Annotated in this window: 50 protein-coding genes and 1 pseudogene (1 of these 51 only partly in view); 17 read left to right on the top strand and 34 right to left on the bottom strand. The window is 50.2% G+C overall.

The window, feature by feature from the left end; all coding sequences use genetic code 11:
* Window positions 1–752: pseudogene (locus tag CWE21_RS10325) on the top strand (ISL3-like element ISPst2 family transposase); the annotation flags it as partial.
* A 105-nt stretch (window positions 753–857) separates the two neighbouring features.
* Here CWE21_RS10325 and glmS read toward each other — a convergent pair.
* The 17 genes from glmS to CWE21_RS10235 form a co-directional block, all read right to left on the bottom strand.
* Window positions 858–2690 carry a glutamine--fructose-6-phosphate transaminase (isomerizing) gene (glmS, locus tag CWE21_RS10315; protein ID WP_126834358.1) on the bottom strand — a complete coding sequence of 611 codons (1833 nt, stop codon included), beginning with the start codon at window positions 2688–2690 and terminating at the stop codon, window positions 858–860.
* A 5-nt stretch (window positions 2691–2695) separates the two neighbouring features.
* Window positions 2696–4060, bottom strand: a complete 1365-nt coding sequence (glmU, locus tag CWE21_RS10310; RefSeq protein ID WP_126834357.1) for a bifunctional UDP-N-acetylglucosamine diphosphorylase/glucosamine-1-phosphate N-acetyltransferase GlmU — start codon at window positions 4058–4060, stop codon at window positions 2696–2698.
* 180 nt (window positions 4061–4240) lie between these two features.
* Window positions 4241–4657 (bottom strand): F0F1 ATP synthase subunit epsilon, encoded by a 417-nt coding sequence (locus CWE21_RS10305; protein WP_126834356.1) that lies wholly within the window; start codon window positions 4655–4657, stop codon window positions 4241–4243.
* A gap of 16 nt (window positions 4658–4673) precedes the next feature.
* Window positions 4674–6059, bottom strand: a complete 1386-nt coding sequence (gene atpD / locus CWE21_RS10300) for a F0F1 ATP synthase subunit beta (protein ID WP_126834355.1) — start codon at window positions 6057–6059, stop codon at window positions 4674–4676.
* 39 nt (window positions 6060–6098) lie between these two features.
* Window positions 6099–6971, bottom strand: coding sequence for a F0F1 ATP synthase subunit gamma (gene atpG, locus CWE21_RS10295; RefSeq protein ID WP_126834354.1), 873 nt, complete (start codon window positions 6969–6971; stop codon window positions 6099–6101).
* A gap of 55 nt (window positions 6972–7026) precedes the next feature.
* Window positions 7027–8568 carry a F0F1 ATP synthase subunit alpha gene (atpA, locus tag CWE21_RS10290; RefSeq protein ID WP_126834353.1) on the bottom strand — a complete coding sequence of 514 codons (1542 nt, stop codon included), beginning with the start codon at window positions 8566–8568 and terminating at the stop codon, window positions 7027–7029.
* Window positions 8569–8582: 14 nt separating this feature from the next.
* Window positions 8583–9116, bottom strand: coding sequence for a F0F1 ATP synthase subunit delta (atpH, locus tag CWE21_RS10285; RefSeq protein WP_126834352.1), 534 nt, complete (start codon window positions 9114–9116; stop codon window positions 8583–8585).
* Between the two features lie 18 nt (window positions 9117–9134).
* Window positions 9135–9605: a F0F1 ATP synthase subunit B gene (atpF, locus tag CWE21_RS10280; RefSeq protein ID WP_126772400.1), complete on the bottom strand. Its 471-nt coding sequence runs from the start codon at window positions 9603–9605 to the stop codon at window positions 9135–9137.
* Window positions 9606–9653: 48 nt separating this feature from the next.
* Window positions 9654–9887 (bottom strand): F0F1 ATP synthase subunit C, encoded by a 234-nt coding sequence (gene atpE / locus CWE21_RS10275; protein ID WP_034733567.1) that lies wholly within the window; start codon window positions 9885–9887, stop codon window positions 9654–9656.
* A gap of 54 nt (window positions 9888–9941) precedes the next feature.
* A complete protein-coding gene (gene atpB / locus CWE21_RS10270) occupies window positions 9942–10799 on the bottom strand; it encodes a F0F1 ATP synthase subunit A (RefSeq protein ID WP_126834351.1) in 858 nt (285 codons plus the stop codon).
* Window positions 10800–10815: 16 nt separating this feature from the next.
* Window positions 10816–11202 carry an ATP synthase subunit I gene (locus CWE21_RS10265; RefSeq protein ID WP_126834350.1) on the bottom strand — a complete coding sequence of 129 codons (387 nt, stop codon included), beginning with the start codon at window positions 11200–11202 and terminating at the stop codon, window positions 10816–10818.
* Between the two features lie 74 nt (window positions 11203–11276).
* On the bottom strand, window positions 11277–12182 hold the full coding sequence (locus tag CWE21_RS10260; protein WP_126834349.1) for a ParB/RepB/Spo0J family partition protein: 906 nt from the start codon (window positions 12180–12182) through the stop codon (window positions 11277–11279).
* A 14-nt stretch (window positions 12183–12196) separates the two neighbouring features.
* Entirely contained in the window at window positions 12197–12994 is a 798-nt protein-coding gene (locus tag CWE21_RS10255) for a ParA family protein (RefSeq protein WP_126834348.1), read from the bottom strand.
* Between the two features lie 6 nt (window positions 12995–13000).
* On the bottom strand, window positions 13001–13636 hold the full coding sequence (gene rsmG / locus CWE21_RS10250; protein WP_126834347.1) for a 16S rRNA (guanine(527)-N(7))-methyltransferase RsmG: 636 nt from the start codon (window positions 13634–13636) through the stop codon (window positions 13001–13003).
* An 18-nt stretch (window positions 13637–13654) separates the two neighbouring features.
* A complete protein-coding gene (gene mnmG / locus CWE21_RS10245) occupies window positions 13655–15556 on the bottom strand; it encodes a tRNA uridine-5-carboxymethylaminomethyl(34) synthesis enzyme MnmG (RefSeq protein ID WP_126834346.1) in 1902 nt (633 codons plus the stop codon).
* 404 nt (window positions 15557–15960) lie between these two features.
* Complete coding sequence (locus CWE21_RS10240; RefSeq protein WP_241970277.1) at window positions 15961–16416, bottom strand: flavodoxin domain-containing protein; 456 nt, start codon at window positions 16414–16416, stop codon at window positions 15961–15963.
* A gap of 30 nt (window positions 16417–16446) precedes the next feature.
* A complete protein-coding gene (locus CWE21_RS10235) occupies window positions 16447–17883 on the bottom strand; it encodes a GGDEF domain-containing protein (protein WP_126834345.1) in 1437 nt (478 codons plus the stop codon).
* Between the two features lie 164 nt (window positions 17884–18047).
* On the opposite strand from CWE21_RS10235, the gene CWE21_RS10230 reads away from it, so the two are divergent.
* The 5 genes from CWE21_RS10230 to CWE21_RS10210 all read left to right on the top strand — a co-directional run bounded on the left by CWE21_RS10230 (window position 18048) and on the right by CWE21_RS10210 (window position 23335).
* Window positions 18048–20495 carry a M1 family metallopeptidase gene (locus tag CWE21_RS10230; protein ID WP_157982761.1) on the top strand — a complete coding sequence of 816 codons (2448 nt, stop codon included), beginning with the start codon at window positions 18048–18050 and terminating at the stop codon, window positions 20493–20495.
* Window positions 20492–20998 carry a DUF6702 family protein gene (locus CWE21_RS10225; RefSeq protein WP_338068220.1) on the top strand — a complete coding sequence of 169 codons (507 nt, stop codon included), beginning with the start codon at window positions 20492–20494 and terminating at the stop codon, window positions 20996–20998. The genes CWE21_RS10230 and CWE21_RS10225 overlap by 4 nt, the downstream gene beginning before the upstream one ends.
* A gap of 24 nt (window positions 20999–21022) precedes the next feature.
* Window positions 21023–21481 (top strand): hypothetical protein, encoded by a 459-nt coding sequence (locus CWE21_RS13505; RefSeq protein ID WP_126834344.1) that lies wholly within the window; start codon window positions 21023–21025, stop codon window positions 21479–21481.
* Window positions 21478–22596 carry a PQQ-dependent sugar dehydrogenase gene (locus tag CWE21_RS10215; protein WP_126834343.1) on the top strand — a complete coding sequence of 373 codons (1119 nt, stop codon included), beginning with the start codon at window positions 21478–21480 and terminating at the stop codon, window positions 22594–22596. The genes CWE21_RS13505 and CWE21_RS10215 overlap by 4 nt, the downstream gene beginning before the upstream one ends.
* A 109-nt stretch (window positions 22597–22705) precedes the next feature.
* Window positions 22706–23335, top strand: coding sequence for a YiaD family glycine zipper/OmpA-like lipoprotein (locus tag CWE21_RS10210; RefSeq protein WP_126834342.1), 630 nt, complete (start codon window positions 22706–22708; stop codon window positions 23333–23335).
* Between the two features lie 46 nt (window positions 23336–23381).
* Here CWE21_RS10210 and CWE21_RS10205 read toward each other — a convergent pair whose 3' ends face one another.
* Genes CWE21_RS10205 through rpmH form a run of 7 tightly spaced genes read right to left on the bottom strand, consistent with a single transcriptional unit; the run spans window position 23382 to window position 30013 of the window.
* Entirely contained in the window at window positions 23382–25067 is a 1686-nt protein-coding gene (locus CWE21_RS10205) for an FUSC family protein (protein WP_126834341.1), read from the bottom strand.
* Window positions 25048–26190 carry a dicarboxylate/amino acid:cation symporter gene (locus CWE21_RS10200; RefSeq protein ID WP_126834340.1) on the bottom strand — a complete coding sequence of 381 codons (1143 nt, stop codon included), beginning with the start codon at window positions 26188–26190 and terminating at the stop codon, window positions 25048–25050. Before CWE21_RS10200 ends, CWE21_RS10205 begins: the two co-directional genes overlap by 20 nt.
* Before the next feature lie 31 nt (window positions 26191–26221).
* The gene (gene mnmE, locus CWE21_RS10195; protein WP_126834339.1) at window positions 26222–27595 is read right to left on the bottom strand and encodes a tRNA uridine-5-carboxymethylaminomethyl(34) synthesis GTPase MnmE; all 1374 of its coding nucleotides are present in this window, start codon (window positions 27593–27595) and stop codon (window positions 26222–26224) included.
* Window positions 27592–29271: a membrane protein insertase YidC gene (yidC, locus tag CWE21_RS10190; RefSeq protein WP_126834338.1), complete on the bottom strand. Its 1680-nt coding sequence runs from the start codon at window positions 29269–29271 to the stop codon at window positions 27592–27594. Before yidC ends, mnmE begins: the two co-directional genes overlap by 4 nt.
* A complete protein-coding gene (yidD, locus tag CWE21_RS10185; protein ID WP_126834337.1) occupies window positions 29268–29552 on the bottom strand; it encodes a membrane protein insertion efficiency factor YidD in 285 nt (94 codons plus the stop codon). The genes yidC and yidD overlap by 4 nt, the downstream gene beginning before the upstream one ends.
* Window positions 29483–29878, bottom strand: coding sequence for a ribonuclease P protein component (gene rnpA / locus CWE21_RS10180; protein WP_126834336.1), 396 nt, complete (start codon window positions 29876–29878; stop codon window positions 29483–29485). The genes yidD and rnpA overlap by 70 nt, the downstream gene beginning before the upstream one ends.
* Entirely contained in the window at window positions 29879–30013 is a 135-nt protein-coding gene (gene rpmH / locus CWE21_RS10175; protein ID WP_055439485.1) for a 50S ribosomal protein L34, read from the bottom strand.
* A 324-nt stretch (window positions 30014–30337) separates the two neighbouring features.
* On the opposite strand from rpmH, the gene dnaA reads away from it, so the two are divergent.
* Genes dnaA through gyrB form a run of 4 tightly spaced genes read left to right on the top strand, consistent with a single transcriptional unit; the run spans window position 30338 to window position 36427 of the window.
* Window positions 30338–31729 (top strand): chromosomal replication initiator protein DnaA, encoded by a 1392-nt coding sequence (gene dnaA / locus CWE21_RS10170; RefSeq protein WP_126834335.1) that lies wholly within the window; start codon window positions 30338–30340, stop codon window positions 31727–31729.
* A gap of 59 nt (window positions 31730–31788) precedes the next feature.
* Window positions 31789–32889, top strand: a complete 1101-nt coding sequence (dnaN, locus tag CWE21_RS10165; RefSeq protein WP_126834334.1) for a DNA polymerase III subunit beta — start codon at window positions 31789–31791, stop codon at window positions 32887–32889.
* A 23-nt stretch (window positions 32890–32912) separates the two neighbouring features.
* Window positions 32913–33995 (top strand): DNA replication/repair protein RecF, encoded by a 1083-nt coding sequence (gene recF / locus CWE21_RS10160; protein ID WP_126834333.1) that lies wholly within the window; start codon window positions 32913–32915, stop codon window positions 33993–33995.
* 11 nt (window positions 33996–34006) lie between these two features.
* Window positions 34007–36427: a DNA topoisomerase (ATP-hydrolyzing) subunit B gene (gene gyrB, locus CWE21_RS10155; protein ID WP_126834332.1), complete on the top strand. Its 2421-nt coding sequence runs from the start codon at window positions 34007–34009 to the stop codon at window positions 36425–36427.
* A 69-nt stretch (window positions 36428–36496) separates the two neighbouring features.
* Here the strand turns inward: gyrB and glyS are convergent, their stop codons facing one another.
* Both glyS and glyQ read right to left on the bottom strand, forming a co-directional pair.
* Entirely contained in the window at window positions 36497–38566 is a 2070-nt protein-coding gene (gene glyS, locus CWE21_RS10150; protein ID WP_126834331.1) for a glycine--tRNA ligase subunit beta, read from the bottom strand.
* Between the two features lie 3 nt (window positions 38567–38569).
* Window positions 38570–39475: a glycine--tRNA ligase subunit alpha gene (gene glyQ, locus CWE21_RS10145; protein ID WP_126834330.1), complete on the bottom strand. Its 906-nt coding sequence runs from the start codon at window positions 39473–39475 to the stop codon at window positions 38570–38572.
* Between the two features lie 99 nt (window positions 39476–39574).
* Here glyQ and CWE21_RS10140 point away from each other — a divergent pair, with 99 nt between their 5' ends.
* From CWE21_RS10140 to CWE21_RS10130, 3 genes are all read left to right on the top strand, one after another.
* On the top strand, window positions 39575–40189 hold the full coding sequence (locus CWE21_RS10140; RefSeq protein ID WP_126834329.1) for a DNA-3-methyladenine glycosylase I: 615 nt from the start codon (window positions 39575–39577) through the stop codon (window positions 40187–40189).
* Window positions 40182–40661 carry a GNAT family N-acetyltransferase gene (locus tag CWE21_RS10135; RefSeq protein ID WP_126834328.1) on the top strand — a complete coding sequence of 160 codons (480 nt, stop codon included), beginning with the start codon at window positions 40182–40184 and terminating at the stop codon, window positions 40659–40661. The genes CWE21_RS10140 and CWE21_RS10135 overlap by 8 nt, the downstream gene beginning before the upstream one ends.
* 187 nt (window positions 40662–40848) lie before the next feature.
* On the top strand, window positions 40849–41190 hold the full coding sequence (locus CWE21_RS10130) for a hypothetical protein (protein ID WP_126834327.1): 342 nt from the start codon (window positions 40849–40851) through the stop codon (window positions 41188–41190).
* Between the two features lie 11 nt (window positions 41191–41201).
* Here the strand turns inward: CWE21_RS10130 and CWE21_RS10125 are convergent, their stop codons facing one another.
* The 4 genes from CWE21_RS10125 to fadB all read right to left on the bottom strand — a co-directional run bounded on the left by CWE21_RS10125 (window position 41202) and on the right by fadB (window position 45352).
* Complete coding sequence (locus CWE21_RS10125; protein ID WP_126834326.1) at window positions 41202–41528, bottom strand: hypothetical protein; 327 nt, start codon at window positions 41526–41528, stop codon at window positions 41202–41204.
* Window positions 41529–41699: 171 nt separating this feature from the next.
* Window positions 41700–41933 carry a sulfurtransferase TusA gene (gene tusA / locus CWE21_RS10120; protein ID WP_126834325.1) on the bottom strand — a complete coding sequence of 78 codons (234 nt, stop codon included), beginning with the start codon at window positions 41931–41933 and terminating at the stop codon, window positions 41700–41702.
* A 99-nt stretch (window positions 41934–42032) separates the two neighbouring features.
* Window positions 42033–43199 (bottom strand): acetyl-CoA C-acyltransferase FadA, encoded by a 1167-nt coding sequence (gene fadA, locus CWE21_RS10115; protein WP_126834324.1) that lies wholly within the window; start codon window positions 43197–43199, stop codon window positions 42033–42035.
* 11 nt (window positions 43200–43210) lie between these two features.
* A complete protein-coding gene (gene fadB, locus CWE21_RS10110) occupies window positions 43211–45352 on the bottom strand; it encodes a fatty acid oxidation complex subunit alpha FadB (RefSeq protein WP_126834323.1) in 2142 nt (713 codons plus the stop codon).
* Between the two features lie 113 nt (window positions 45353–45465).
* Here fadB and CWE21_RS10105 point away from each other — a divergent pair, with 113 nt between their 5' ends.
* The 3 genes from CWE21_RS10105 to CWE21_RS10095 are packed head-to-tail and all read left to right on the top strand — an operon-like array spanning window position 45466 to window position 49546.
* The gene (locus CWE21_RS10105) at window positions 45466–47472 is read left to right on the top strand and encodes a transglycosylase SLT domain-containing protein (protein ID WP_126834322.1); all 2007 of its coding nucleotides are present in this window, start codon (window positions 45466–45468) and stop codon (window positions 47470–47472) included.
* 4 nt (window positions 47473–47476) lie between these two features.
* A complete protein-coding gene (locus CWE21_RS10100) occupies window positions 47477–48085 on the top strand; it encodes a YigZ family protein (protein WP_126834321.1) in 609 nt (202 codons plus the stop codon).
* Between the two features lie 9 nt (window positions 48086–48094).
* Window positions 48095–49546, top strand: coding sequence for a TrkH family potassium uptake protein (locus tag CWE21_RS10095; protein WP_126834320.1), 1452 nt, complete (start codon window positions 48095–48097; stop codon window positions 49544–49546).
* Here CWE21_RS10095 and trkA read toward each other — a convergent pair.
* From trkA to def, 4 genes are read right to left on the bottom strand one after another with little or no spacing between them, the layout of a single operon-like run.
* Window positions 49543–50919: a Trk system potassium transporter TrkA gene (trkA, locus tag CWE21_RS10090; RefSeq protein WP_126834319.1), complete on the bottom strand. Its 1377-nt coding sequence runs from the start codon at window positions 50917–50919 to the stop codon at window positions 49543–49545. The genes CWE21_RS10095 and trkA overlap by 4 nt on opposite strands.
* A complete protein-coding gene (rsmB, locus tag CWE21_RS10085) occupies window positions 50916–52214 on the bottom strand; it encodes a 16S rRNA (cytosine(967)-C(5))-methyltransferase RsmB (RefSeq protein ID WP_126834318.1) in 1299 nt (432 codons plus the stop codon). The genes trkA and rsmB overlap by 4 nt, the downstream gene beginning before the upstream one ends.
* Window positions 52207–53163 (bottom strand): methionyl-tRNA formyltransferase, encoded by a 957-nt coding sequence (gene fmt / locus CWE21_RS10080; RefSeq protein ID WP_126834317.1) that lies wholly within the window; start codon window positions 53161–53163, stop codon window positions 52207–52209. The genes rsmB and fmt overlap by 8 nt, the downstream gene beginning before the upstream one ends.
* A gap of 6 nt (window positions 53164–53169) precedes the next feature.
* Window positions 53170–53676, bottom strand: a complete 507-nt coding sequence (gene def, locus CWE21_RS10075; RefSeq protein WP_126834316.1) for a peptide deformylase — start codon at window positions 53674–53676, stop codon at window positions 53170–53172.
* An 81-nt stretch (window positions 53677–53757) separates the two neighbouring features.
* Between def and CWE21_RS10070 the strand changes: the two genes are divergently transcribed.
* Window positions 53758–54411, top strand: partial view of a LysM peptidoglycan-binding domain-containing protein gene (locus CWE21_RS10070; protein ID WP_126834315.1) — the 5' portion only. The gene runs 459 nt beyond the window's last position; 654 of the gene's 1113 nt are visible here — the first part of the coding sequence; its start codon is at window positions 53758–53760; its stop codon lies off the right edge, out of view.

The raw sequence follows: 54411 nt of genomic DNA, 5'->3' as shown, positions 1-54411 counted from the left end.
CCACCCGCCGCCAGGACGTGGTGACCAACTACCTGATGAAGCTGAAAGACCGGCAGAAGGTCGAGATCGTCAGCATGGACATGTGGAACCCCTACCGGGCAGCGGTCAAGGCTGTGCTGCCCCAGGCCCGTATCGTGGTCGATAAGTTCCATGTGGTGCGCATGGCCAACGATGCCCTAGAGAGAGTGCACAAGGGCCTCAGAAAGGAGCTGAAACCGTCCCAGAGCCGGACTCTCAAGGGAGACCGGAAAATCCTGCTGAAACGCGCTCACGAAGTCTCAGACCGGGAGCGCCTCATCATGGAGACCTGGACAGGCGCGTTCCCGCAACTGCTGGCCGCCTACGAGCACAAGGAGCGCTTCTACGGCATCTGGGACGCCACCACACGGCTCCAGGCAGAAGCCGCCCTGGACGAGTGGATAGCCACCATCCCGAAGGGCCAAAAGGAAGTCTGGAGCGATCTGGTCAGGGCAGTGGGAAACTGGCGCGAAGAGACCATGACCTACTTCGAGACGGACATGCCCGTCACCAACGCTTACACGGAGTCCATCAACCGACTGGCCAAGGACAAGAACCGTGAAGGGCGCGGTTACTCCTTCGAGGTGATGCGGGCACGAATGCTCTACACCACGAAGCACAAGAAGAAGGCACCGACTGCGAAGGTCTCTCCTTTCTACAAGAAAACCATCGGTTACGGACTGCCGGACTTCGCAGAGGAACTCAACTACGGAGTCGATCTATCAACCATCTGAGGGTGGTATCAGATTGATGGGGTGAAGGTGCCCCATCAACCATTAAATCCGTATACCCGCATTAAAAAAGGCGCCGTAGCGCCTTTTTTAATCCGAAACTCAAAGTTACTCCACCGTAACGGACTTCGCCAGGTTCCGCGGTTGGTCGACGTCGGTGCCTTTGATGATGGCAACGAAGTACGACAACAACTGCAGCGGAATGGTGTACACGATAGGAGCAATCAGCTCGTCGCAGTGGCTGACGTTGATGACGCGCATGCTGGCGTCGCCCTTGAAGTGCGCGTCACGGTCGGCAAACACATACATAATGCCGCCACGCGCGCGGACTTCTTCAACATTCGACTTCAGCTTCTCAAGCAATTCGTCGTTTGGTGCGACCACAATCACCGGCATTTCAGCATCAATCAGGGCCAATGGACCGTGCTTAAGCTCGCCGGCTGCGTAGGCTTCGGCGTGAATATACGAGATCTCTTTCAGCTTCAACGCGCCTTCCATTGCGATCGGATACTGCGAGCCGCGGCCCAGGAAGAGGCTATGGTATTTGTCGGCAAACTCCGGAGCTAAGGCTTCAATCTCGTCGCTCAGCAATAGCGCTTCTTCAAGCTTCGCTGGCAAGGTTTTCAGGCCTTTGACGATAACTTCTTGCTTGTCAGCTGGTAGACCGCGAGATTGACCAAGGGCTAACACTAACATCATTAAGCCAACTAACTGGGTGGTGAAGGCTTTCGTCGAAGCTACGCCAATCTCGGTACCGGCGCGCGTCATGTAAGCGAGATCTGATTCACGCACCATCGAAGATGTGGCAACGTTACAGATGGTCAAAGACCCTTTATAGCCGAGCTCTTTCGACAGGCGCAGTGCGGCCAAGGTGTCTGCGGTTTCGCCAGACTGCGAAATAGTCACCAATAGGCTGTTGTTGTGCACGTGCGACTGGCGATAGCGGAACTCAGAGGCGATCTCGACGTTGCACGACACACCCGCCAAAGCCTCAAGCCAATAGCGTGCGACCATGCCTGCGTGATATGAGGTACCACAAGCAACGATTTGCACGTGGTCGATGCCCTTTAACAGCTCCATAGAGCCCTCACCGAAGGCGTTATCGGCGACTTGACCGTCAACTAAACGACCTTCAAGGGCATTACGCACCGCTGCTGGCTGTTCGTGAATCTCTTTCAACATAAAATGGCGGTAGTTGCCTTTGCCGCCGGCGTCATACTGGCCGTCAGACTCATGCACTTCACGCTCAACACGCGCGCCATTAGCGTCATACACCTTCACATCGGTGCGAGTAATATCCGCCATGTCACCTTCTTCGAGGTACATGAACTTGCGCGTTACTGGCAATAAGGCCAATTGGTCAGAGGCGATAAAGTTCTCGCCGATACCTAGGCCAATCACTAGTGGGCTACCTGAACGTGCAACGACGAGGCGACCTGGCTCTTGGCAATCCATAACGACGGTGCCATAAGCGCCATCGAGCTGTTTGACCGCAGCTTGTACTGCGTCAAATAGGTCGCTGTGGGTCTTTTTCTCGTGATGCACTAAGTGGCAAATCACTTCGGTGTCGGTATCTGAACGGAACTCGTAACCCAACGCACGCAGTTGCTCACGTAACTTGTCATGGTTCTCAATAATGCCGTTGTGGACCACCGCAATACAATCGTGCGACATGTGTGGGTGGGCATTGGCTTCGGTAACCCCGCCATGGGTGGCCCAGCGGGTGTGGGCGATACCAGTGGTGCCACTCAGCGGGTGCTCGCCCACTGCGTCTTTCAATTCTTGCACCTTGCCAGTGCGGCGAATGCTTTCAATCACGCCGCTCTCGTTCAATACCGCCAGACCTGCTGAGTCATAGCCACGGTATTCGAGGCGCTTGAGTCCTTCAAGCAGGATTTCGCTAATACGGCGCTCAGAAGTGGCGCCTACGATTCCACACATACGTCTTATCCTTTCTTTTGCGGGCGTTGCCAGCCCGTAATATTGCGTTGTTTACCGCGAGCGATGGCGAGTTCGCCATCGGCGACGTCCTTGGTAATGGTCGATCCTGCGCCAACAGTGGCTTGCACGCCAATGCGCACTGGCGCAACCAAAGAGCTATTTGAGCCAATAAAAGCGCCGTCATCGATCTGTGTGGTCGACTTATTTACGCCATCGTAATTACAGGTGATGGTGCCTGCGCCAATATTGACGTGTTCACCAATGATAGCGTCGCCCAAGTAAGTAAGATGATTCGCTTTCGAGCCCTTGCCGAGTTTTGATTTTTTCATTTCGACAAAGTTGCCGACTTTGGCGCCTTGTTCAAGCACCGAACCAGGGCGCAAGCGCGCATAAGGACCCACTTCGCAGTGTTCGCCCACCTGGGCTTCTTCGACAATGCTATGCGATTTGATCCGGGTGCCGGCGGCAATGCGGCAATTGCGTAGAACACAGTTACTTTCGATGATGACGCCTTCGCCAAGCTCCACATGACCCTCAAAGATAACATTCACATCAACCACCACGTCGTTAGCAATGCTAACGGTGCCGCGCACATCAACCCGCGCGGGGTCGAGGAGGGTCGCACCAGCAAGCATCAGCTGTTCGGCTTGCCGTTGTTGGTAGGCGCGCTCAAGTGCTGCTAATTGCACGCGGTTGTTTGCGCCTTCAACTTCATGAATGTCTTGAGGTTGGGTTGAGGCAATCTGTACACCTTCTTGCGCGGCCATAGCCACGATATCGGTCAGATAGTACTCGCCCTGTGCGTTGTCATTCGATAACGCCCCTAGCCAGCGTTTTAGCGCCTTTCCTTGCGCCAGCATCATACCAGTGTTGGCCTCAGTTACCTTCAATTGCTCAGCCGTTGCGTCTTTTTGCTCAACGATGCCAGTGATGTTGCCATCAGCGTCACGCAAGATGCGCCCATAACCTGTCGGATCGGGTAGGGTGACGGTAAGTAACGCAAGCTCTGTATTTTGGCCCGCTTCGGCTAAAGCTTGTAAGGTCTCAACGCGCGTTAACGGAACATCGCCATATAAAATCAGTACATGTTCGTCATCGGCAAGATGGGGAACGACCTGCTGCACCGCGTGACCGGTGCCTAGCTGCTCGGCTTGTTCGACAAAATTAAGCGCTTGCCCACCGAGGCGATCTAACAATACCTCGGCACCGTGGCCGTAAATTACATGAATGGCGCTCGAATCTAACTGCCGTGCGCTGTCGATCACATGTTGCACCATCGCTTTATGGGCAACTGGATGCAGCACTTTAGGCAATGCCGAACGCATGCGGGTGCCTTTGCCAGCAGCAAGAACCACTACACTCAATGCCATGAATCCTTCCATTTTTTCGGTTGGTGAATCTGAAAGCCCTATTCTAGCGGGATTACAGGAAATTAACAGGTGGAAAATTGCCTTCTAACGCGCGAGCTTACGGACTTTGCAGAATATTTGCACAATAAAAAAAGCCCAGCACGATGGCTGGGCTTTCGCTTCTTTCTAGGCTGGAGCAAATTATTTGCGAATTTTGCGAATAATCTGCAATTGTGCCAACGCCCGAGACAATTCTGCCGCCGCTTCTGCGTAGCTAAGGTCAGAACTTGAATCTGCGATTGCTTCTTCAGCACGTTTTTTCGCATCAAGTGCTTGTTGTTCGTCAAGCTCTTCACCGCGAACGGCTGTATCAGCCAAAACCGTGACGTTGTGAGGCTGCACTTCCAGCACACCACCAGCAACGTAGATGATTTCTTCTTCACCGCCTTCTTTTACCACTCGCACCATACCTGGCTTGATTTTGGTAATTAAAGGCGCGTGACCAGGGTAGATACCCAACTCACCTTCGCTACCGGTCACTTGCACGGTCTCTACGGCGCCAGTAAACAAACTGTCTTCGGCGCTGACCACGTCAAGGTGTACAGTTTTTGCTGCCATTTAAACCTCCCGGTTCTTACATTTTCTTGGCTTTTTCGGCCGCTTCTTCGATGCTGCCAACCATGTAGAACGCTTGTTCTGGAAGGTCATCATAGTCACCGCTTAAGATGCCTTTAAAGCCAGCAATGGTGTCTTTCAACGCAACATATTTACCAGGTGCACCGGTGAATACTTCAGCTACGAAGAATGGCTGTGACAAGAAACGCTGGATCTTACGAGCACGAGCAACCGTCATCTTGTCTTCTTCAGACAACTCGTCCATACCCAAAATTGCGATGATGTCTTTCAGCTCTTTGTAGCGCTGCAATACAGACTGTACACCACGGGCAACTTCATAATGCTCTTTACCGATAACTTGCGGGTCAAGCTGACGTGAAGTTGAATCCAGTGGATCAACTGCAGGGTAAATACCCAAAGACGCGATATCACGTGACAATACAACCGTCGCATCCAAGTGCGCGAAAGTAGTTGCTGGTGATGGGTCAGTCAAGTCATCCGCAGGTACGTATACGGCCTGGATTGACGTGATTGAACCGGTCTTGGTTGAAGTAATACGTTCCTGCAGTACACCCATCTCTTCAGCAAGAGTAGGCTGATAACCTACCGCTGATGGCATACGACCCAACAATGCAGATACCTCAGTACCGGCTAGGGTGTAACGATAGATGTTATCAACGAAGAACAAGACGTCACGACCTTCGTCACGGAACTTCTCTGCCATGGTCAAACCGGTCAACGCAACGCGCAGACGGTTACCTGGAGGCTCGTTCATCTGACCGTAGACCAATGCTACTTTGTCGAGTACGTTTGAATCTTTCATCTCGTGATAGAAGTCATTACCCTCACGTGTACGCTCACCAACACCCGCGAATACTGAGTAGCCGCTGTGCTCGATTGCGATGTTACGGATAAGCTCCATCATGTTAACGGTTTTACCTACACCGGCACCACCGAACAGACCAACTTTACCACCTTTGGCGAACGGGCAAATCAAATCGATAACTTTGATACCTGTTTCCAAAAGCTCGGTAGCGTTTGACTGATCTTCGTACGAAGGTGCTTCACGGTGAATAGACATACGCTCTTCTTCGCCGATGTCGCCCGCTTCGTCGATTGGGTCACCCAATACGTTCATGATACGACCGAGGGTTTGTTTACCCACAGGCACCATGATTGGTTCACCAGTGTTTTCTACTGTAATACCACGACGCAAACCATCGGTTGTACCGAGTGCGATACCACGCACGATACCACCGCCTAGCTGCTGCTGAACTTCCAAGGTCAAACCCTTGAGGTCACCGTCGGTCACCTTCAGCGCGTCGTAGACCTTTGGCACGCTTGATTGTGGAAATTCGATATCCACAACCGCGCCAATAATTTGCACGACCTTACCTTGACTCATGACATTTCCTCTAACTCTAAAATTCTTGCAAGCTTCGCCTTAAACCGCTTCGGCGCCCGATACAATTTCCGAAATTTCCTGCGTGATAGCTGCCTGACGTGCTTTGTTGTACACGAGCTGCAACTGATCGATGAGGTCTTCGGCGTTGTCGGTAGCGGCTTTCATTGCCACCATCCGCGCTGCCTGTTCACTAGCGATGTTGTCCACCACACCTTGGTAAACCGTTGATTCGACGAAACGACGAATCAAAGTATCCAAGATCGATTCTGGTGCTGGCTCGTACAGGTAATCCCAGCTACCTGCTTGCACGCGATCACGCTCTTCGCCTTCAGCTTTTGGCAACGGTAGCAACTGCGCTATCGTTGGGTCTTGCTTCATGGTGTTCACAAACTTGTTGTACACCACGTAAAGACGATCGATGCTGCCTTTATCGAAAGCATCAAGCATAACTTGAACGGTGCCGAGCACATCATTCACGCCTGGCTTGTCACCAAGACCTGAAGTTTGCGCTAGTAAACGGCCTCCAAAGCGTTTAAAGAAACCCGTTGCCTTGCTGCCAATCGCCGCAAAATCAACCTCGACACCTTGGTCTTGTTGCTCTTTTGCGTGCTTAACTACCGCTTTAAATTCATTGGTGTTTAAGCCGCCACACAGACCACGGTCGGTTGAAATGACGATATAGCCAACTCGCTTCACTTCGCGTTCTTCTAGGAACGGATGCTTATATTCCAAGTTAGCGTGGGCAACATGGCCGATCACCTTGCGAATGCTGTCGGCATACGGGCGGCTAGAAGCCATCCGTTCCTGCGCCTTTTTCATTTTGGACGCAGCAACCATTTCCATTGCGCTGGTGATCTTCTGAGTATTGTTAATACTCCCGATCTTGGTTTTTATCTCTTTACCGCCGGCCATGATAATCTCCTGTTAACTCAACGACGTGTGGCCACGCTAAGGTGGCCACTGCTCATTACCAAGACTGCGTGTTCTTGAAGGTTTTCAGACCTTCGTGCAGCTTAGCTTCGATGTCGTCGTTATAGTTGCCAGTTTTATCAATATCAGCCATCAGATCGGCGTGCTCGCTCTTCATGTACGAAATTAACGCACTTTCGAAGTCGAGGATTTTGTCCTGCGCCACATCTTTGAGGTAGCCTTTTTCAGCTGAGAAGATAGACACTGCCATCTCTGCAACGCTCATTGGCTCATATTGGTTCTGTTTCATTAGTTCAGTAACACGCTGACCGTGCTCAAGCTGTGCACGCGTTGCTTCATCAAGGTCAGAAGCAAATTGTGCGAACGCTGCAAGTTCACGATACTGTGCCAATGCCAAACGAATACCACCACCAAGCTTCTTAACGATCTTGGTCTGTGCTGCACCACCTACACGCGATACCGAGATACCTGCGTTAACAGCAGGGCGGATACCAGCGTTGAACAAGTCAGTTTCTAAGAAGATCTGACCGTCGGTGATTGAAATCACGTTGGTTGGTACGAATGCCGATACGTCACCCGCTTGGGTTTCGATGATTGGCAATGCGGTTAGTGAACCGGTTTGACCTTTGACTTCACCGTTGGTGAATTTCTCAACGTAGTCAGCGTTTACTCGCGCAGCACGCTCAAGTAGGCGTGAGTGCAAGTAGAACACGTCACCTGGGTAAGCTTCACGACCTGGTGGACGACGTAGCAACAATGAGATTTGACGATAAGCAACAGCTTGCTTCGACAAGTCATCGTAGACGATCAGTGCGTCTTCACCGCGGTCACGGAAGTATTCACCCATGGTACAACCTGAATAGGCTGCCAAGTATTGCAACGCTGCTGATTCAGAAGCAGATGCTGCAACCACAATGGTGTTCTCCAACGCGCCATGCTCTTCAAGTTTGCGTACCACAGAAGCGATGGTCGATGCTTTCTGACCGATAGCTACGTACACACACTTAATACCAGAGTTTTTCTGGTTGATGATGGCGTCAACTGCCAAAGCTGTTTTACCAGTCTGACGGTCACCGATCACCAACTCACGCTGGCCACGACCGATTGGAATCATCGCATCGATAGACTTATAACCAGTTTGCACTGGCTGGTCTACTGATTGACGTTCGATAACGCCAGGTGCGATTTTTTCAACAGGTTCAAAGCCGTCAGCTTCGATAGGACCTTTACCGTCGATTGGTTCACCCAAGGTGTTCACAACGCGGCCCAATAGGTTACGACCTACTGGTACTTCAAGGATACGACCTGTTGATTTAACTTTAACGCCTTCTTGTAAGTCCGCGTACGGACCCATTACAACGGCGCCTACAGAATCACGTTCTAAGTTCAACGCGATGGCGTAACGATTGCCAGGAAGCTCAATCATCTCACCTTGCATACAGTCAGCAAGGCCATGAATGCGGATGATACCATCAGTTACAGAAACGATAGTACCTTCGTTACGAGCTTCACTGACCACTTCGAACTGTTCAATACGTTTCTTGATCAGTTCAGCGATTTCATTTGAATTCAGTTGCATGCTCAAGTCCCCAATTAGGATTGCAGTGCATGGGCAAGCCGATCGAGCTTACCGCGCACCGTACCGTCAATCACGGTGTCACCAGCTTTAATGTATAAGCCGCTGACAATCGCTGCATCGACACTGCAATTCAGCTTAACTTTGCGTGAAAAACGTTTTTCTAACGTCTGTGCTAGATTGTCTTGCTGCTTTTTGGTCAATTTGACCGCAGAGGTAACTTCTACAGTAACTTCTTGCTCATGCTCTGAGCGCAGTTCGCTGTATAGTTTCTCGACAGCAGGTAAGGCTTTCAAACGGTCATTTTCCGCCATCAAACGTACGAAGTTTTGGCCTTTTTCATCCAATTGTTCGCCGCAGACGTTAATGAAAACCTCTACTTTTTTCTCTAGCGTTTCGGCGCTACTCAAAAAAGTGGCCATGCTTTCGTCGCTCGCAACAGCGGCGGCAAAAGTAATCATTTCATGCCATTTTTCGATCGCGCCTTGCTCTAGTGCAAAATCAAAAGCTGCTTTTGCATAGGGGCGAGCAACCGTAGTCAATTCTGACATTTGCACAAACCCCTTTGGTTAGAGTTCAGCGACCAGTTTTTCAACGATGTCACTGTGAGCGTCTTTATCAATTTCACGCTCAATGATTTTGCTTGCACCAGCAACGGCCAATACCGCCACTTGCTTGCGCAGCTCTTCGCGTAAGCGGTTGCGCTCTGCTTCGACTTCAGAGTGGCCCGCAGCAACGATTTTCTCGCGCTCTTGCTCGCCACGCTTCTTGCCGTCTTCGATTGTTTCGTCCGCACGTTTTTTCGCTTGGGCGATAATCTCTGCAGCTTGCGCTTTCGCGTCCTTAAGTTCGTCAGCAACTTTAGCTTGCGCTTCTTCAAGGCTTTTCTCAGCTTTTTCACCAGCTGCTAGGCCATCGGCAATCTTTTTCTGACGAGCTTCAATCGCATTGTTCAGCGGTGGCCAAACAAACTTCATGCAGAACAGCACGAAGACGATAAACGCGATTAATTCACCGATTAGGGTCATATTTAAACTCATAGACCCACCCTCCTATTCGTTCAGTTGTTCGAGAAAGTTAATCGAGCCTTACAGAACGAACAACAGAACCATGGCGATACCAACACCGATCATTGCTACCGCATCGATCAGACCCGCCAAGATGAACATTTTAACTTGCAGAGAAGGCGCTAATTCTGGCTGACGTGCACACGCTTCCAAGAATTTACCACCCATGTTACCGAAACCAACTGCAGTACCGATTGCACCGAAACCGATCAATAGTGCTACAGCGATATATTTAAGACCTAACATTAGTTCCATTGTTTTCTCCGATATTTCAAAGGTTGAAGTTAAAAATAAAAGTTAATACCAAAACTAGTGACTTTCTGAGCTGGCCATACTCAAGTAAACAATGGTCAGCATCATGAATACGAACGCTTGCAGCACGATTACCAGAATGTGGAATACGGCCCAAACAAAGTGTAACGGCAACTGCAACAGGCCAATCGCACCAATCAAGATGAAGATTAGCTCACCGGCATACAAGTTACCGAACAGACGTAGTGCGAGCGAGAACGGCTTCGCTACCAACGCGATGGTTTCGAGCAACAAGTTAAACGGAATCAAGAGGATTTGAACCGCCATGTTGCTAGAACTAAACGGGTGCAAAGTCAGCTCTTTGATAAAGCCGCCAATGCCTTTCATACGAATACCGTAACCGATCATCAATAAGAACACGCCAAGCGCCAGCGCTGCGGTCATGTTGATGTCTGTGGTCGGTACGATCTTCATGTAAACGTCATGGGAATCCACGCCGAAGCCTGTTTCACCCACCCAGCCTGCGAACGCTGGTAAGAAGTCCACTGGGATCAAATCCATCAAGTTCATCAGGAAGACCCAGACGAAGATGGTCAGTGCCAGCGGCGCAATAAGCTTGCTTTTACCGTGGAAGGTGTCGCGCACGTTGTCCGAAACGAACTCAACGATCATTTCGATAAAGCATTGGAATTTACCCGGCACGCCGGTATCCGCTTTTTTCGCTGCGCTACGGAAAATCATTAAGAACAGAATGCCTAGTCCGATCGACCAAGCGAGTGTGTCAATGTGCCACGTCCAGAACCCGGCTTCACTACACGCTTTGTTGAAAGCTATACCGTTTTCGGTAGAGCACATCTTAGCGTTAGTTAAGTGGTGCTGAATGTGGCCTTGGAGCGTTAACTCTTCTGCAGCCATCTTAATTCCCACAATTTTAAGTTGATTTTAAAAACAAAATCGGTGCCAACCATTGCACGATCAAAACTGCTATGTAGCCGCTACAAACCGCAACAAGCGGGAGCGAGGTCAACAATAACAGGGCGACCAGCAAGATCACTGTGAGACTTATTTTTATCGCCTCACCGGCAAAAAAATTACTGACGACTTGTTGCGCCGCACGCGCGCCGCCTTGAGCAAAAGCACGCCATGCAAAAAGTGCTGTTGGAATCATGACAGTTAAACCACCGCCAACAACACCCCAAAAATATTCATACGATGTCGCCAAAGAAAACGTGCAGGCCAATAAAAACACCGTTCCTGCTTGTGCTCGCAGCAGTTTTACAGCGAGCTGTTTTCCGGCTTGTGTTAACGTTCCACTCACGGGCTCGAAACCTCAGTTAAAAGCCCGCGATAGTATAAAGATTTGCGCTCTAATTGCAACAAAATGCAAACGGCTTAAGCGTCTTCAGGTAATTGAAAGTGGGTCAGTATGCCATCGAGCTCATCTAAGCTACTGTAATTAATCACCACTTTACCTTTTCCTTTGCGTCCATGATTGATCGCAACAGCTGCCCCTAAGCGTTCACTCAAACGTTGTTCCAAGCGTTGGATATCCGCGTCCGGCTTTTTCGGCTCGGCAGGTTTCTTCGGCTCTAAAGTTAAACGCACGAGTTTTTCTGCTTCACGCACCGTCATTGCTTTTGCCGCAATAGTACGGGCAACTTCGCTTTGTTGTTCACCTTGTAAGGCGAGAAGTAGTTTGGCGTGGCCATGTTCAATGTCACCACGTTCAAGGAGGGTCTTGGTTTCTTGTTCTAGATTGTTTAACCGCAATAAATTGGTCACGGTGGCACGCGATTTACCAACCGCATCCGCAACTTCTTGGTGTGTTAACTGGAATTCATCCAATAAACGTTGCAAGGCGGTCGCTTCTTCCATGGCATTCAGGTCTTCACGCTGAATGTTTTCAATAAGCGCAATGGCAACAGCTGCTTCATCAGGCACATGCTTAACTAAACACGGGACTTCACTTAAGCGGGCCATTTGTGCCGCGCGCCAACGACGTTCGCCGGCAATAATTTCATATTTATCAGGTTCTATTTCGCGCACCACTATCGGCTGAATAATGCCTTGCGCTTTAACCGAAGCAGCGAGGTCCTCAAGCGCTTCAGGCGACATATCTTTACGTGGCTGATATTTACCCGGCTGTAAGAACTCGATTGGTAGCTTCTGCAGTTCACCTTTACTGATGTCGGCTACGTCGTTGCCATCAGGGCGCTCATGTTCATGGTCACGAGCATGTTTACTAGTGGTTAACAACGCGTCAAGGCCGCGTCCTAGTCCTCTTTTTTTGGCAGACATAGAGCGAAATATCCTCAGGCTTCAGCCGCTGTTTCGGCTTTTTTTAATTGTTCTGCGCGGCGAATTAATTCACCAGCTAGCGAGAGATAGGCTTTTGCCCCGGTTGACGACTTATCATAGTACATTGCCGGAGCACCAAAACTTGGCGCTTCGGCCAAACGTACGTTACGCGGTATCACCGTGCGGTAAACCTTATTACCAAAATGCGCTTTAAGTTGTTCTGATACATCGTTCGCTAGGCGATTACGCGGATCATACATGGTGCGCAAGATACCTTCGATTTGCAGCTGCGGGTTTACTGCTTCAGCGAGACGTTCAATGGTATCCATTAACGCTGTTAGCCCTTCTAAAGCGTAATATTCACACTGCATGGGTACTAATATGGAGTCCGCCGCGGCCATTGCATTCACCGTCAACATACTCAGTGAAGGCGGGCAATCAATAAAAATAAAGTCGTAATTATCACGTACAGGTTTTAAGGCGCTGGCAAGACGTTGTTCGCGAGCAAATTCTTCCATGAGTTTAACGTCTGCTGCCGTTACATCTCCATTGGCGGCAATCAAATGATATTTGCCGTTGGTTTCAGTCACCACCACATCTTGGAATGGTTTTTGGTCGACAAGCAGTTCGTAGGCGGTATTCTCAACGTCGTATTTATCGATACCGCTCCCCATCGTCGCGTTGCCTTGGGGGTCGAGGTCAATGAGAAGCACTTTACGCCGTGTCGCCGCCATCGACGCCGCCAAATTCACCGCCGTGGTGGTTTTACCCACGCCGCCTTTCTGATTTGCAATGGCAATGATTCTACCCACGGGCGTTTAACCTCTTGTTGAGATAATAACTAAGTGACGCTCTGCTTCGACTTCAGGAACCTGCAGCGTGATAACGTCGTCTACCTGAAATGTGTCGGCTGGAAAATCCGTTGCTAAGGCAGCGATTTCAGCTTCAGGGTAGACGCCTTTTAAAGCGTAAAACTTACCTTGTGGCTTTGGCAAGTGCTGACACCAGTTCAGCATATCACTAAGCGAGGCAAAGGCTCTACTGATGACTCCATCAAATTTAGTTGGGTCATCAAATTCTTCCACCCGGCTTTGCACAGCTTTAACATTCTTAAGACCAAGCTCGTGGCAGACCTGGCGAATAAACCGAATACGTTTACCTAAGCTATCAAGCAAGACAAACTCTTTATCGGGTTGCGCAATTGCCAGTGGCAAGCCTGGTAACCCAGGGCCTGTGCCAACATCAATAAAACGTTCACCTTGCAGATGAGGTAACACTACCAAACTATCGACGATGTGACGACTGAGCATTTGCTGTGGGTCACGAACTGACGTTAGGTTGTACGCTTTATTCCATTTATTAAGGAGTTCAACCAAACGTACAAGTTGCGCTTGTTGCGCCGGCGCAACTTGCAAACCGGCGCGTTCGATAAGCTCTGCTAACTTCTTCTGCATTGTCATTTTCTTTTTGTTTTAAGCGCTTTTGCGCAACAGTCCTTGTTTCTTTAAGTGCACTAACAACATCGAAATTGCTGCTGGTGTCACCCCAGAAATACGTGCTGCTTTGCCGACTGTTTCGGGTTGATGCTCATTAAGCTTAGCAATCACCTCGTTCGACAAACCTTTGATCCCAGCGTAGTCAAAACCCATCGGTAAACGGGTATTCTCATGCCGTTGTTGCTTGGCAATCTCGTCTTGCTGACGGGCAATGTAGCCTGCGTATTTGGTTTGGATTTCCACCTGCTCAGCTGCCTCACGGTCACTCAAGCCTGGACCTAAGTCAGCAATTTCCATCATTGCTTTGTAGGTGATCTCTGGACGACGCAGCAGATCTTCACCGTTTACTTCTTTGGTGATCGGCGTTTTGACCAACTCGTTGACTGCATTCACCGCGGGGTGATCTTTATGGATCCACGTACTACGCAAACGTTGTTGCTCTTGCGCAATGGCTTCCATCTTCTCGTTAAACCGAGCCCAGCGTGCGTCATCGACTAAACCTAATTCACGACCTTTTTCGGTCAGGCGCATATCGGCGTTGTCTTCACGCAGCAGCAAACGATATTCGGCACGTGAGGTAAACATACGATAGGGTTCTTTGGTACCCAAAGTTGACAGATCGTCGATCAACACACCCATATAACTATTGTCTCGACGCGGTGCCCAACCCTCTTTGTCTTGCGCTTGCAAGGCGGCGTTTAAACCTGCCACCAGACCTTGCGCACCGGCTTCTTCATAACCTGTCGTACCATTGATTTGACCGGCGAAAAACAGCCCATGAATATATTTGGTTTCCAACGTTTGCTGTAGGTCGCGCGGATCGAAGTAATCGTATTCGATGGCATAGCCAGGGCGCGTAATGTGTGCGTTTTCAAAACCTTTGATTGAGCGCACCAGTTCAACTTGCACGTCAAATGGCAAGCTGGTCGAAATACCGTTTGGATAAACTTCGTGAGTATTTAAGCCTTCAGGTTCAACGAAGATCTGATGCGAATTTTTATCGGCGAAACGCATGACCTTGTCTTCAATTGACGGACAGTAACGTGGGCCTACGCCTTCAATAACGCCTGAATACATTGGTGAGCGATCTAAGCCACCACGAATCACATCGTGTGTGCGATCGTTGGTATGCGTTATGTAGCAACTGATTTGCTGCGGATGATCTTCAGGTTTGCCCATAAACGAGAACAATGGCGTTGGTGTATCGCCAGGTTGTTCTTGCATGACAGAAAAATCGATCGATTTAGCATCAATACGTGGAGGTGTTCCAGTTTTTAGGCGATCGACCCGTAATGGCAGTTCGCGTAAACGTTTGGCTAAGGCGTTTGCTGGAGGATCGCCAGCGCGACCGCCTTGGTAATTTTGCATACCAATATGTATTTGACCGCCAAGGAACGTACCAACGGTAAGAACCACGGTTTTCGCACTAAACTTCAAGCCCATTTGGGTAACAACGCCAACAACACGATCGTTTTCAACAATGAGATCGTCACAGGCTTGTTGGAACAAATGTAAATTTGCTTGGTTTTCAAGTAATTCTCGAATAGCTGCTTTGTAGAGCACACGATCGGCTTGTGCACGAGTTGCACGAACGGCTGGGCCTTTCGAGGAATTCAGGGTGCGAAATTGAATTCCAGCGCGATCAGCAGCAAGTGCCATAGCACCGCCTAACGCATCGATCTCTTTAACCAGGTGACCTTTACCAATACCACCTATAGCAGGGTTACAGGACATTTGGCCTAAGGTTTCAATGTTATGCGTCAACAAAAGCGTTTGACAGCCCATACGTGCTGCAGCAAGTGCTGCTTCTGTACCGGCATGTCCACCACCAATGACGATGACGTCATAATGCTGATGGTAAGTAGAAGTATTCGACATAAACGTAATCCTAGAGCCTTCTGTGTAATGCGTTTTGTGCTCTGCATCTATTCTGGATCGAGAGCAAAAATTGTAGCCGTATAGTTTAACCTGAATTGGCTTAGATCGAAACGGTTAAATTTCGTTCAGTTTTGCTTTTGCGTGTGCTTAAGGATCTATAAATAATTTAAGATCTTTTTTTTAGATCTTTTATTGCTATTACTACTAGCTGGACGATTTCTGTGGATAAGCAGCTGGAGGCCAGGTTTGGTAAGGATCAAAACGATCCGTTAAGTTGTGATCAATACCTGATCCTTGCTCTGATCAACTTGTGTGTAAGTTGCTTGGTTATCCACAGAGTGAGTTATCAACAGTTTTGTACAGTGGGTATCTACAGATCTCAGAGGATCTTATACAGCGATTACTCACATACGATTTAGTAAGGATCTTAGCCATGTTGATGCTTTGTCTTCTGGATCGTCTTGCGACATATCAATTTCGAGGCGCTCAATGAGGCGCTTGGCCCCAGCTTTAGCAAGGCTTTCGTCAAAATCACGACCGGCGGCACAGTATGTGTCGTAGCAGCTGTCGCCAACCGCAATCACGGCATAATGAAGGGTTTCTAAGCGCGGTTTTTTGGCGTGAAGATCGTCGGCGAAAGCCAGCATACTATCGGCGTAATCGCCTGCTCCATGACTGGCAATACAACCCAACCAAAGGGTGTCATCAGTGATGGCTTCAACTAAGTCAGAATAGTCGGGTTCGTAGTGCACGTGTGCGGTATAGCCTTGCGCTTGTAGCTGTTCCGCAAGCTGATCGGCAAGGTACTCGGTGTTGCCTGAAGTGGTCGCGACGAGCAATTGAATGGTGGTAATGGCCATGGGTTAGGTCCTAAAACAGCAAATACATACCTAAGATGATACCACTTGATCACGCCCTTTGCGTTTTGCTTCGAGTAAAGCTTGATCGGCTCGTTGTAGAGCTTCCTCAATACTTTCTTTGGGCTGTATCTCGACAATACCAAAGCTCGCTTTGATTTGAATAAGTCCTTTTGGTGAAGGAATAGCTGGAAGGGATTGGCGCAAACGCTCGGCGGTTTTAGTGGCTTGTTCAAGGTTTTGTTCGGGTAGCAGGATCAAGAATTCGTCGCCACCGAAGCGCGCGATTAAGTCACAACTACGAATATGGGTACGAATACTTTGTGCCGCCATAATTAATGCTTGGTCACCGACTAAATGGCCGTGGGTATCGTTGATACCCTTAAATTCATCAAGATCGAACACGATAAGTGCCAATGGAAAATCACTCGCCCGTTGACCTTGGAGTTGCGCTGAGGCGCTTTCGAGAAAGTGAGTCCGCGTCGCAACATGGGTCAGTGCATCGATTTGCGTTTGATGATGTAGGCGGCGGTTTTGCTGCAGAATAGACGGCACAGCTAGGCCAAAATAGGCATTTGCGGCAATCACGCAGAGTGCAAATTGATAGGTAAGTGCATTTTCGCTCACGCCATAGAAACCAAACCAGACAGCGATACCCACGCTGAGTAAGGCCAACGAGAGCACGGTTTGTTCCATACGTTCGGTAAACACGATCCACATTTGGGGAATGCTGAGAAAGAAAATAAAATAAGCGACTGCAGGATGCTCATAGTAGGAATCAGCCAAAATCACTCCGCCGGCAAGGAGTAAAAGGAGCGTTATTTTGTGGCTCCATAAGGGGCGCTTTTTACGCTGACTCGAGCGCCGCTCGTCGGTCGGTTTGAGCCATGCAATGTCGTAACGCCAAAGCGCACTCAAAGCCAATATAAAGAATGGCGTTAAGACCACTGTTCCAGCAAGATCTCCTATCCACCAGGTCAGCCAAGATTGGGCTGCTTGGAGCCAATCCATCGTACCCACAAGAACGAAAGCACCCACACCTAACCATGCTGCTAGGAGCGTGGTTAGCATCGCGATGATAAGAAAATAAAGAATACGTTGGGGGAGTTGCTGTACGCTCCATTTGCCGACTGTTTGGCGAAAATAGAGTCCACCGATGCCATAGGAAAGGGTATGTGCCGCGGCCAAAACAAGACTGTTATAGAGCTGCTGCGGATAGGGAATTGACCGATCAAGCAGAACGTACATCCATACGCCGACAATGGTTGCCGCCATGAGGATCGGCAGAAACGCTCGCATACCCATTAGGATGAATGCTGCAAGAGAGAGCCCTGCCGGCGGGAACCATAAACTAATGAAAGGCAAGTATTCCATTAACGTGGCCGACCACCAAACCAATATCCAAAGCGCAATAAAGGCTAAGTAACGAAAGGATGATGCCGAAAATTGTTGGATAGCAGGTGTTGCCACGTTTGAGATCCATCTTCGCTGATTAATTAAACATCAATTAGTGTAAAGCACAGTTCGCGATAAAAGGAAACTTTTTACGACCAACGCAATGGTTTCAAACGCCTAGCTTTGGTAGTTTAACCCTACAAAATCTTTATAAATTTCGCGTAACAAAGAGAGTGCTCATGCATCGTTCAAGTTTCTGGTTAGCCTGCGCGGCCATAACCATCGTCAATTTAGGCTCAGTTGGCGACGTCGCCGCTTCTGCTATTAAGCAAACAAAAGGTAGTTTTGAAGACAAGTTTCGTCAATTAGATGAAGTTTTGCCGACGCCTAATGTTTATCGAAGCGCAGCAGGCGAGCCGGGTGAGCGTTATTGGCAACAGCGCGCCGATTACGATATCCAGGTCCGTTTGGACGAAGAAAAGCGTCGCCTAGATGCGTCAGAAACCATTACTTATTACAACAACTCTCCTTATACGCTGAAATACATTTGGGTTCAGCTCGATCAGAATATCTTCCGCAATGATTCACGTGCTGAGCGCAGCGATACCTTTGGCAGCCATCCAGAAACTGATTTAAATGGCATCGATAAACCAGCACGTATTTCTTTAGGGCAACTGCGTCGTCAGCAGTTTATGGCCGATAACGAGTTAGGTTTTGCGATTGATAAAGTTGCCGCAGACAACGGCCAAGCGCTGAGCTTTACCATTGTCGGTACCAATATGCGCATCGATTTAGCTGAGCCGTTGGCACCGGGTGCACAAACGGAACTGGCCATCGATTTTGGCTTCAATATTGTCGAAGAAGATGCTGTTGGCGCACGGTCCGGTTATGAGCACTTCCCTGATGATGCCCGTGAAGGCGGCAATGACATCTTCTTGTTAGCACAGTGGTATCCGCGCGTGGCAGCTTTCACCGATTACGAAGCTTGGACCAATAAAGAGTTTTTAGGCCGTGGTGAGTTCACCATGGAGTTTGGTGAGTTTAATGTGGCCATCGATGTACCAGCGGACCACATTGTTTCAGCTTCAGGCGTACTACAAAATCCGCAGCAAGTTCTGACCGCCACCCAACGCGAGCGTCTTGAACAAGCCCGCACAGCCGATCGTCCCGTTTTCGTGGTGACCGCCGAAGAGGCTTTAGAAAACGAGAAGGAAGGCACTGACGAACGTAAAGTATGGCGTTTCAAAGCCGAAAATGTACGTGATTTTGCCTGGGCGTCTTCGCGTAAGTTCATGTGGGACGCGAAAGGCTATCAGCAGGGTGGCGATATTCAGCCCGAAGTAATGGCGATGTCGTTCTTCCCGAAAGAAGGTGGGGATCTGTGGAAGAAGTATTCTACCGAATCTGTGATCCACACCATGGAAGTGTACAGCCGTTTCTCGTTTGACTACCCATACCCTACCGCACAATCGGTGAATGGTCCTGTTGGTGGTATGGAATACCCGATGATCACGTTCAATGGCCCGCGTACCGAGCTTCAAGAGGATGGTTCACGCACCTATTCACTGGCGGAGAAACGCTTTTTGATCGGCGTGGTTATCCATGAAATTGGGCATATTTATTTCCCGATGATTGTGAACTCAGACGAACGTCAGTGGACCTGGATGGATGAAGGCCTGAACAGCTTCCTTGATGGCGTAGCGGGGCGTGAATGGGACCCACAAATTCCATGGGGCGTAGAGCCGCGTGGCATCATTGATTATATGAAGTCGTCGGTACAGGTGCCGATTATGACGCAATCGGACAGTGTCCTGCGCTTGGGTCCGAATGCTTATACTAAACCCGCAGCTGCTTTGAATATTCTGCGTGAAGTGATTCTTGGTCGCGACTTATTTGATTTTGCCTTCCGTGAATACGCGCAACGCTGGATGTTCAAGCGTCCGACGCCAGCGGATTTCTTCCGTACCATGGAAGAGGCTTCAGGTGTTGATCTTGATTGGTTCTGGCGTGGCTGGTTCTACAGCACCGATCATGTCGACATTAGCCTCGATCGTGCATACAAACTTCGCTTAGATACCGAAGACCCTGATATCGATTGGCAGCGTCATCGCGAAAATGAAGCCGATAAACCCGTTTCATTCTTTGTGCAGCGTAACGAAGCAGAAGGGCGTAAAACTTGGGTAGAAATGAATCCAGATGTGCGCGATTTCTATGACGAAAACGATCGTTTTACGGTAACCAACAAGCAACGGAATAAGTATCAGAAGTTCCTTGATAAACTCGAACCATGGGAACGTCGCGTCTTCGACCGCGCCATTGCTGAAGACAAAAATTATTACGTACTCGACTTTTCTAACATCGGTGGTTTGGTCATGCCGATCTTGCTGCAAATGACGTATGCCGATGGCAGTACGGAAGACTATCGGATTCCAGCGGAAATTTGGCGGCGGAATGCGAAAAATGTCAGCAAGCTTATCGTCACCGATAAAGAGGTTGTTAGTTTCGCCGTGGACCCGAATTGGGAAACTGCCGATGTCGATATTTCTAACAACTACTATCCACGCAAGATCATTGAGTCGCGCATCGAGGCATTCAAGTCTGAGCGTGGCACCGATCACATCAGTCGTGACTTGATGCAAGAAGCGAAGTCAAAACTGAAGTCAGTTGAGAGTGATAACGACGAATGATGCGCAGTATATTAATTGCGATTATTCTGCTAATGACGGTGGGTAGCGCAGCTGCCCACCAACTTAAATCAGCAGTCACCATAATTCTGTTCAATCAACGAACAGGGAATATTGAGATCATGCATCGCTTTGTTTTGCATGATGCCGAGCATGCTGTCGGAGAGTTGTTCAATAAGCGGCAAGCGGACATTCATACCGACGAGGAAACTCGGGCTTTATTTGCCGTCTATGCGCTCGAATCGTTTCGCTTGGCAACCCTCGCTGGAGAAGAGTTATCGCTTGAAGCGGTTGGCTACCAGGTGGATGGACGCGATTTTTGGGTGTATCAAGAGACAGCGATTCCACAAGAATTACAAGGCTTAGCGGTGCGTCAAAAAGCACTGCAGGAACTTTGGTCTGAGCAACAAAATCTAGTGAATATTGAAGGCAAAGGTGAAATAAAGAGTCTACAATTCAACGCAAAAGATGATTGGCTTACGGTTTCCTTTGCCAACGAATCCTGACCTGACGAGCACCGAGGAGGTGCCATGCTAAAGACGCTTATAGCCTTTGTAATCGCAGTAGTTGCTGGCGCCATAGTCGGCAGTGTTATTCAAACGCAATTTAACTTAGCGGCACTTATCGAACTCTCAGTCCCTATTTCTTTTGATGTTCGAATTTCAACGATAATCCACGATCTTATCCATTTTTCGCCGATTTTCGCGTTACTTTTGGCAGTTGTTTTATTGGTTGCCTTGCCAATCGCTGCGCTTTGTAGTCGCAAATTGGGGGGTACGGAGCGTTGGTGGTTCATTAGCGCGGGCTTCTTCGGCTTGTTGTGTTGCTTTGTCATTGTCAATTATGTAGCTCCTATGCCGACCCTTATCGCCGCCACACGCAGTTGGGAAGGGATGGGCGCCATGGCTTTAACAGGGGCGTTTGCAGGCTGGATCTTTGATAGATTATGGCATCCTCTACCACGTGAACTTGCGGAGCCGCTGATATGAAAAAGCTAATCTTTTCGTTAATGCTAGGAGCATTGTTTCATTCTGCATGGGCAAGCAATGAAGTAAAAGTTGAGGTTGTTGCCGAGGGCCTGAGCTTTCCTTGGTCACTACAACAGCTTCCTGCTGAGCAAGGCGGATGGCTGGTAACCGAGCGTGGCGGTCGGTTACTCCATATTGCCGACGATGGTTCCGTGAATGCTATCCCGTTGCAGTTGCCGGAATTGTTTGTCACCGGGCAAAGTGGGCTATTCGAAGTGACGCTTGCACCTGATTTCGAAACTTCTCGTGAGCTGCTACTGAGCTACGCCTGCGGCTCGTTGTCAGCGAATACCACCTGTCTCGCACGCGCTAGTTTATCGGCAAATGCCCCCTACGAGACCACTGAGGTAAAGCAGATATTTGCCGCTCAACCTTTGCGTAAGGGCGCAGCGCATTACGGCGGCCGCATGACGTGGTTGCCTGATGGAACCTTGCTACTGACCTTGGGCGATGGTTTTGATTATCGTGAGCAGGCGCAGAACCTCAATAATCATTTGGGGAAAGTGGTGCGCTTGCAACGTGATGGCAGCGTTGCCGCCGATAACCCGTTTCCTGACAAAGCTGCAGGCTATATTTTTAGTTACGGCCATCGTAATAGCCAGGGCATCGTTTACGACCCAGCACGCGACGTTATTTGGCAACATGAGCACGGACCCAAGGGGGGTGATGAAATTAATCGCCTGCAGGCCGGTAAAAATTACGGTTGGCCGATCGCGAGTTATGGTATCGATTACACAGGTGCAATGGTCACGCCTTATCAAGATTTGCCCGGCGTAATCCAGCCGATGTATCAGTGGACGCCATCGCTAGCCCCGTCAGATATGGCCTTATACAAAGGTGATTTGTTTGCGCAATGGCAGGGCGATTTGTTGGTGAGCCATCTAGCCGGAAAGCGCGTGCAGCGCTTACGCCTAAACGAAGGTACGTGGCAAGTCGAACAAACGATTGAAGTTGATAATAAGGCACGCATTCGCGCGGTCGAGGTTGCGCGTGACGGCGCTGTTTGGCTGGCCACCGATGCCGCTGAAGGAAAAATATTAAGGTTATCGCCAACTGGCTCGGAGTCGCGACGTTAAAGGTCTACTGGCGATTTCAGCTCCCTAAAGTTTATGTAAAGCTACCACGCAGAAATTTACCTTTGTGCTACTTTGTAAAGACACATTGTAACGATGGAGAGGTAACTTTATGAAAGTTTGGATTCCAGTAGTTGTAGCTTCGGCTGTAGTGCTCGCCGGTTGCCAAACACCGATGACAAACACGCAAAAAGGCGCTGCCATAGGTGCGGTTGCAGGTGCGTTAATCGGTAAAGGTACGGGCGACCATGATAAGAGTCGTTATGTCTGGGGTGCAGCAGTAGGTGCCTTAGCGGGAAGTGCCATCGGTAATTACATGGACCGCCAAGAGCAGCAATTTCGTGAAGAGCTTTCGGGTAGTGGCGTTGAAGTGATTCGTGATGGCGATAATATTCGTCTGCAGTTACCAAGCAATATCACCTTTGCGACGGATAGCTCGCAGATCGCCTCGAATTTCGACCCTATTCTGGTTGACGTGGCGCGAGTGCTGCGTGAATACGAAAAAACCACAATGGTTGTCGAAGGCCACACCGATAGTACCGGTAGTGCTGAATATAACCAGCAGCTTTCGGAAAGCCGCGCGTGGGCCGTTAGTAACCATTTAGCGCGCAATGGCGTCGATACTCGCCGCATTACTATTATGGGTTATGGCGAAAGTCAGCCGGTAGCGACCAATGATACCGCGAGCGGTCGACAACTGAACCGACGGGTAGAGTTGCGTATCGTGCCGAATCGCGCCTAATTAGAACGTTGGAGAACCTGTAAAAACGCGCCTTTTGGCGCGTTTTTTATTGATAGGTATTCAATTGCTGCTGCACTCGAATTAAATAGCGTGCTGCGGTAAGTTTGTCATTGAAGCCGAGTTTATCTGCCATTTGATAAAGCTTAAATAAACGATGGTAAAAGCGTGCGCGATAACGCTTCAGTTGTTGTGCAGTCAGCCGGCGGGCCTCGAGCTCTTCAAGCTCGCGTTCTAACGATCGCAACACGTGCCGTTGACGCGAGCGTAAGTTGGTTGGAAACAGCAACTTAAAGCTCGCCATCGCTAACAACGGTGCGGCGACGACGGCGATAGCTATACCGACTGCGGTAACCGGCTCAAAATGATAATGCAACGCCGGTTGCATGAGCAGTAAAAAGACTAAATTGAAGTCCATCGCGCCAGGTGCGGTTCGGTTGTGCGAGAGTGGAAAGCCCGCCACTAATATGACCGGCATGAGTACCAGCAACATTGCCAGCATTGTAGTTAAGTGCGGCCAAATAAACGCTTGGATTGTAAGCGCGACAATGGCGCCCGCCGCTTGTCCAAGAAACACGTAATACATGGTCTTGGCGGGGTTCTCCATGGTCGAGAACAAGGTCAACATCACCGAGGCACCGAGCAAAAGGTAGGCGAGCTGCATCCAGCCCGTATAAAACCACGCGAAACTGATTAACGCCATCACCGCCAAAGTTCGGATAGCTGCTTGTTGGGCACCACGCCAATCACGGTGCAGTAGCACCGAGAAGCGGTTTTGTGAACGTGCAGTCGTACCGCTTTCACGGAATTGAATACGATCTTCGATGGCTTCACAAAACTCTTGGAATTCCAGTTTAAGCGTACTGTCGGTGATCAACTCTTGGGTTCGTTGCAAACACTGCCGTATGGGTTTTACTTCATTGTCAGTAAAAGCTTGTGCGGTTTCGCGCAAGGCGTCAGCGAGGTCGTCGCGGTGCTGCACCGAGCTGGTTTCGAGTTGGGCGAGCAAGCCAAGCTGTGCGTTAAGTAGGCGTCGCAGAAGCTTTGCCGACAAGTGCGCAGAGGGCGAGCCGGCACCATGATCTGCTAGCTGGGTTTCAAGGTGCGCTAAATTGGTTATTTGGTCATGCAATGGGATCTTATCTATGGAACCTTGCTCATAGGCACGCGCAATGGTGCGTAAGGTTTCTGCCGTTTGCCGACGGATTTTGTTGACCAGCGTTTGCTCGGCGCGTTTGTAGGTGAACAGCCAGCCAACGACAAGCGCAGTGACAACCCCAAGTAAAACGGTAAAAAGGCGGTCAAGGCCAAGAGGTAGTAAGGCATCAGGTGTGCGCGATAGCAGTACTACCATAGACGCCGAGTAGCCGGCTAATACTGCGCCATAGGAGATCAGGCCGTGTAACAGGTTGGCGCCGTAGACGCAGAGGACAACCCAGAGCGTAAGGCCGAGACCTTTCAATAGAACAGCATCGCCAGCAAGCATAACAATGCAGATACCAATACTGGTGCCAATCAGCGTGCCTAAGCTCCGATAACCGGCTTTTTCGAAGAGTAGGCCACGAGTGGGCTGCGATACACCCCAAACGGTCATAGCGGCCCATTGCGGGTGCTCTAAGCCGAACGACCAAGCCAACAGTAAGGCGAGGCAGGCCGCGATTCCGGTTCGCGTACCGAACCGGAAGCGGGAATAGTCAAAACCGTAATTTGCGAGTCTAGTTTTGAGTTGGCTCATCTACGAGTAGCGCAATCGCTCCATCTCCGGTGACGTTACAGGCGGTACCAAAACTATCCTGCGCCATATAGAGCGCAATCATTAAGGCAATCGCCGTTTCTCCAAAGCCTAGCATAGATCCAAGCAAACCGACCGCGGACATCACCGCGCCGCCAGGTACACCAGGGGCGGCCAACATCACAATACCCAGCATAAAAATGAACGGTAAAACCGTGAAGAATGATGGAATAGCTAAGGCATCATGTAAAAACATGACCGCTAACGTACAACTGACAATGGTAATGGTTGAACCGGCGAGATGGGTGGTTGCGCATAGCGGCACCACAAAGTTTGCGACGTCATCGTTCACTTTATTGGCTTTTGCACAGCGTAAGCTCACCGGAATAGTCGCGGCACTCGACATGGTGCCGAGGGCTGTAAAGTAGGCTGGCAGCATGTTCTTGAGCAGGGTCAGCGGACTACGGCCGTGGCGTAGGCCGGCCAGCACATACATCGTTGTTAAGTAGACCCAGTGCAGTGCAACGGCCATGAGCAGCACGATGCCAAAGGTTTGCAGGGTTTGGAATACGGTGCCCGCGTGGGCCATGGCGGCAAAAACACCAGCAATATAGAACGGCAACAACGGAATAATCACTTTGGCCAAGAGCTTTTCGATAATGTCGCGGCCTTGGTCTGAGATTTGTTTAAGTTGTTCTGCGCGTGTTGCAGCGATGCCAAGACCAAAAATAAACGCCAAAACTAACGCGGTCATGATGCCAAACACGGGTGGTAAATCGACCGTGATAAAGGGCTCTAAGACTTGCGTTGAGGTTTCAGCTTGTTCGCCTGCTGCGGTGAGCAAAGGCACGATAAAGCGTGCCAGCCAATAGGCTGCGATGCCGGCTAAAATTGTCGATAAATAGGCGATTATCAAGGTGCGGCTAAGCAGTTTGCCAGAGTTTTGTGGCAAGCCTGCAATGCCACTGGTGATAAAGAATAAAATCAGCAGAGGAATTGTGAAAAACAGTAGCTCACCGAACAGGCCTTTAAAGGTTAAAAGCAGTTGGGTAAACCATTCCGGCATATAGAGGCCGATTAAAATACCAAAAACAATACCAAGGACTAGCTTGAGAATGAGACCCATAATTGTTGCTCTCGTTGTGGGGTAGGGTTGCTTATTTACCGATACAGAACGAGCTAAAAATCTTACCCAATAGATCGTCGGAGGTAAATTCGCCAGTGATTTCGTTTAAGTGTTGCTGTGCAAGACGCAGTTCTTCGGCGAGAATTTCGCCAGCAATGTGCTGCTCTAGTGCGTCTTGTCCAGTTAGTAAGTGCTCACGTGCTTTTTCCAGTGCAGCAAGATGCCGGCGGCGTGCCATAAAGCTGCCTTCACTCGTCGCTTGGTAGCCGACACAGTGTTTAAGGTGTTCGCGCAATAACTCGACGCCGTGGCCGGTTTTTGCCGAAAGGTGTAACACGGGTACACCGCCTATGTCTTCAAGCTGCACTGGCTCTTCATTCAAATCGACTTTGTTGCGAATCACGGTGTAAGGTAATTCGGCGGGTAGCTGCTGAAAAAACTCTGGCCAAATATCGGCGGGGTGAACGGCTTGGGTTTCGGTCGCGTCAACCATAAAGAGCACGCGGTCGGCGCCGCGGATTTCATCCCATGCGCGCTGGATTCCGATTTGCTCGACTTCGTCGGGGCTTTCACGTAAGCCTGCGGTGTCGATGATATGCAAGGGCATGCCGTCAATCTGAATGTGCTCACGCAGGACATCACGGGTGGTGCCAGCAATAGAGGTAACAATTGCTGATTCACGCCCTGCGAGCGCATTCAACAGGCTCGACTTACCGGCGTTTGGACGCCCAGCGATAACCACTTTCATACCTTCACGCAGCAGTGAGCCCTGTTTGGCTTGCACCATAACTTGCTGCATATGGTCGAGAATCGCTTCAAGATCGGCGGTGACTTTACCATCACTCAAAAAGTCGATTTCTTCGTCAGGGAAGTCTATCGCGGCTTCGACATACATGCGTAAGCGGATGACGGCATCGACGAGTTGGTCTATTTCATGCGAAAAACCACCCTGTAAGCTCTGTAACGCCGCTTTAGCTGCTTGTTCTGAGGTGGTATCGATAAGATCGGCAATCGCCTCAGCTTGAGTTAAATCGAGCTTGTCGTTCATGAAGGCGCGTTCGCTAAACTCGCCTGGGCGCGCAGGGCGCACGTCAGGTAGGTCGAGAATAGCTTTAATGATCATGTCGATAAGAACAGGGCCACCATGACCTTGTAATTCGAGGATGTCTTCGCCGGTAAATGAATTCGGCCCAGCGAAGAACAGCGCAATACCTTCATCGAGCAAGGTGCCTTGGGCATCACGAAAGGGCAAGTATTCTGCTTTACGCGGCGGTGGACAGTGGCCGAGGAGCGTCTCGGCGATGGCGCGAGACGCTGGGCCACTTACCCGAACGATACCGACCCCGCCGCGTCCAGGCGGGGTGGCTTGGGCAACAATGGTATCGTTACTTAGCTCGAGGCTCATTTCTTCTTACGACGCTCCATCATGCCTTTTTTCTCAAGACCGCGGTAAATCCACTGCATCTGACCGATGGTGATCAAGTTGTTGCTCAACCAGTACAGTACGAGACCTGACGGGAACCACAAGAAGAACACGGTAAAGATAACCGGCATGTACTGCATCAACTTCTGCTGCATTGGGTCCGTGCCAGGGGTTGGCTGCAGCTTCTGCATAAACCACATCGAGACACCCATCAATAGCGGCAGGATGTAGTATGGGTCTTTCGCTGACAAATCTTCAATCCACAGGAACAGCGGTGCATGGCGAAGCTCGACACTTTCCAACAGTACCCAGTAAAGCGACAAGAAGATTGGCAGTTGCAGCAACATTGGTAAACAACCACCTAACGGGTTTACCTTCTCTTCTTTGTAGAGCTTCATCATGGCTTGCGACATTTTTTGACGGTCGTCACCATGACGTTCTTTCAGCGCCTGCATTTTCGGTTGGATCATGCGCATTTTGGCCATCGACACATACTGTGCTTTGGTCAATGGATACAGGACGGCTTTGATAATAATCGTCACTGCGATGATCGAGAGGCCCCAGTTGATCAAGAAGCTTTGCAGGAACTGCAAGAGCTTAAAGATTGGCTGTGCGAGCCACCACAGGAAGCCGTAGTCGACGGTTAAATCGAGGTTCTCGGCAACGGCTGCCATCGCGTCTTGGTCTTTAGGACCGACGAATAGCGTCGAGCGAATCTCGGCTTCACTGTTAGGCGCAATTGTCGCGGTCGGATAAATCACACGCATCAAGGCTTGGTTGCCACCAATCACACTTGAAGAAAGCTGTTTGGTACCGTTTGCGCGCGGAATCCAAGCACTTACAAAATAGTGCTCAAGCATGCCGACCCAGCCTGTTTCGGTAGCAATACGTAACGGCTTATCGCGCATGTCATCGAAGTCGTACTTCTCATAGCGATCATCGTCCCATGAGTAGGCGCCGCCTTTGTAGGTCGGCATCATCATGCTGCCACCGGCTTCGGTAATGACTTGCTTTAATTGGGCGTAAAACTGCACTTCTTTGTGTGCCGTGCCGGCATTCTGCACGCTGTAGATTACGTCAATTGCGTACGAGCCTTTGGTAAACACGAAAGTTTTAGTGATTTTCGAACCGTCGTCCATGGTGTACGTCATTGGTACACGCAGTGTATCGCCGGTCATTTCATAGGCATCGCGTTCCACGTAGAACAATGGACGGCCATCAGCTGAATCGGTACCGTCTTTGCCAACGAGACCTGATTGTGCAATGTAAAGCTTGGCTGGGTCATCGTGTAACAACTCAAAACGTGCTTTAGAGTCTTGCGTGCGAGCGAATTCTAAGAGCTGTGCATTGACAATGTCACCACCGCGCAGCGCTATCGCAACGTCGAGGACGTCAGTGGTAACTTGAACGCGACCGCCTGATACAGCTTCGGCAACTGCCGGAGTGTCGCTACTTGTTGCACTTGGTACGCTTTCATCGCGTAAGCTTGGATCGGCGCTTGGTACTGCACTCTCAGAAGGTGAGGCAGTGTTCGCTGTTTGAGAAGCTTGCTGGGCTGCTTTCTGTGTACCTGGAGCGGTATCAATCACCCAGTTTTGGTAGAGGAAAAAACTCACTACCAAAAAAGCAATAAACAATATGGAACGTGGCGAATTCATAAGTCCTTCGTCTCTGTTTTACTTTCGTTCTTTGATTCCGATGCATTGCTGTCAGGCACCGGGTCGAAGCCGCCCGGATGACCGGGATGACATTTACTAATGCGTTTACTGGCAAGCCAGAAGCCCCGCATCATACCATGCTTTTGGATGGCTTCGATGGCGTATTGCGAACAGGTGGGTTGAAACCTACAGCGCGGGCCGATCAGTGGGCTTATGAACCACTGGTAGAATCGGATGCAGCCGATAGGTATTGCGCGCACCGCTTGCTTAATGTTCGCCATAAATAGTCGAGCCGTTGTTGCAAAGCATCATTGTCTAAATCGGCAATACCGCTTTTTGCGATCACGATAATGTCGAATGGCGGTATTTTATGCTGTTTCAGCCTAAAATTCTCGCGAATCTTGCGTTTAATTCGATTTCGATCAACAGCACGCTTCGCACGCTTCTTTGAAATCGTGACGCCAAGGCGAGGGTGACTAAGATGATTTGGAGTTGCCAGCATGGTGAGTTCAGCCGTGACAGCTTTCACCGGGGGATTATTGAAGACTTGCTGGAATTGAGCGGGAGTTAACAGGCGTAACTCCCGACCATAGGAAAACTGCTTCAATTACGCAGACAGGACTTTGCGGCCCTTGGCACGACGACGAGCCAAAACTTGGCGGCCGTTTTTAGTTGCCATACGAGCACGGAAACCGTGAGTGCGCTTGCGCTTCAATACGCTTGGTTGAAATGTTCTTTTCATGACGTTACTTCCGTAATCGAGTTACCTAAAAATTTAGAGCGCGAATTCTATCGGTAAAAAGGATCAAAGTCAACGATAAAAGCTATCCACAATTGTCAAACAACAATGATTCTTATTGTGGATAACAGTCCTGCTGTTGGTCGCATAATTTGCCCTACAGACTAGCGAATCTGGCGTGACTTCAGTACAATCAGTAGCAATAAATTATACAAAAAATCGTGGTCGATTCTCAGCTTTTTTATGAAGAACTGGTGCAAAAGTGGGGGCACTAGTGAGGATCGCTATCACTATGGAAAAGCAGGGCAGAGATGCAGGGAGTGAAGGGTGAGTAAATCGCTTTGGGAACATTGTACTGAGCGCCTACAAAGCGAATTGTCGACGCAACATTACAATACTTGGATCCGGCCATTACAGGCGGATCTGAGTGACGACATATTGACGCTCTATGCGCCAAACATGTACGTCGTTGACTGGGTTAAGGATAAATACCTCAGCCTCATCAACGATTATCTCGGCGAAGCAGTCAAGGACAAAGGCGGTGAAGCACCTAACGTTTCTTTTGCGGTCGGTGGTGTTGAGCGCAAGAGCAATGGTGCAGTGAATGGCAGTACCAAGGCTGAGCCGCGTCGCCCAGCGGTCGAGCGTCCATCTCGCCGACAAAGCCCTTGGGATGAAGCCTCTCCAGCCCCAGCATTTGAAAGTAACATCCATCCTGAATATACCTTTGATAACTTCGTTGAAGGTAAGTCGAATCAACTCGCTCGCGCAGCGGCAACACAAGTCGCCGAAAACCCCGGGGGTGTGTATAACCCATTATTCGTTTACGGTGGTACGGGTCTTGGTAAGACACACCTTTTGCATGCCGTCGGCAATGCCATCATGGCAAACAAAAAAGGTGCGAAAGTGTTTTATATGCGCGCCGAGCGCTTCGTGCAGGATATGGTCAATGCACTGAAGAACAACTCAATTAATGAGTTCAAGCGTTACTACCGCTCGGTCGACGCCTTGTTGATCGATGATATACACTTTTTCGCCAACAAAAAGGGTTCTCAAGAAGAATTCTTCCATACTTTCAATGCGTTACTTGAGGGTAATCAGCAAATTATTATGACCAGCGACCTCTACCCGAAAGAAATTGAAGGGGTAGAAGATCGTTTGCGTTCACGCTTTGGCTGGGGCCTGACGATTGCCATCGAACCGCCAGAGTTAGAAACACGGGTTGCGATTCTTATTCGTAAAGCACAAGAACGTGGCATTACCTTACCGCATGAGGTCGCATTCTTTATTGCGAAGCGTCTCCGTTCGAATGTGCGCGAGTTAGAAGGGGCATTAAACCGCTTGGCTGCGAACGTAAACTTGACTGGGCGCCAAATTACCATCGACTTCGTGCGTGAAGCATTGCGAGATTTGATTGCAGCGCAAGAGAAGTTAGTTACTATAGAGAATATTCAAAAAACGGTCGCTGAATACTACAACATAAAAATGGCCGACTTGCTGTCGAAACGTCGAACGCGTTCGATTGCGCGGCCACGACAATTAGCGATGGCCCTAGCCAAGGAACTTACCAACCACAGCTTGCCGGAGATTGGCGATGCATTTGGTGGGCGCGACCACACAACTGTTTTGCACGCGTGTCGAAAAATACAAAACTTAAAAGACGCGCAGCATGATATTAAAGAAGATTATCGAAACTTAATCCGCACGTTATCAGCCTAAGCAAAGCTGTTAGTGGACAGGCCGGTGCTGCAGGGATACGAACACAGGGGAATGACGGGATGAAATTTACCATCAATCGTGATGCGTTTTTAAAACCTCTCCAAGTAGTTAGCGGAGCAGTTGAACGTCGTCATACGATTCCAATCTTATCAAATGTACTTATTCAGGTTGCTTCAGACCATATTCGCCTCACGGGTACCGACCTTGAAGTTGAGCTCGTTTCGGTGTGTGAGATTGAAGGTGGGGAAGAGGGACAGCTTACGGTGCCAGCGAAGAAGTTGGTGGATATCGTGCGTAGTCTTCCTGACCATGCTGAGGTAGAAGTTAGCGCAAGCGGTGAGAAAGCAACCATTCGCTCAGGGCGTAGTAAATTTACCTTGGCGACCTTGCCGGCAGAGGACTTCCCGAATATTGATGACTGGGATAGCGATATCCAATTGGTTACATCTCAGGGTGTTTTGCGCGATCTCATGGAGCGTACGCATTTCTCAATGGCGAACCAAGACGTACGCTATTACCTGAATGGAATGTTGTTTGAAACGGACGCAAACACGCTTCGAACTGTCGCTACAGATGGCCACCGTTTAGCGATGAGCTCAGTTGAGATTCCGCAACCAAATTTACCGGGGCGCCAAGTGATTGTGCCGCGTAAAGGCATTATGGAATTGATGCGCTTGCTTGATGATGGCGACAATGAAGTAAAAGTCGCAATTGGCGCCAACCATATTCGTGTTGAAACCAATGGTATGTCGTTTACCAGTAAGCTGGTTGACGGTCGCTTCCCAGATTATCGCCGGGTGTTACCACAAGGTGGCGACAAGGTGGTGGTCGCAGATCGGGATGTGCTTAAGCAAGCTTGCTCGCGCGCAGCAATCTTATCGAATGAAAAATACCGTGGTGTTCGGGTTAACTTAAGCTCCGGCGAGATGTGTTTAACGGCCAACAACCCTGAACAGGAAACCGCGGAAGAAGTTATCGAAGTTGACTATCAAGGCGATAGCTTAGAGATTGGCTTTAACGTCAGTTATTTGATTGATGTGCTGAACACCATTCATGGTGAAAAAATAAAAATGACACTGTCAGGGCCAGATGCGAGTGGCTTAATTGAAGATAATGAGGATGACGCATCGTTGTATGTCGTCATGCCGATGCGTCTGTAGTTGTAAGGTTAGATTAGGACTTTATGTATATTGACGCGTTGACGCTGACCCACTTTCGTAATTTTGATGAAGCTAAGGTCACGCCAGGGCGTCAAGTTAACCTTCTTGTGGGTGCAAATGGAAGTGGCAAAACGAGTCTGTTGGAATCGATTTATTGTTTAGGGTCAGGGCGTTCGTTTCGACCGGGAAGTTTCCGACAACTCATTCAACACGAAAATGACCGTTTTGTCGTGTTTGCCAAAGTTGTCGATCAAGAAGGGGAGCCTCATACGTTAGGTTTTCAGCGTGAGAGTTCCGGAGATGTGAAGATTCGGCTCGACGGCGACTTGCTACGGACCTTTGGTCCTATGGCAAAAATGGTTCCCGTTCAATTGATGACGCCAGAGACGGTTGAGCTTGTTTTAGGTGGACCGAAGATAAGAAGACAGTTCATTGATTGGGGAGTGTTCCACGTGGAACATTCCTTTTTGAATGAATCTTTAAAGTTCTCTTACTTGTTAAAACAACGCAATTCGTTGCTTAAGCGTCGGCAACGAACTGAAGAGAATGTTTATTGGGATAAGAATTTTGCTCATTACGGTGAGCGCGTCGCGGCAGCTCGGCAAAACTACATGGCCGACTTTGAGCCGATATTGGTAGAGCGGCTGAAGCACTTCTTACCCCAATACACATTTAGGTTTCAGCTTCGCAGAGGGTGGGATAACTCACAAAGTTTGAGTGAGGCCTTGGTTCAGCACGAAGACGCGGATTACCGTTACGGTCATAGCACCGTTGGTCCGCATAAGGCCGAGCTACGGATGACAGCAAATGGTGAGGACGTAAAGAACATCCTCTCTAGAGGGCAGCTGAAGTTGTTAGTGGCGGCACTAAAAGTAGTGCAAGGAGAGTACCTAAGTAGCAAAACCGGAGTACAATGTATCTACCTTGTGGATGATATAACTGCGGAGCTTGATAGTACGAGCCAAGAGAAATTTTGTGAGGCCTTATTGGCAACAAGAGCACAATTATTCGTTTCAGCGATAAATCAGGCGGAATTGCCTGAACTAATAAAAAGTGCTGATACAAAGATGTTCCACGTGGAACATGGAACCGTCAAGGAACTATAGAGAAACACATTATGGCAGAAAATAATTACGATTCGTCCAGTATTAAGGTCCTAAAAGGACTTGATGCCGTACGCAAACGTCCTGGTATGTACATCGGTGACACTGATGATGGCACGGGTCTTCATCATATGGTTTTTGAGGTCGTCGATAACTCCATTGACGAAGCTTTGGCTGGACACTGCAAAGACATCGTTGTGACGATTCACTCCGATGGCTCCGTTTCGGTTCGAGATGACGGACGAGGAATACCTGTCGACTTGCACCCAGAAGAAGGTGTATCTGCGGCTCAGGTCATCATGACTGTCCTGCACGCTGGTGGTAAGTTTGATGACAACTCGTACAAAGTTTCAGGTGGTTTGCACGGGGTAGGTGTCTCGGTTGTAAACGCATTATCTGATAAGTTGCAGCTAACCATTCGTCGCCAAGGGCATGTCTACGAGCAATTCTATAGCTTGGGTGACCCAGATGCGCCATTAAAACAAATTGGTGACACCGACAAAACGGGGACGGAGTTACGTTTCTGGCCAAGCCCAACTATCTTCAGTGATATCGAATTCCATTACGACATTCTTGCCAAGCGCTTGCGCGAGCTTTCATTCTTGAACTCAGGCGTGTCGATTATCTTGCAAGACGAACGCAGCGATCGTAAAGACCACTTCAAATATGAAGGTGGTATTGCTGCTTTCGTACAGTACTTGAACGACAAGAAAAACCCGATTCATCCAAGCGTTTTCCACTTCACGTTAGAACGCGAAGACGGTATTGCGGTCGAGGTTTCGATGCAGTGGAATGACTCTTTCCAAGAGAACATTTTCTGCTACACAAACAATATTCCACAACGCGACGGTGGTACTCACCTTGCAGGCTTCCGTGCAGCTCTAACGCGTACGCTGAATTCATACATGGAGAAGGAAGGCCTGAACAAGAAGTACAAGACCAACGCAACCGGTGATGATGCGCGTGAAGGTTTGACTGCGGTTGTTTCGGTGAAAGTCCCTGATCCTAAGTTTTCATCGCAGACCAAAGACAAACTCGTGTCATCTGAAGTGAAATCTGCGGTAGAGCAGGCGATGAATGAGAAGCTATCTGACTTCTTATTAGAACAACCGAATGACGCAAAAATCATTGTTGGTAAGATCATCGATGCGGCACGCGCACGTGAAGCAGCTCGAAAAGCACGTGAAATGACGCGCCGTAAAGGTGCGTTAGATATTGCCGGTCTACCGGGTAAGTTGGCGGACTGCCAAGAAAAAGACCCTGCACTTTCTGAACTCTACATTGTGGAGGGTGACTCTGCGGGTGGTTCTGCAAAGCAGGGCCGTAACCGCAAGTTCCAAGCGATTCTGCCGTTGAAAGGTAAGATCTTAAACGTCGAGAAAGCGCGCTTTGATAAGATGTTGGCCTCGCAAGAAGTAGCGACGCTGATTACGGCTTTGGGTTGTGGCATTGGCCGCGACGAATACGATCCAGATAAAACGCGTTACCATCGCATCATTATCATGACCGATGCCGACGTCGACGGCTCGCACATTCGTACGTTGCTGTTGACCTTCTTCTATCGTCAAATGCCAGAATTGATTGAGCGTGGCTATATGTACATCGCACAGCCACCGCTGTACAAAGTGAAAAAGGGTAAGCAAGAAACCTATATTAAAGACGATCCAGGTTTGATTGTTTACTTAACCAGTATGGCTCTTGAGAATGCGTCACTTCATGTGAACGCAGAAGCGCCAGGAATCTCGGGCGCGCATTTAGAGACATTGGTCAATGATTACCAGCTCGCACAAAACGCGATCAAGCAACGCTTATCGCGTCGTATGCCAGAGACCTTTTTGCAGCGTTTGTTGTATGCGTCGCGCTTAACGGAAGAGTTGCTGAAAGACCAGGCTGGTATGCAGAAGTGGGCGGAAACCTTACAGGGTGACCTCACCACGCGTGAGACGAATTCTGCAACCTACACGCTTTCGATCCAGTTTGACGAAGAGCGCTCAATGTATCTTCCGGTAGTGACTGTGCGTCAGCATGGTATCGACACCGATTACCCATTGAACTTTGAGTTCCTGATGTCACGCGATTACGACCAACTGGTCAGTATTGGCGAAAAGATTAATGGCTTGGTCGAAGAGGGCGGCTTCGTGCGCCGTGGCGACAAAGAGAAGCCGGTAAGTGATTTCGTCGAAGCGGTGGAATGGCTCATCAATGAGTCGAAGCGTGGTGTTTATATTCAGCGCTACAAAGGTCTCGGTGAGATGAACCCTGAACAGCTTTGGGAAACCACCATGGACCCGGAAACACGTCGCATGCTTCGCGTTACCATTGAAGACGCAATTGCAGCGGATCAACTCTTCGTAACGCTCATGGGCGATGAAGTTGAACCACGTCGTGACTTTATCGAAACCAATGCCTTGAAAGTAGCAAACCTGGACGTCTAATCCGGCAAAAAGGGAAAAGGTATAAAAAAAGGAGCCAAATGGCTCCTTTTTTATTGGTTTATCAATAACCTAGTTGTTTAGAACGGAAATATCAGCAATTTGTAGGAACAAACCGCGTAGACGCTGTAATAGCGCTTGGCGATTTTCGCGAACCGCTGTGTCATCCGCGTTTACCATGACGTTATCGAAGAAACCATCTACGGGCTTCTGTAAGGCCGCTAGCGCCTTTAATGCGCCCGTGTAATCTCCTTGCTCTAGTGCGCTACTTGAACGCATTTCAGCCTCTTCTAGGGCCTTAACTAGGCCGATCTCTTCTTGTGCCGAAAGCAGTCCACTATCCACTTTATCTGCGATAGGCGCTTCGACCTTGGCGAGAATATTCGCAACGCGCTTGTTGGCTGCGGCTAATGCTTCGGCTTCCGGTAATTCGCGGAAGCTAGCAACGGCCCGCACGCGTTTGTCAAAATCTACCGGTGCAGTAGGGCGACGCGCCAACACCGCTTGAATGACATCGACGCTGATACCTTGCTCTTGATACATAGGGCGGAAGCGGCCTAACAAGAACTCCAGTACATCGTCTGCGACATTTGCGTTGCTTAACAGCTCACCGAAGCTTTCCCGTGACAAGGCGATGAGCTCTTGTAAATCTAGCGGCAAGTCCTTCTCAACGATAATTCGCAAGAGACCAATAGCGGCCCGACGCAGAGCAAACGGATCGCGGTCCCCCTTTGGTGTTTGTCCAATACCAAATATGCCAACGAGCGAATCTAATTTATCTGCAAGCGCGACTGCGCAGCCTGGGATGCTTTGTGGCAACGAATCGCCACTAAAACGTGGTAAGTAGTGCTCAAAAATAGCTTCTGCGACGCCGTCGGCTTCGCCATCGTTACGCGCGTAATGCATGCCCATCACGCCTTGGGTTTCTGGAAATTCCGACACCATTTGCGAAACGAGATCAGCTTTACATAGGTATCCGGCACGAGCCGCAACATCGCCGGACTGGCCAAGCTTAGTGGCAATACCCGCAGCAACTTGCGAGATGCGGTCCGACTTATCCTTGATGCTACCTAATTGTTTTTGGAACAACACATTACCAAGTGCCGCCACACGGCTTTCTAGCGGTGTCTTCTTATCCGTTTCAAAGAAGAATTGCGCATCGGCAAGGCGAGGGCGAACTACACGCTCATTACCCGAAATAATCTGCGCTGGGTCCTTGCTCTCAATGTTGGTAACAAAGACAAACTTTGATAGCAGGTTACCTTCGCTATCTTCGAGAGGGAAGTAGCGCTGGTCGTCTTTCATTGTCACGATCAGCGGCTCTTTCGGCACATCTAGGAAGCTTTCATCAAAGCTCGCCGTGAGCGCTACAGGCCACTCGACCAAAGCCGTAACTTCATCAAGTAGGTCGTTATCTTCACGGATCACACCTTTAGCAGCCTTCGCTGCGGCGCTAATTCCGTCGACGATGCGCTGGCGACGTTTCGCGAAGTCGGCCAACACATAAGCTCCTTCAAGTGTGGCTTCGTAGTCATCTGCTGAGGTCAGGGTTGCACCTTGCGGGCAGTGGAAACGATGGCCTAACAAATGATTTGATGACGCTACACCGAGCACTTCACCCGGAATCAGCTGATCACCGTGAAGCATGGTAACCGTGTGCACAGGGCGAATAAACTGAACATTGCTGGTGCCCCAGCGCATTGGCTTAGGAATAGGCAATTGCGCCAACGCCCTCTGCACGAACTCTGGCAGTAGACCCGCAAGCGGCTGGCCTTTAACTTCAGCTTTGTAAAGCAGCCATTCGCCTTTATCTGTCTTCAAGCGGTCGGCTTCGGCAACAGTAATGCCGTTTGAGCGGGTCCAGCCTTCTGCTGCTTTGGTTGGGTTGCCATCGGCATCGAAGGCGACATCCACCGAAGGACCGCGCTTTTCGACCACTTGGTCGGCTTGTTGGGTTGCAACGTCTTGCAACTGCACGGCTAGACGACGTGGGCTAGCAAATAAATGCATCGTGCCGGTCGCAATGTTGTGCTCTTGCAGTTGCTTCTGCAGCGCGTCACCAAATGCTTGGCTTAAGCCTTTGAGTGCTTTGGGTGGTAATTCTTCGGTCCCAATTTCTACGAGTAGGGTAGCTGATTGCACGACTTAGGCTCCTTGCTCTGCCAGTGGAAATCCAAGCGCTTCACGCGCAGCGTAATAGGCTTCGGCACACCCCTTAGCCATGGTCCGAACACGCAAAATATAGCGCTGACGTTCGGTGACTGAAATGGCGTGACGGGCATCCAATAAATTGAATGCATGTGACGCTCTCATCACTTGCTCATATGCTGGTAGCGGGAGGTTGAGTGATAGTAAATGCTCACATTCCTTCTCGCACGAATCAAATCGCGCAAACAATACGTCGACATCTGCGTGCTCAAAATTGTAAGTCGATTGCTCAACTTCGTTCTGATGAAACACATCGCCGTAAAGAATTTTTCCACGTGGACCGTCGGTCCAAACGAGATCGTAAATACTGTCAACGCCTTGAATGTACATCGCCAAACGCTCAAGGCCGTAGGTAATTTCACCCGCAACAGGTTTACACTCGAGACCGCCGACCTGTTGGAAGTAGGTAAACTGGGTCACTTCCATACCGTTAAGCCAGACTTCCCAGCCGAGACCCCATGCACCTAAGGTGGGTGACTCCCAGTTATCTTCGACAAAACGAATGTCATGTACGAGTGGATCGAAACCGAGCATTTGCAGGGACCCCAGGTAGAGTTCCTGAATGTCTTTTGGCGATGGCTTCAAGATTACCTGAAACTGATAGTAGTGTTGTAGGCGGTTCGGGTTCTCGCCGTAGCGGCCGTCAGTAGGGCGACGGCACGGCTGTACATAGGCGTAATTGGCTGGCTCTGGGCCTACCGCACGAATAAAAGTCATCGGATGGAAGGTACCTGCACCTACTTCCATGTCGAGGGGCTGCACAATCGCGCAACCTTGTTGCGCCCAATAATCCTGCAGCGCGAGGATAAGCCCCTGAAAGGTTTTTACATCATAGCTAGCCATGGGATGGTCTCGTACTTAGATTTTTACGGAAATTTGGCGTAAATTATAACCTTTATTCAGCCTTGGTGACAGGGCACGGCCGTAGGAGCCTAGTGAAAAATGCAAGATGACATACAGCGTTGCAGCTGGTGTGGCTCAGATCCGCAGTACATGCACTATCACGATACCGTGTGGGGGCGTCCCGTGGCTGATAGCCAGGAGCTGTTTGCCAAGCTCTGCCTCGATGGTCAGCAAGCCGGGCTGAGTTGGATCACGATTTTGCGTAAACAGGCAAACTACGAAAAGGCCTACTGTGATTTTGATCCGGAAAAAATTGTCCAACTACCCGAGAGCTACAAAGACGAGCTGATGCAAAACGCCGGCATCATCCGCAATAGATTAAAGGTCGAATCGATTTTTAAGAATGCGCGAGCTTATCTAGAGCTCCGCGAGAAGGGTGTCGCGTTTAACGATTTTTTGTGGCAATTCAGCGACGGAACGCCCCGTATTTTCGCTCGACAGGGCGCTGATATACCGACTTCTGATGAGGTTTCTGATACGATGGCGAAGGCCTTAAAAAAAGCAGGCTTTAGCTTTGTAGGCACAACGATTTGTTACGCATTTATGCAGGCTGTTGGCATGGTCAACGATCATGTCGTTCATTGTCATTGTTATGACGAGGTCTGTCGCGAGATGCGTGATTTTTCTCTAACAGCACGAGAGCATCATGGTTGATATTACTTTAGCGGATTATCAAAATCCGAAGCATCGTCAAGCGGTTGTGGCGATGTTAAATGATTATGCGCAAGATCCAATGGGCGGCGGTGAAGCATTGCCGGAAGAGACCAAAGAGAACTTGGTCGACGAGATGGCCAAACGCGACTACGTTTTCTCGTTACTTGCTTTTGTCGATGACGAGCCGGTGGGCCTCGCCAACTGCGTAGAAGGCTTCTCGACCTTTGCGGCAAAGCCGGTCATGAATATCCATGATATCGCAGTCATTAAAGACTTCCGCGGGCAAGGTATCGCCAAACGTTTATTGCAAGAAGTCGAAACCCTCGCGCAATTCCGCGGCTGCGTAAAGCTCACACTGGAAGTCCTACAAGGTAACGAGCCGGCCAAAATTGCCTACGAAAAATTCGGCTTCAAACCCTACCAACTCGACGAAGCCAACGGCAAAGCCGAATTCTGGCAAAAATACATCTAGCGCGGAGGATGTCGAAGACCTTTGTGTGAAGGTAGGGAGCTAACTCAATGGGACGCCGTAAACCCTTCCCTGGGGGCTTGCGTGCCGCATCCCTGCGGCACACACCCATTGAGTTAGCTCCCTACCTCCACACCCGGTCTTCGCTCTTCGATTAACGACTGGCGAATACCGAACGTAGGAAATAACAATGAAACAGAGGACGTTGAACACCCACCATTGGATTGCTTCGATGCTGTGTATGGCAGTCCTCGCCAGCGGCTCGACAATCACAGCGTTGCTCGTCTACTTGTGTGCCTTCGTGTTGCTGACCCGAGATCTAATGGTTAATCAACGCACAAGCTTCGCCAGCAACGGCTTTATATTTGTACTTTGTTTGGTTATGGGTAACGTAACTGCGGCAAATGGAGACAGGGTAACCATCAATATGGTTGTGGCCGGCGAGGCAGTAATAATGCTCACCTATATGTACATCATGTTCCGCCTTGCTCAACGGGCACCATCTCACGACAGCAAAACCGCTTTTGAGTAAGCAACTGTAGTTTAGGTTTTAGTCAATGAGGCGTGGATGTCTCTTAGTGCAAACATGAGCAGAACGACAAGAAAAAAGATCAAAGAATAGAGGCTTGCGTCCAGGACGAAAATCAATAAGGGGTGTAAGCCTTCGAAAAGGCTTTCAGTAATCCCAAAAGGGATTTGTTTAAAGGCTAATGAGATAAAAGCGCCTGCCATCATCCCGCCAAGAAGGCGCAAATAATACCTTCGCGTTGACGGTTTAGCTAGATGGAGCGGTGGGGCTTTTTTTCTTAAATACCAAAATAACCAAAAGCCTAACAGGATCCAAGCCATCAGCAGTTGAGAAAGTTCCATTGTTCTATTTCCCCGAAACTATTCCTATTTAACTGAATAGCTTAGCACCGAACAGTGGCCTTCGCTATCCGCGAACAGCAACGCGGACGAACAGCGTAGCGTACGAACAACGAACCACGCCTTTCGCCTTTAAACAAACAGCGAACAGCGAATAGCAAACAGCGCAGTTCGTCAGCCCTTACGGATCACGTAGCGATACGGCGTAGCTGCAGTCTCGGCGAGCACTAGCTCGTGGTCCATAAAACGGCAGAAGCTGGGGATGTCGCGGGTGGTGGCGGGGTCGTCGGCGATGACTTCGAGTAGGGCGCCCGATTCGAGTTTGCGGATGGCGGCACGGATCAGCATCACGGGCTCTGGACAACGCAGGCCGAGGGTATCGAGGCTTTCGGTGATGGTTTCTGACACGATGCTTCCTTCTAAATCCGCAAAACAAATAAAAACGCCGCATCCGACAAGGATACGGCGTTTATTTTACGGTAAAACCGTGGCGTGCAAAAGCGCGGCTTAGTCGAGGCGCTCGAACACGGTGGCGATACCTTGGCCAAGACCGATGCACATGGTCGCTAAGCCAAGTGTCGCGCCTTTGTCTTCCATAAGGTTCAACAAGGTGGTCGAGATACGCGCACCTGAGCAACCGAGTGGGTGACCGAGGGCGATTGCACCGCCGTTTAGATTGACCTTTTCATCCATCTTGTCGAGTATGCCGAGGCCTTTGAGTACCGGCAGTGACTGCGCGGCAAAGGCTTCGTTTAACTCGAACAGATCGATGTCATCAATGCTTAAGCCGGCACGTTTAAGTGCTTTCTTGGTAGCTGGCACGGGACCGAAGCCCATAATGGATGGATCGCAACCGGCGACGGCCATTGAGCGGATTTTCGCACGTGGCTTCAAGCCGAGGGCTTTGGCTTTGTCTGCCGACATGATCAGCATGGCTGCTGCACCGTCAGAAAGCGCTGACGAGGTGCCTGCTGTCACTGTGCCATTCGCAGGGTCGAATACTGGGCGTAACTGTGACAAGCCTTCAACTGTGGTTTCAGGGCGAATCACTTCGTCGTCTTTGATGAGACGTAATACGCCGTCAGCGTCGTGTCCCTCAATCGGTAAGATTTCTTTAGCGAAGCGGCCGTCAACGGTGGCTTGATGCGCGCGCTGGTGTGAGCGTGCGCCGAAGGCGTCTTGGGCGGCACGGTCGATTTCAAACTTACGTGCGAGCAACTCGGCGGTCATGCCCATTGAGCCAGAAGCACGCGCCACTGATTTGTTCATGCCCGGGTGAAAGTCGATGCCGTGGGTCATTGGTACGTGGCCCATGTGCTCAACACCACCAGCGATGAAGATATCACCGTCGCCCGCCATAATGGCACGCGCTGCGTCGTGAATGGCTTGCATCGATGAGCCACACAAGCGGTTGACGGTCACTGCAGCAACATGATGCGGAATACCGGCGATCAATGCTGCGTTCCGAGCAACGTTGAAGCCTTGCTCGAGGGTTTGCTGTACACAGCCCCAGTAGATGTCTTCGAGTTCGTTGACGTCAACTTCTGGGTTGCGCTCAAGCAGGCCTTTCATCAGGTGCGCTGAGAGGTCTTCGGCGCGCACGTTGCGAAATACGCCGTTTTTCGAGCGTCCCATTGGGGTACGAATACAATCGACAATAACTACGTCTTTCATAATTTCCTCCGTTAGCCTGCAAAGTACGATTTACCGGCTTTCGCCATTTCACGCAGGCCATCGGTGACTTGATACATTTCACCTAAATGCGCGTATTTGTCGGCCAATTCAACGAAGTTGGCCAAGCCCATGGTTTCCAGGTAGCGGAAAGGTCCGCCACGGAACGGTGGGAAACCAAGTCCGTAGAGCAAGGCGATGTCGCACTCTGCTGCTGAACCGACGATACCTTCTTCAAGGCAGCGCACGCATTCGTTGACCATTGGCACCATGGTGCGCGCAATGATTTCATCGGCGCTGACTTCTTTGCCTGAAATACCGAGCATTTCGTAGACTTCAGGTGCTTTCTCTTTACTCGGGCGACCTTTCTTATCGACGCCGTAGTTGTAGAAGCCTTTACCGTTCTTCTGACCGTAGCGTTCTGCTGCGGCAAGCTTAGCGATGGCGCTGCTGGTGTCACGCGGCATGCGCGATGGGAAGCCATCGGCCATCACGACGGTACAGTGATCGGCGGTGTCGATACCGACGACGTCAGACAAATATGCAGGGCCCATAGGCCAACCGAATTGTTTCTCCATAACTTTGTCGATGCCTGCGAAGTCGACGCCTTCATCTACCATGCCCGCAAAACCGGCTAGGTATGGGAAGAGTACGCGGTTAACGAGGAAGCCAGGGCAGTCGTTAACGACGATTGCGGTTTTGCCCATACGCGAGGCGTAGGCAACAACGGCATTGACGGTTTCGTCAGAGGTGTCTTTACCGCGAATGATCTCTACTAATGGCATTTTGTGCACTGGATTAAAGAAGTGCATGCCGCAGAAGCGCGATGGATCTTTCAAATTTTTCGCTAAGCGATCAATCGAAATGGTTGAGGTGTTGGAAACAATGATGGCATCGTCAGCCACAACGTCTTCCATACCGGCCAGAACTTTGCCTTTAACGTCTGGATTTTCGACTACCGCTTCTACGACGATATCGACGTCCTTGACGGCTTCATCGAGTAGCGTTGGGGTAATTGATGACAAAATCTTGGCCATTTTCTTGTGGTCAATCTTGCCACGCTCCACCAATTTACCAAGGATCTTGCTGGCTTCTGCCATACCTTGATCTAAAGCCTCTTGGCGGATGTCTTTCATGACGACCGGTACGCCTTTGTACGCTGACTGGTAAGCGATACCGCCACCCATGATGCCAGCGCCAAGTACTGCGGCTGATTTAATTTCTTTGCTGGCTTGTTTCGCAGCTTTTTTGGCTTTGCCTTTGACCATTTGGTCGGCCATGAAAATGCCGACTTGGGCTTGGCACGCGTCCGTCTGCGTTAGGCCAACAAAAGCAGCGTTCTCGGCATTAAGCGCTTCTTCGCGCTCGTGGCGTGCGCCTTGTTCAATCGCTTTGATTGCAGCATGAGGTGCTGGGTAATGTTTGCCAGCTTTGGCTGCCACCATGCCTTTTGCGGTGACCAAGGTCATCGTCAGCTCAGTATCGTTGGCTTGCAACGCTTCGAGTTTCGGCTGACGTTTCGCTTGCCAGTCTAAGTCTCCGGCAATCGCTTGTTTGACGACTTCTAAAGCTGCATCACGCAGTTTCTCTGGGGCCACCACGGCGTCGACTAAACCAACTTTTTGCGCGGCAACGGCAGAGTTATTCTTTCCGGTGGTAATCCACTCAAGGGCATTGTCTGGTCCAATGATGCGCGGCAAACGTACCACACCACCAAAGCCCGGAATTAAACCAAGCTTAACTTCTGGTAGGCCAATCGTCGCGGTGGTATCCGCTACGCGGTAATCACAAGCGAGGGTTGCTTCACAGCCGCCGCCTAAAGCGAAGCCAGTAATGGCCGCGACAGTGGGTACCGGTAAGTCTTCGAGCTGGTCGAAAACGCGGGAGGCTTTGTGAACCCAAGTTTTGGTTTGTTCTAAATCGGCAAACAAGGTTTGGAATTCGGTAATATCAGCACCTACAATGAAGGTAGGTTTGCTACTGGTGACGATAACGCCACGCAGGTCTTTGGTTTCGGCGAGTTTCGCTAAAGCCTGACTGAATTCTTCCAAGGTTTTCTGGTCGAATTTATTGACTGAGCCTGCGGCTGCAAATTGCAGCTCGGCAATGCCGTCAGTAACAAACTCAACCCGAATGCTATCACCCTGATAAATCATAAAAGGTCTCCTGATTTTCAGATTGCTTTCGGTTAGCGTATGATTAGTCGTTACGAGAGTTTGGCTCGAATAGGCTCATTTTTCAATGATTATTTAAACGAGCGTTTGAAATTATGCGGTCACTGTGTAGTTCAAAAACCGGTACAAGTTGTGCGCTTCTCTTTACAGCCTTATTGAGTTCGCTGTGGATCCCGAGTGGCTGGGCTGAGCCAAAAATCCACGATCCGGTATTAGCGAACCTCGAGCAGCGTAGTGAACAGCGCGAATTGTTTGTAAAAGCCGAGTACGCGGCCAAGCGGGGCCGACTCGCTGAATACCAACAACTCCTCGAGCAACTCGAAGATTACCCGCTAACGCCTTACCTTGAACTTGAACGCCTACAGCAAGTGGGCTATCTCGCCAACGAAGAGCGAGTCTTACGCTTTTTCAACGCCATGCAGAAAACGCCGCTCGACTGGCAATTGCGTTCACCATGGTTGGACTACTTAGCTCGTAATAATGAGCAAGAGCGCTTCCTGCGCGATTTCCGTCATCCGGGCCGGCTCGACCATCGCTGCTATTTCTGGCGCTATACCCTCGCGCAAAAGACGCAGCCGCGGGCGGCCGTGATGCGGGCGGTTGATCAGTTATGGCAAACCGGGGAGTCACTACCGAAAGAGTGCGACCCATTGTTGGCAACTTGGAGTAAGGCGGGACACCGCTCCGAGGAGTTGGTCTGGCGCCGTGCCAAGTTAGCTGCAGAAGAGGGCAAACATACGTTATTGCCGTACTTGTCAGGTTTGGTTGAAGAGCCGACACGTTCATTGATTCAAAGCTACCGACAAGTGCGCCGCAACCCAGGCAATTTAGTCCGGGAGTTGCCTAAACTCGCAAACCAGAAGGGCGTAGCACAAGAGCGTGCTGCGCAGATTGTGACTTATGGACTCGGGCGATTAATTTGGCGTGACCCGGATGTGGCACTGAAAACGATTTCTGATTTGCCGCGCGGAATTGAACTTTCGTCAGCGCAATGGACCGAGCTCGAACAAAAGTTTGCGGTGGCGTTGAGCGCCAAAAACCATGATCAAGCGCACAACTGGTTGGTGCGGTTAGAACCGGCCGAGCATGACACGCAAACCTTGCAGTGGCAACTGGCGGAATGGGTACGTGAAGGCCATTGGCACGAATTTATCGACAATCCAGTGGCGGAAATGGCGACCGCGAGTGGTAGTGCTCAGTGGCGTTACTGGCGCGGTCGGGCCTATGAAGAGTTAGCACAACCGCAACGCGCACAAGCACAGTTCGAAGAGATCGCTGGGCAACGCAATTATTATGGCTTTCTGGCGGCGAGCAAACTGGGCACGCCGTTACAGCTCGCGCGCGAAAAAATTAATTATACTGCGGCCGAACTCGCGACTGTGCGTGAGCTTCCTGGGGTGCAGCGAGCCTACGAGTTTTTGCAGCTACAACGCTATTTAGATGCGCGCCGTGAGTGGTACGAATTACTCCAGCATACCAGCGCGCGCGAACAAGAGCTGATGGCGGTTTTGGCCTCGCAATGGGGATGGCATGATCAGGTGATTTATACGCTCGGGCAGCTAGGTGAATTCGGTGCTATCGAGCAACGTTTCCCCTTTGCCTACGAGAACGAACACCGCGAATATGCGCAATCGGCAGGCATCGATATGGAGTGGGCCTTGGCTATTTCGCGGCGCGAGAGTTCGTTCCGGTTCGATGCTTACTCTCATGCTGGCGCGCACGGACTCATGCAGCTCTTACCTAGTACCGCGAAGTATGTCGGGCGCCGCGATTACAGCCGCTTTGACCTCTACAATGTAAACACCAATATTCTTCTAGGTACCCGCTATTTGGCCGATCTGAAACGTAGGTTAGGGGAGAATTGGGTACTCGCGACAGCAGCCTATAACGGCGGTATTTATCGCGTGACTGATTGGATACCGAGCGAGAGCATGGCAATTGATCGTTGGATAGAAACGATTCCCTACAAAGAAACGCGTGATTATGTGAAAAATGTTTTGGCGTATCAGCAAATCTACTTGCTCCTCGCAGAACAAGAGCCACCGAATCGGTTCGCTGACTTGGCAACGATGACGATCAGCCGAAAAAGTGTAGGCTTATAGCGCAGTGCAAGGCTATTTAATTCCAAAAGCAGCTGTTGTTACCGAGCTTGAAATAAAGCACAGCCGCTTTATTACATCCCTTAAACCGGTGTGCTCGCTTGACGAACATCAGCAGCATATTGCCGAATGTCAGCACAAGTGGCCAGGAGCCAGTCACTATTGCAGTGCTGCTGTTGCGGGGCCGCCGCATGATGGCCAGCGCTATGCGATGAGTGACGACGGTGAACCGAGTGGTACGGCTGGGCGACCCATGTTGAATGTCCTATTGAAGCAAGAGGTTGCGGAACTTTCGGTGGTAGTGACACGCTATTTTGGCGGTATTAAGCTTGGTACCGGTGGTTTACAACGTGCGTATTCGCAAGCAACAGTAGAAGTCTTGCAAGCGGCCGTATTTATTGAAAAAAAGGTACGCAAAGCAGCTTATATACACTACGATTATGCTGATCAAAAAATAGTTTCACATTGGCTTGCCCAGTATGATGCGCTAACCGAGCAGCAGGACTTTGCGGCTGGTATAAAACTACAACTCGCAGTAGCTGAATCAGACTTCTCAGATTTAGCTGAAGCGTTAAAAAATGCGACACAAGGGCGTGTCGAACTAAAAGAGTGTTGAGGAATCGCCGTGCGTTTTCGAGGTATTTTACGAGTACTGGGACTACTGATTTGCGTGTTCAGCGTTACCTTGTTGCCGCCGGCAGCGGTTGCGCTCTACTTCGGTGATGGTGGCGGCACGGCCTTCATGCTGGCCTTTGCCATCAGCTTAGTCATTGGTTTTTTTGTTTGGTACCCCAACCGCCGCATTCATAGTGACTTGAAAGTTCGCGACGGCTTTTTGCTGACCGTGTTGTTCTGGACCGTGCTAGGGATGGTCGGGGTGATGCCACTGTGGTTCGCCGAAGAGCTACCGTTATCTTTTACCGATGCCGTTTTTGAATCGTTTTCTGGTTTAACTACCACGGGCGCCACTGTTATTCAGGGTATTGAGACGCTGCCGCACAGCTTACTGTTTTACCGTCAACAGCTGCAGTGGCTCGGGGGTATGGGTATCATCGTACTTGCGGTCGCGATTATGCCGATGCTCGGTATCGGTGGTATGCAGTTGTACCGAGCGGAAATTCCGGGCCCGCAAAAAGACACCAAAATGACGCCGCGCATTGCCGATACCGCTAAACACTTGTGGTACATCTATGTGGCGCTAACCGCGACCTGTGCTTTCGCCTATTACTTGGCCGGGATGAACTGGTTTGATGCCATCGGCCATGCGTTCTCCACCATTGCGGTCGGCGGCTTCAGTACTTACGACGCCAGCATGGGGTATTTTGACAGTAGCACTATTAATACCATTTGTGTGGTGTTCCTATTGCTCTCATGTATCAACTTTGCTTTGCATTATGCTGCCGCAACTAACCATTCGATCATGAATTATTTTCGTGACCCTGAAGTGCGCGCTTTCTTAGGTATTCAAGCGGTACTTATTTTCTTGGTATTCGCGACTGTATTGGTCCACAAAGAGTTTTCAGATACCGGCACGGCATTTAATCAAGCCATGTTCCAAGCGGTTTCAATAAGCACTACTGCCGGTTTTGCCACGACAGACTTCTCTGCTTGGCCGCTGTTTTTGCCTATCTTATTAATCTTCGCAAGTTTTATCGGCGGTTGTGCAAGTTCAACCGCGGGTGGATTAAAAGTTGTTCGGGTGGTGCTACTGTTCCGCCAAGGCGTGCGTGAACTGAATCGTTTGGTTCACCCTGCGGGGGTGTATTCGGTCAAGCTAGGCAATCGCGTGCTACCACAGCGCGTGGTAGAGGCGGTCTGGGGCTTCTTTGCCGCTTATGCTCTGGTCTTTGTGGTGATTATGCTGGGGTTGCTGGCAACGGGTCTCGATGACATTACCGCGTTTTCGGCTACAGCCGCGTGCCTGAATAATCTTGGCCCTGGCCTAGGAGATGTCGCAGCAAACTATGCCACCATACCGGATACGGCAAAATGGTTGCTGGTTGTGGCGATGCTGTTTGGCCGACTCGAAGTATTTACGATTTTAGTCCTGTTAACACCAACGTTCTGGCGCTCTTAGAAAAAGAGCGCGCTTGGCTGGAACAGGCGTTCTACTTCGCGAATGTATTTTTTGTCGACCAAGAATAGAATCACATGGTCATCTGCCTGCAGCATTGTGTCATCATGCGCAATCATTACTTCATGGCCGCGGACAATGGCTCCAATCGTTGTGCCTGGTGGTAGCTTAATTTCACTAATGACGCGGCCAACCACTTTTGAGGTTTTCTCGTCACCATGGGCAATCGCTTCAATCGCCTCCGCTGCGCCTTTGCGCAGGGAGTAAGCATTGACGATGTCACCTTTCCGGATCAGCGAAAGGAGCGCCGAAACGGTCGCTCGCTGCGGAGATATCGCGATATCAATGACGTTATCTTGGACCAAGTCGACATAGGCTTGACGCTGGATCAGCACCATTGTTTTCTTAGCGCCCATCTTTTTCGCCAACATTGCAGCCATGATATTGGCTTCATCATCGTTGGTCACCGCAATAAAAACGTCGATGTCTTCGATATGTTCTTCACTTAACAAGCGCGAATCGGACGCATCGCCATGCAGGATGGTTGTATGCCGTAACTGTTCGTTGAGCATATCGGCGCGTTCAGCGTTATGTTCAATGAGCTTCACGTGGTGGTTTTCTTCAAGCATGCGGGCGAGTCCCGCACCCACGTTACCACCCCCAGCAATCATAACGCGGCGGTACTGGTGCTCAAGCTTTTGCATTTCTTCCATGACCATGCGCACATAGCGCGTATCGGTGATGAAGAACACCTCGTCCCCGGCTTCAATGATGGTGGTTCCCATCGGCTTGATGGCCTTGCCTTGGCGGAAAATAGCTGCGACGCGCGTTTCGACATTGGGCATGTGCTCTTTCAGTGACGAGATAGCGTGCCCGACCAGCTTACCGCCGTAGTATGCTCGGACCGCTACGAGACTCGCACGCCCACCGGCGAACTCCATGACTTGTAGCGCACCTGGGTAATCGACGAGGCGCTTGATGTAATTGGTAACCTGCTGTTCCGGTGAAATAATGTGATCGACGGGCACGTCGTCTTTATGAAAAAGCCGATCTTTGAAATCGATATAGGCCTCTGAGCGAATGCGGGCAATACGCTTGGGTGTTTTAAAGAGGGTGTAAGCAATCTGACATGCCATCATATTCGTTTCGTCACTTGGGGTAACAGCAATGAGCATGTCAGCGTCTTCAACACCCGCATTGCGCAATACGCGGGGGTGTGAGGCATAACCTTGCACGGTACGAATATCGTTGCTTTCCGACAATTCGCCCAAGCGCGCCATATCGGTATCGACGACCGTTATATCGTTGTCTTCGCCGACCAGATTCTCGGCAAGCGTACCACCGACTTGTCCACCACCTAAAATGACGATTTTCATAGTTGTTTTTCCACAATTGCGTAGAAGAATCCGTCGCCACCTTGTTCGCCCGGTAAGCGCTGCCAATAGGAGGCTCCTGTTGGCGCAGTGGGTACTGCAATGGCGTCATTGTGACGTTGCATAAAAGCTTCTATTTGCTCTTTATTCTCTGCCGGCAAAATAGAACACGTGGCATAAACTAACCTACCACCGGGACGCAACATTGGCCAGAGTGCATCAAGCAACTCATGCTGAGTTTGCACCAGTTGCGCGATATCACTGGGTCGCCGCAACCACTTAATATCGGGGTGGCGTCGAATAACACCGGTAGCGGAGCAGGGCGCGTCAAGCAGGATACGGTCATAGAGCTGACCATCCCACCACTGATCGGGCTGTGCAGCATCGCCACAAATGACGGTTGCCGGCAAACGCAAGCGCTGGAGGTTTTCTCGCACCCGCGCTAAGCGTTGTTCATCAACGTCGAGGGCATGCACCGTAGCGTCAGGGGTTAGTTCTAAGATATGTGCCGTTTTGCCGCCCGGCGCTGCGCAGCAATCGAGAATGCGCTCTGCGTTTTTCCCCGCAAGCAAGCGAGCAGTTTGTTGAGCGGCGATATCTTGCACCGAGAACCAGCCTTCAGCAAAGCCAGGGAGCTGGCGCACATCGACGGCTTGGTTCAAGCGAATCGCGCCAGTGTCACTCATAGTTTCGCCGCGGAGTTCTGGGGCAAAGTCATCCAACGCAGCAATAAAGTCGGTAACACTTACCTGTTGCGTGTTCACTCTCAGCCACATGGGGGCTTGCGCATTATTGGCGGTAAAAATCTCTTGCGCTTGGGCTGGGTAGGCTTGTTCGATCAGCTCGGCAAGCCAACGGGGATGTCCATGCTGCAAATTCGGGTTGGCTTCGAGCTTGGGTAATAGAGCGTCACGTTGCCGCTGCAAATTCCGCAACACGGCATTCACCAAGCCTTTTTGACGACGTTTTTTTAATACCTCGGTGGCTTCGACGGTCGCCGCAACTGCAGCATGCTCGGAGGTACCCATAAAAAGAAGTTGGTAAGCGCCCACTAACAGCAGATGATGCAAGATAACGAGGTCTTTCTTTAGTGGTTTGCTAACAAATGAGGCAATGGCCGCATTGAGCAAGGGGAGGTGACGTAAGACTCCATAGCAAAGTGATTGCACCATCGCGCGGTCGCGACTTTCCATGTTTTCCGTATGCTGCGGAAGAGCCTGGCTAAGGGAGCGACCTTTCTCAAGTACATCACAGAGAATGCGTGCGGCGGCGGCACGCGATGCGGCACCTTTACTCATCGCTGACTCCGCCGAGTTGCCGTCCTACTGGGAATTGTTCGGCGCGCCCATTAAGAAATGCAGCTGCCGGCATAGGCTTCTTACCAGCAGGCTGGAGTTCCAGAATCGCCAATGCTTGTTCTTGCGTTTGTATGACAATGCCGTTTTTATCTGCTTGCAGGATAGCGCCTGGAGCAGCTCCGGGTTGACCGGGGTGAACTTGTGTACGACAAACTTTTACCGTTTCGCCCGTGGCGCTGATAAGCCACGCGACAGGCCATGGATTAAAGGCGCGTACCCAGCGCTCCAGCACCTCTGCGGGTTGGGACCAATCCAGTTGGGCTTCTTCTTTGCTTAGTTTGTGCGCATAAGTGACCAGCGTTTCGTCTTGCACTTGTGCGCTACTGAGCTTACTCGGTAGGTCAGCAAGGCACTCTAGCAAAGCGACAGGACCCAATTGAGCGAGCTTGTCGTAAAGACTCGAAGAGGTCTCGTCGGCACCTATAGGTAGTGATTTTTCAAGCAATACTGGGCCGGTGTCTAAGCCTGCTTCCATTTGCATGATAGCGACTCCGGCATGGCTATCGCCGGCCCAAATAGCGCGTTGAATGGGCGCCGCACCACGCCAACGCGGCAACAAAGAGCCGTGTACGTTAACGCAACCATAGGTAGGGATACGCAAAACGCTCTCAGGCAGAATTAAGCCATAGGCGACGACGACCATCACATCAGCATGGTAGTTTGCGAGTTGTGCTTGGGCATCGGCATCTTTAAGCGTCTGCGGTTGTTCGACCGCAATACCATGCTCTAGGGCGAGCTTTTTGACGGCGCTCGCTTGCAGCTTTTTGCCGCGTCCAGCAGGCCGGTCTGGCTGCGTGTAAACCGCGACCACTTCGTGTTCTTCAGCGGCAATTAAGGCCGCTAGGTGACCCGCGGCGAATTCGGGAGTCCCAGCAAAAACGATGCGCATCAGTGATTACACCGCACTTAAACGAGCTTCTTTTTCAAGCTTCTTGCGAATGCGGTCACGCTTCAGTGGTGATAAGTAATCAACGAACAGTTTGCCGTTCAAGTGATCGAGCTCATGCTGAATACAAATGGCCAGTAAACCTTCGGCGGTTAATGAGAACTCTTCGCCATTGCGATCGAGCGCTTTCACCGTCACTTTGCTGGCGCGTTCAACTTTGGCGTAGACACCAGGGAATGACAAACACCCCTCTTCATTAGCGAATAATCCGTCTTTTTCTGTAATCTCAGGATTAATAAAAACTAACGGTTCGCTCTGATCTTCACTACAATCAGCTAGGAAAAGGCGTTTGTGAACATTGACTTGTGTTGCTGCAAGGCCTACACCATTAGAGTCGTACATTGTTTCGAACATCGCATCGATTGTATCGCGTAGACTATCATCTACACTTGTAACTGGTTCCGCGACGGTGCGTAAACGTTCGTCAGGGTATTTTAAAATAGTTAATTTAGTCATAACTCGTCTTTCGCTAGTTTCATCTTGCTTAATTTTAACGTAATTTGGGGATGAAAACACGAGTTTACAACGGAGCTCAACATGACTACGTGGCGATTCCAAGCGATTGCGGTCATCGGTTTTTTGCTGTTAACCCCAGCAACAGCCCTCGCAACCCAACAACAAGAGACCTCAGCCACCACAGCAACCCGTGGTGATGTCATTCGTTTGCGTGAAGATGCCCCACGCGAATATGTGGTGAAAAAGGGCGATACCTTGTGGGATATTTCCGCAATGTATCTTAACGACCCATGGCACTGGCCAGAGTTATGGCGTTTGAATGAGAATATCGCCAACCCTCATCTGATTTATCCGGGTGACCGTTTGTATCTGAGTTGGGTGAATGGACGCCCGCAACTTAGCCGTAAGCTGACTAAAACGCTCAACCCAGAAGGCAAACTGGAGCCCAAAGGCAACCCAATTCCGACCTTTGATCGTGCCGAGCTCGAGCCTTTCCTTGAAGGACATATGATTGCTTCGCGAGGCGAGGTGGCAAGATTGCCGCAAATTTTGGGTGATAACCGGGGTGCTCCGCGCATCAATGGAATGGCACCTATTTTTATCAAAGGTAATGTCGAGCTGGACCGCAAATACCGCGTCTTCACACCAGTCGATAATTTTGATGATCAAGTGCTTCTGCGCGACGTAGCCGGAGTACGCATTAACCTTCACCATGTTGACGTTATCGAAGGTGAG

The organism is Pseudidiomarina aquimaris (assembly GCF_003987395.1).
GTDB classification, from domain to species: Bacteria; Pseudomonadota; Gammaproteobacteria; order Enterobacterales; family Alteromonadaceae; genus Pseudidiomarina; species Pseudidiomarina aquimaris.
This window is presented reverse-complemented; position numbering and strand designations above follow the sequence as displayed.

Bases quoted from the DNA above. Each gene is read 5' to 3' on its own strand.
- glmS (WP_126834358.1), bottom strand. From the start codon at position 2,690: ATGTGTGGAATCGTAGGCGCCACTTCTGAGCGCCGTATTAGCGAAATC.
- glmU (WP_126834357.1), bottom strand. From the start codon at position 4,060: ATGGCATTGAGTGTAGTGGTTCTTGCTGCTGGCAAAGGCACCCGCATG.
- CWE21_RS10305 (WP_126834356.1), bottom strand. From the start codon at position 4,657: ATGGCAGCAAAAACTGTACACCTTGACGTGGTCAGCGCCGAAGACAGT.
- atpD (WP_126834355.1), bottom strand. From the start codon at position 6,059: ATGAGTCAAGGTAAGGTCGTGCAAATTATTGGCGCGGTTGTGGATATC.
- atpG (WP_126834354.1), bottom strand. From the start codon at position 6,971: ATGGCCGGCGGTAAAGAGATAAAAACCAAGATCGGGAGTATTAACAAT.
- atpA (WP_126834353.1), bottom strand. From the start codon at position 8,568: ATGCAACTGAATTCAAATGAAATCGCTGAACTGATCAAGAAACGTATT.
- atpH (WP_126834352.1), bottom strand. From the start codon at position 9,116: ATGTCAGAATTGACTACGGTTGCTCGCCCCTATGCAAAAGCAGCTTTT.
- atpF (WP_126772400.1), bottom strand. From the start codon at position 9,605: ATGAGTTTAAATATGACCCTAATCGGTGAATTAATCGCGTTTATCGTC.
- atpE (WP_034733567.1), bottom strand. From the start codon at position 9,887: ATGGAACTAATGTTAGGTCTTAAATATATCGCTGTAGCACTATTGATC.
- atpB (WP_126834351.1), bottom strand. From the start codon at position 10,799: ATGGCTGCAGAAGAGTTAACGCTCCAAGGCCACATTCAGCACCACTTA.
- CWE21_RS10260 (WP_126834349.1), bottom strand. From the start codon at position 12,182: ATGTCTGCCAAAAAAAGAGGACTAGGACGCGGCCTTGACGCGTTGTTA.
- rsmG (WP_126834347.1), bottom strand. From the start codon at position 13,636: ATGCAGAAGAAGTTAGCAGAGCTTATCGAACGCGCCGGTTTGCAAGTT.
- mnmG (WP_126834346.1), bottom strand. From the start codon at position 15,556: ATGTCGAATACTTCTACTTACCATCAGCATTATGACGTCATCGTCATT.
- CWE21_RS10240 (WP_241970277.1), bottom strand. From the start codon at position 16,416: ATGGCCATTACCACCATTCAATTGCTCGTCGCGACCACTTCAGGCAAC.
- CWE21_RS10230 (WP_157982761.1), top strand. From the start codon at position 18,048: ATGCATCGTTCAAGTTTCTGGTTAGCCTGCGCGGCCATAACCATCGTC.
- CWE21_RS10225 (WP_338068220.1), top strand. From the start codon at position 20,492: ATGATGCGCAGTATATTAATTGCGATTATTCTGCTAATGACGGTGGGT.
- CWE21_RS13505 (WP_126834344.1), top strand. From the start codon at position 21,023: ATGCTAAAGACGCTTATAGCCTTTGTAATCGCAGTAGTTGCTGGCGCC.
- CWE21_RS10215 (WP_126834343.1), top strand. From the start codon at position 21,478: ATGAAAAAGCTAATCTTTTCGTTAATGCTAGGAGCATTGTTTCATTCT.
- CWE21_RS10210 (WP_126834342.1), top strand. From the start codon at position 22,706: ATGAAAGTTTGGATTCCAGTAGTTGTAGCTTCGGCTGTAGTGCTCGCC.
- CWE21_RS10205 (WP_126834341.1), bottom strand. From the start codon at position 25,067: ATGAGCCAACTCAAAACTAGACTCGCAAATTACGGTTTTGACTATTCC.
- CWE21_RS10200 (WP_126834340.1), bottom strand. From the start codon at position 26,190: ATGGGTCTCATTCTCAAGCTAGTCCTTGGTATTGTTTTTGGTATTTTA.
- mnmE (WP_126834339.1), bottom strand. From the start codon at position 27,595: ATGAGCCTCGAGCTAAGTAACGATACCATTGTTGCCCAAGCCACCCCG.
- yidC (WP_126834338.1), bottom strand. From the start codon at position 29,271: ATGAATTCGCCACGTTCCATATTGTTTATTGCTTTTTTGGTAGTGAGT.
- yidD (WP_126834337.1), bottom strand. From the start codon at position 29,552: ATGGCGAACATTAAGCAAGCGGTGCGCGCAATACCTATCGGCTGCATC.
- rpmH (WP_055439485.1), bottom strand. From the start codon at position 30,013: ATGAAAAGAACATTTCAACCAAGCGTATTGAAGCGCAAGCGCACTCAC.
- dnaN (WP_126834334.1), top strand. From the start codon at position 31,789: ATGAAATTTACCATCAATCGTGATGCGTTTTTAAAACCTCTCCAAGTA.
- recF (WP_126834333.1), top strand. From the start codon at position 32,913: ATGTATATTGACGCGTTGACGCTGACCCACTTTCGTAATTTTGATGAA.
- gyrB (WP_126834332.1), top strand. From the start codon at position 34,007: ATGGCAGAAAATAATTACGATTCGTCCAGTATTAAGGTCCTAAAAGGA.
- glyQ (WP_126834330.1), bottom strand. From the start codon at position 39,475: ATGGCTAGCTATGATGTAAAAACCTTTCAGGGGCTTATCCTCGCGCTG.
- CWE21_RS10140 (WP_126834329.1), top strand. From the start codon at position 39,575: ATGCAAGATGACATACAGCGTTGCAGCTGGTGTGGCTCAGATCCGCAG.
- CWE21_RS10135 (WP_126834328.1), top strand. From the start codon at position 40,182: ATGGTTGATATTACTTTAGCGGATTATCAAAATCCGAAGCATCGTCAA.
- CWE21_RS10130 (WP_126834327.1), top strand. From the start codon at position 40,849: ATGAAACAGAGGACGTTGAACACCCACCATTGGATTGCTTCGATGCTG.
- CWE21_RS10125 (WP_126834326.1), bottom strand. From the start codon at position 41,528: ATGGAACTTTCTCAACTGCTGATGGCTTGGATCCTGTTAGGCTTTTGG.
- fadA (WP_126834324.1), bottom strand. From the start codon at position 43,199: ATGAAAGACGTAGTTATTGTCGATTGTATTCGTACCCCAATGGGACGC.
- fadB (WP_126834323.1), bottom strand. From the start codon at position 45,352: ATGATTTATCAGGGTGATAGCATTCGGGTTGAGTTTGTTACTGACGGC.
- CWE21_RS10105 (WP_126834322.1), top strand. From the start codon at position 45,466: ATGCGGTCACTGTGTAGTTCAAAAACCGGTACAAGTTGTGCGCTTCTC.
- trkA (WP_126834319.1), bottom strand. From the start codon at position 50,919: ATGAAAATCGTCATTTTAGGTGGTGGACAAGTCGGTGGTACGCTTGCC.
- rsmB (WP_126834318.1), bottom strand. From the start codon at position 52,214: ATGAGTAAAGGTGCCGCATCGCGTGCCGCCGCCGCACGCATTCTCTGT.
- fmt (WP_126834317.1), bottom strand. From the start codon at position 53,163: ATGCGCATCGTTTTTGCTGGGACTCCCGAATTCGCCGCGGGTCACCTA.
- def (WP_126834316.1), bottom strand. From the start codon at position 53,676: ATGACTAAATTAACTATTTTAAAATACCCTGACGAACGTTTACGCACC.